This window comes from Allomesorhizobium aridi, from assembly GCF_043769475.1.
GTDB lineage: Bacteria > Pseudomonadota > Alphaproteobacteria > Rhizobiales > Rhizobiaceae > Allomesorhizobium.
Genome location: NZ_CP171729.1, coordinates 4879758 through 4937428 on the forward strand (window position 1 = coordinate 4879758; position 57671 = coordinate 4937428).

Below are 57671 nucleotides of genomic sequence, written 5' to 3' on the forward strand. Positions count from 1 at the left end.
CAAAATCGTGAACGAGACCATAAGCAATCTCGATACGCTCGAAGCCTCGCTGATGGCGGAGATAGCGTCGGCGGCCGACGAGCAGACCATCGAGGCGGTGCGCGTTTCCGCCCTCGGCAAGAAGGGCTCTGTGTCCGACATGCTGAAGACACTGGGCTCGATGAGCCCGGAGGAGCGGCAGTTGAAAGGCCCGGCGATCAACGGCCTTAAGAACCGCGTCACCGAAGCGCTCGCTGCCCGCAAGGCCGAACTCAAGGACGCCGCGATCTCGGCCCGGCTGATCGCCGAAAAGGTCGACGTGACGCTGCCGGTGCGCCAGTCGCCGGCCGAGCGCGGCCGTATCCATCCGATCAGCCAGGTGACGGATGAGATCACCGCGATCTTTGCCGATATGGGTTTTTCGATCGCCGAAGGTCCGGACATCGAGACCGATTATTACAACTTCACCTCGCTGAATTTCCCGGAAAGCCATCCGGCGCGCGAAATGCACGACACCTTTTTCTTCAATCCCGACGAAAAGGGCGAGCGCAAGCTTTTGCGAACGCACACCTCGCCGGTGCAGATCCGCACGATGGAGACGCAGAAGCCGCCGATCCGCATCGTCATTCCGGGCAAGACCTACAGGCAGGATTCCGACGCCACCCATTCGCCGATGTTCCACCAGGTCGAGGGCCTGGTCATCGACAAGACGGCGAATGTCGCCAACATGAAGTGGGTGCTGGAAGAGTTCTGCAAGGCGTTCTTCGAGGTGCCGAGTCTGAAAATGCGCTTCCGGCCGTCATATTTCCCGTTCACCGAACCGAGCCTCGAGGTCGACATCCAGTGCGACCGCTCGCGGCCGGGCGAAGTGCGCTTCGGCGAAGGCAATGATTGGCTGGAAATCCTCGGCTGCGGCATGGTGCATCCGAACGTGCTGCGTTTCGGCGGGCTCGATCCCGACGAATACCAGGGTTTTGCCTGGGGCATGGGCATCGACCGGATTGCCATGCTGAAATACGGCATGCCCGACCTGCGCGCCTTCTTCGACGCCGACGTGCGCTGGCTGTCGCATTACGGTTTCAGGCCGCTGGATTTGCCGACGCTGTTCGGGGGTTGAGTCAGTGACGCAGCCGGCGGTCCCCTATGCCTCCGTGGTAACCTTCTCCTTTGGCGACTCACCCGCAATGGCGGACGAATTGCTGGCGCTGGTGCTCGCCGGAAGGAAGACCGCGACCTGCGGGGCGCTGCGGGATTTCCCGGAAGGAAGCCCAGACCGTCCCGTGGTCGGCCGCCGCGATGTCGTCCTGGACGGTCAAGGCCGCCGCGCCGCCGTCATCGAGACGGTCGAGGTGACGGTGTGCCGCTTCGACGAGATCGATGAAGCCTTTGCGTATGACGAGGGAGAGGGCTTCCGGACGCTCGTCGACTGGCGGTCTGGCCACCAGGGCTATTTCGAGCGCAACGGCGGCTTCTCGCCCGACATGGACCTGATCTGCGAGCGGTTCAGGCTGGTGGAGATTCTCGATCGCGCGGCAGCCGCCGGCTCAGGCGAAGACGCTCCGGCCGGAGAGACGGCATGAGCGACGCGACGCGCAGCCAAACGCTTCACACCGGCGGATGCCGCTGCGGCGCGGTGCGCTTTGAGGCGTCCGCCGAGCCGCACCATGTCAGCTACTGCCATTGCGCCGACTGCCGCCGCGCTACCGGCGCGCCGGTGTCGGCATTCGCAGGCTTCATGGAGGATGAAGTTACGATCGCAGGCGAGACGTTGCGAACATTCGAGAACGGCCCGGTGAAGCGCAGCTTCTGCGGGAAATGCGGTTCGCCGATCGCCTATGCCGACGAGCGGCTGGCCGGACGCATCTATTTCATGCTCGGCGCGATGGACATGCCCGCCTATTTCAAGCCGACGCTGCACGCCTATGTGCGCGAGCAGCTTCCTTTCGTGCATATGCCCGACGGGCTGCCGCGTCATTTGACGACAAGTGTTCCAAGACCTGACGGAAGACAGACATGAAATTCACCCTCTCCTGGCTGAAAGATCATCTCGAGACCGATGCGACGCTCGACGAAATCGTCGAGCGGCTGACCTCGATCGGGCTGGAAGTCGAATCCGTCGACGACAAGGCGGCGCTGAAGCCCTTCGTCATCGCCAAGGTACTGACCGCGCAAAAACATCCCGACGCTGACAAGCTGCAGGTGCTGACCGTCGACACCGGCGACGGCCGTCCGCCTGTGCAGGTCGTGTGCGGCGCGCCCAATGCGCGGGCCGGGCTGGTCGGCGCCTTCGCAGCGCCCGGGGCTTATGTTCCCGGCATCGACACGACGCTGGCGGTCGGCAAGATACGTGGCGTCGAAAGCCACGGCATGATGTGCTCCGAACGCGAGCTGCAGCTTTCCGACGAACATACAGGCATCATCGACCTGCCGGCAGACGCGCCGGTCGGCACGTCCTTCGCGGCCTATGCCAAGCTTGACGATCCGGTCATCGAGATCGGCCTGACGCCCAACCGGCCGGACGCGACCAGCGTCCATGGCATTGCGCGCGACCTCGCCGCCTCCGGTCTCGGCCGGCTGACCGGCGGCGCGATCATGCCGCATGCCGGCAACGGCATGTGCCCGGTCAAGGTGAAGCTCGACTTCGGCGACACGCCGCCGCTCTGCCATGGCTTCGCGCTGCGGCTCGTCAGGGGCGTGAAGAACGGGGCTTCGCCGAAGTGGATGCAGCAGCGCCTGATCGCCATCGGCCTGCGCCCCATCAACGCGCTGGTCGACATCACCAATTACATCACCTTCGACCGCGGCCGGCCGCTGCACGTCTTCGACGCGGCGAAGGTCAGCGGCAATCTCACCGTACGGCGCGCCGTGGCGGGTGAAAAGGTGCTTGCGCTCGACGGCCGCGAATACGCGCTCACGCCAGACATGTGCGTCATCGCCGACGAGAAGGGCATTGAATCCATCGCCGGCATCATGGGCGGCGAGCATTCGGGCTGCGACGAGAACACCACCGACGTGCTAATCGAATCGGCGTTGTGGGAGCCGCTCAACATCGCCCGCACTGGCCGCGATCTCGGCATCATCACCGATGCGCGCTACCGCTTCGAGCGCGGCGTCGATCCGGAATTCATGGCGCCGGGGCTGGAGCTTGCAACCAAGCTGGTGCTGGAGTTCTGCGGCGGCGAGCCGACGGAAGAGGAAGTGGTCGGCTATGCCGGCCACACTCCGAAAATCGTCTCGTTCCCGGTTTCGGAGGTGAAGCGGCTGACCGGCATCGATGTCCCGAAGGAAGAAAGCCTCGACATACTGTCGCGGCTCGGCTTCACGCCGCAGGCGTCGTCGGGCGAAATCGTGGATGTAAAAGTTCCCTCCTGGCGGCCGGATGTCGACGGCAGGGCCGATCTGGTCGAGGAAGTCATGCGCATCCACGGCGTCGACAACATCGCGCCGCAGCCGCTGGTCAGCCACGATGCGGTCAACGGCAAGATTTTGACCACACTGCAGATCCGCACCCGCGCGGCGCGCCGTGCGCTGGCGGTCCGCGGCATGATGGAGGCCGTCACCTGGTCGTTCATTCCGGCCAAGCACGCGGAGGCGTTCGGCGGCGGCCGGCCGGAGCTGAAGCTCGCCAATCCGATCGCGGCCGACATGTCGGACATGCGGCCCTCGCTGCTGCCGGGGCTGATTGCGGCTGCGCAGCGGAATGCGGACCGGGGCTTGAGCGACGTCGCTCTGTTCGAGGTGTCTGGGACCTATGAAGGGGCCGCGCCCGAACACCAGCGCCGGGTCGCGGCAGGCGTCCGCCGCGGCACGGCCAAGCTCGAAGGTTCGGGCCGCCACTGGGCCGGCAATGCCGGCGCGGTCGGCGTGTTCGACGCCAAGGCCGACGCGCTTGCGGCGCTGGAAGCCTGTGGCGCGCCGGTGGACAAGCTGCAGATCGAGGCCGGAGGCCCGGCCTGGTATCATCCCGGCCGCTCCGGCACGATCAAGCTCGGCCCGAAGACAGTGCTCGGCCATTTCGGCGAGTTCCATCCGAAGACGCTGGAGGTGCTCGACGTTTCGGGGCCGCTCTGCGGCTTCGAAGTGTTCATCGACGCCGTGCCGGAACCCAAAGCGAAGCCGACCCGGACCAAGCCGCGGCTGGACCTGTCGCCGTTCCAGGCGGTGAAGCGCGATTTCGCCTTCGTGGTCGACAAGGCCGTCGAGGCCGGCGCGCTGACCCGCGCCGCGGCCGCCGCGGACAAAAAACTGATCGCCGGCGTTTCCGTGTTCGACATCTTCGAAGGCGCGTCGCTCGGCACGGGAAAGAAATCCGTGGCCATCGAGGTCTCGATCCAGCCGGTCGAAAAGACGCTGACCGACGAGGATTTCGAGGCGCTGGCCGGCCGCATCGTCGAGAACGTGAAGAAGCAGACCGGCGGCGTGCTGCGGGGCTAGCCCGCAGCCCATCGCTCTCTTTACCGGTTGGTCTGTGCCATCCCTTCGTCCTTGTAGCGCATGCCGGCAATCTGGTCCGGCGAGATCAGCGCGCCGATCTCGGCACTCTCGGCGGCGCTCAGCATGATGTCTGCCGCCGCCACGTTCGCTTCGAGATTGGCGATCTTGCGCGAGCCGGGAATTGGCACGATGAAATCGCCCTGGTGCAGCACCCAGGCGAGCGCGAGCTTCGCCGCAGTCGTGCCCTTGTCCGCCGCAAAAGCCTCGAGCCGGGCCACTGCCTTCAGATTGCGCTCGAGATTATCGGCATCGAAACGGGGAAGGCCCCGCCTGAAATCGTCCGCGCCGAGTTGGTCCGTCGATTTGATTGCGCCTGTAAGGAACCCTCGACCGAGTGGACTGAACGGCACGAAGCCGATGCCGAGTTCGCGGCATACGTCGAGAACCCCTGCCTCCGGATCGCGCGTCCACAACGAATATTCACTTTGCACGGCGGCGATCGGATGGACAGCATGCGCCTTGCGGATGGTGGCGACCCCCGCCTCCGACAGGCCAAGCGTGCGCACCTTGCCTTCGCGCACCAGCTCGGCCATTGCGCCGACCGTGTCCTCGATAGGCACCTCCGGATCGACCCTGTGCTGGTAGTAGAGATCGATCACCTCGACGCCCAGTCGCTTCAATGAGGCTTCGGCCGCGGTGCGGACATGCTCGGGCCGGCTGTCGAGACCCGGCGCCTGCTTCGGCCCCTCATCTGTCTCGACGATGTTAAAGCCGAACTTGGTGGCGATCGTCACCTTGTCGCGCATTGGCCGCAGCGCCTTGCCTACCAGCACCTCGTTGGTGAAGGGGCCATAGACTTCCGCCGTGTCGAAAAGCGTCACGCCGAGCTCGACGGCTCGATGCAGCGTCCTGATTGCGTCCTTCTCGTCCTGGCCGCCATAGGCATGGCTCATGCCCATGCAGCCCAGGCCGACCGGAAAGACGGAGAGTTGAGAACCAAGTTTGCGCGGTTTCATCGGCTGTCTCCTTTATGCTGGAAGCCAAGCCCCGAAGAAGCGTAGGGGCGCAACGATGCTTTGCCCAGCCGCATAACTTGGCAGCTGCATTTTTCGGGCAAAGCTTGCGCTTGCGGAGACGCTTTGTCCGTACCGATCGCCAGATGTTGCGGCGCGCCGCGCGAATCGCTTTCAACGGAGCGATGGATCATCTTCGGTTTTCCGGGCTGGATTTCGAGAAGCAGCGCGCAATCCTGATCGACATTCTGAAAGCCGACACCTTGACCCGGTCGGCGCTCAAGCGCGCCCGCGATTTCGACCTGGCCGACTGGATGATCGTATCGGGCGCCATTTACAACACGGTATGGAACAGCCTTACCGGAAAGCCGTCAGGCTACGGCATCAAGGACATCGACCTGTTCTATTTCGATGCTTCCGACCTGTCCTGGGAGGCGGAGGACCTCGTCGTCAAGGCCGGCGAGGCGCATTTCACCGAGTTGCCGATTGCGGTCGGAAATCCGTAATCAGGCGCGCGTGCATCTCTGGTATCCGGAGCGTTTTTTCGGCCGGCAATGCCCGGCCTATCGATCCTCGTCTCATTCACTGAGCTATTTCTCATCCAAAACCCATGCAGTGGGTGTTCGCTTGGCAGGCACCGGCGAGTTCGAGGTGACGCGCCATTCGGCCTCGACGATATCTTTTTCCTTTCGGATCGTGCCGAACCGCGTGATCGACAACCGGGTGACGCACGAGGAAAAGGCCGCGCGGGCGAAACAGCGGTGGCCGGAAATCAGCGTAGTGCCCTGGTAGGCCATTGCACCCCGGTCGGCACACCGTTCATGCTGGCTGGACGCATCGTCCAAACTGGGTGAAAGGAACATCCATGTCTTCTTCCGTCCGCACGACCGTATTGCCCAATGGCGCCAAAGTGCCGGTGCTCGGCCAGGGCACCTGGAAGATGGGCGAGGATCGCAGGCGCCGCGCCGATGAGGTCGCAGCGCTCAGGCTTGGCGTCGATCTCGGCATGACGCTGATCGATACGGCCGAGATGTATGCGGACGGTGGGTCGGAGGAGGTCGTGCGCGAGGCGATAGGCGGCCGCCGCGACGAGGTGTTTCTGGTCAGCAAGGTTTTGCCCTCCAACGCTTCGCGAGCCGGCGTGGCCCGGGCCTGCGAGCAAAGCCTGAAGCGGCTCGGAACCGACCATATCGAGCTTTACCTGCTGCACTGGCGCGGCGGCGTGCCGCTTGCGGAAACGGTCGCGGCTTTCGAAACGCTGAAGAGCCAGGGCAAGATCCTTGGCTGGGGCGTCAGCAATTTCGACATGGACGACATGGAGGAACTGGCCTCCGTGCCGGGCGGAGAATTCGTGCAGACGAATCAGGTGCTCTACAACCTTTCCAGCCGCGGCATCGATTACGACCTGCTGCCGAGATCGGCGAGAGACGGCGTCCCGATCATGGCCTATTCGCCTGTCGGACAGGGCGGCTTGACCCGCGACAAGCGGCTGGCGGCGATCGGCGAGAGGCATGGAGCCACCGCGGCGCAGATCGCGCTGGCCTGGACGCTGCGCCACCCGCAAGTCATAGCCATTCCTAAGGCGGCTTCGCTCGGGCATGTGCGCGACAACCGCGCAGCGCTTGACATCGAGCTGACGGAAGCCGACCTCGCCGAGCTTGACGCAGCCTTCCCGCCACCCAAGCGAAAACGGCCGCTGGAGATGGGTTGACCGCCTTCCATTTCTCGCGGCTAGCGGCTAAGAATTGTCAGACAAATACGAGGAGGGTTACATGTTTCGCTGGGGTATCCTGTCGACGGCCAAGATCGCGCGCGAGCAGCTTTTGCCGGCCATGGCCGATGCGGAAAACGGCGTCGTCTCGGCGATCGCCAGCCGTGATCTGGGCAAGGCCCGGGCACTGGCCGACCGGTTCGGCGCGCCGCATGCCTTCGGCTCCTACGAGGAGATGCTGGCTTCGGACGTGATCGATGGCGTCTATATCCCGTTGCCGACTTCGCAGCATGTCGAATGGACGCTGAAGGCCGCCGAAGCCGGAAAGCATGTGCTTTGCGAAAAGCCGATCGCGTTGAACGCGAAGGACATCGACCAGCTGATCGAGGTTCGCGACCCGCAAAAGGTGCTGATCTGCGAAGCCTTCATGGTGTTCTACCACCCGCAATGGGCGAAGGTGCGCGACCTGGTCGCCGAGGGCGCGATCGGCAGGCTGCGTCATGTGCAGGGCGCGTTCGCCTATTTCAATGTCGACCCCGCCAACATGCGCAATCAGTTGTCGCTCGGCGGCGGCGCGCTGCCCGACATCGGCGTCTATCCTACGGTCGCGACCCGCTTCGTCACGGGCAAGGAGCCGGTTCGCATCCAGGCGACGGTCGAGCGCGACGAGAAATTCGGCACCGACATCTATTCCAGCACCAAGGCCGATTTCGGCGACTTCGACCTGACTTTTTACTGCTCGACGCAGATGGCCCTGCGCCAGTTCATGGTTTTTCACGGCGAAAAGGGCTTCATCGAGGTGCATGCGCCCTTCAATGCCGGCGATTACGACCACCATCGCATCGAACTGCACAATCAGACCCACACCCAGGCGAGTGTTTTCCGCTTTCCCGGAACGCGGCAGTACCGGCTGGAGGTCGAGGCCTTCGCCCGAGCGGCGCTTGGCGGCAAGGATGCGGTGTTCACGCTCGAAAATTCGGTGCTCAACCAGAAGGTCATCGACGCGATCTACCGCGCCGGCGACAGCGGCGGTTGGGAGAAGGTCTAGAGCGGCTGATCTGAAACAAATCCGGAAATAAAGCCCGCTTGTGCCGCATCGGGCGGAACGTGCGCCGTCTCTCGACAAATTGCATGTATAGTTATATAACACGTAATATATGTGGAGGAACAGGAATGGTTGAGGATGTGGTTCGCTCGTTCGGCTTCCTGACGCTCGGCACACGCATGAAGCGCATCGGGGAGAGGCTGCAGGCCGACACACAGAGAATCATGGATGACCTCGGCGCGCCGCTTCAGGCGAGCCAGTACCCGTTTCTCGCAGCGATCGACCGGCTCGGGCCGCTCACCATCGGCGAGCTTGCCGATGCGATCGGCATCACGCAGCCGGGCGCAACGCGGACCGTCGCGCAGCTCGTCGAACTCGGCGTGCTTGAAAGCGAACAGGCGCCGGACGATCAGCGGCGAAGGATCGTTTCTCTTTCGAAGGAAGGCCGGCGGCTGGTCGCGAACGCCAAGCGCGACGTGTGGCCGCGCATAAGAGATGCCGTCGCCGATCTTTGCGGCGATCTCGACGGCCCCCTGCTCGAACAACTGGCGGCGATCGAGGACGGGCTTGCCGCCCAACCGCTCCAACGCCGTGTCGTCAAGGTGACGTCATGAGCCACATACTCGACCGTCCTGTCTGGAACGCGCTGAACACCAGACATGCCGCACTCGCGCAGGGCAACGACTTGGCCAAGCGCTACGCGCCCTCGATCCACCCCTTCGCGGCAAGCCGGGACGAGAGCCTCGAAAGTCTGCAGGCACTCGCGGAAATCGCTTCGCCCGGCGAGACGCTGATCTTCCTGCAGGCGGACGAATTCGTGCTGCCGCCCGGGTTCACGGCGACAGCGACGGCGCTCGGCGTGCAGATGATCGCCGAGCGGCATATGCACGTGATCGAGGACGATCGGATCGAGAAGCTCGGCGAGGCGGACGCCGCCGACATGCTGGAACTGGCGACGCTGACGAAGCCCGGTCCATTCACGCTGAAGGCGCAGGCGCTCGGCGACTTCTGGGGCATCAGGGAAAACGGCAGGCTGATCGCCATGGCCGGCGAGCGGCTGAAGCAGGACGGGCTGACGGAACTCAGCGGCGTCTGCGTGCATCCGGAGTTTCAGGGCAAGGGGCTCGGCCGGCTGATGACGCTCTATGCGGCGGGAAAAATCTTCGCCAAGGGCGAGCAGCCGTTCCTGCACACCTATGCGAGCAACTCGGTCGCGATCGGACTCTACGAATCCATCGGCTTCAGGCTGAGGACACCCATGAACGTCGCGGTGATCGAGCGGCAGGCGTAGCGCTCGCCTGACCGCCTGCAGCCCGGCTCCAATAAGGCTTCCTCCTCGCCGCAGATTTCCGCAGGGCGCTTGCGCCTAGGCAAGCCTGTTCTTATATACGCGCCACATTCGTTCGGCGTGCGGCAAATACCGCCCGGCCGGACGAAAATCTTGTGAACAGGGGCTGCCGCGGGAACGCCTCAACGGGTCCTGACAGCCTGCTTAGCGGAGAGAACGAAATGGCCAAAGTAATCGGTATCGATCTGGGAACGACCAATTCCTGCGTCGCCGTCATGGACGGCAAGGACGCTAAAGTCATCGAGAATGCGGAAGGCGCGCGCACCACGCCCTCCATCGTCGCCTTCACCGACAGCGACGAACGCCTCGTCGGGCAGCCGGCAAAGCGCCAGGCGGTGACCAATCCGGAAAACACCATCTTTGCGGTGAAGCGCCTCATCGGCCGCCGCTACGACGATCCGGTTACCGAGAAGGACAAGAAGCTCGTCCCTTACAAGATCGTGAAGGGTGACAATGGCGACGCCTGGGTAGAGGCCGGCGCCAAGAAGCAGTCGCCTTCGCAGATTTCGGCCATGATCCTCCAGAAGATGAAAGAAACCGCCGAGGCTTATCTCGGCGAGAAGGTCACGCAGGCCGTCATCACCGTTCCCGCCTATTTCAACGACGCCCAGCGTCAGGCCACCAAGGACGCCGGCAAGATCGCCGGGCTCGAAGTGCTGCGCATCATCAACGAGCCGACCGCGGCAGCCCTCGCCTACGGTCTCGACAAGAAGGAAGGCAAGACGATCGCGGTCTATGACCTTGGCGGCGGCACCTTCGATATTTCCGTGCTCGAGATCGGCGACGGCGTCTTCGAGGTGAAGTCGACCAACGGCGACACCTTCCTCGGCGGCGAGGACTTCGACATGCGCCTGGTTGAATACCTGGCCTCCGAGTTCAAGAAGGAGCAGGGCATCGACCTGAAGAACGACAAGCTCGCCCTGCAGCGCCTCAAGGAAGCCGCGGAAAAGGCCAAGATCGAGCTGTCTTCCGCTTCGCAGACCGAAATCAACCTGCCTTTCATCACCGCCGACCAGTCGGGTCCGAAGCACCTGACCATGAAGCTCACCCGCGCCAAGTTCGAGAGCCTCGTCGATGATCTCGTGCAGCGCACCGTCGAGCCGCTGAAGGCCGCTCTCAAGGATGCCGGCATGAAGGCGGGCGAGATCGACGAAGTAGTTCTGGTCGGAGGCATGACGCGCATGCCCAAGGTCCAGGAAGTGGTGAAGCAGTTCTTCGGCAAGGAGCCGCACAAGGGCGTCAACCCCGACGAGGTGGTGGCGCTGGGCGCTGCCATCCAGGCCGGCGTGCTGCAGGGCGACGTCAAGGACGTGCTGCTGCTCGACGTCACCCCGCTCTCGCTCGGCATCGAGACGCTGGGCGGCGTCTTTACACGCCTGATCGAACGCAACACCACGATCCCGACGAAGAAGAGCCAGGTGTTCTCGACGGCCGAGGATCTGCAGTCCGCCGTGACCATCCGGGTCTTCCAGGGCGAACGCGAAATGGCGGCCGACAACAAGGCGCTCGGCCAGTTCGACCTGGTCGGCATTCCTCCGGCGCCGCGCGGCGTGCCGCAGATCGAGGTCACCTTTGACATCGACGCCAACGGCATCGTCAACGTCTCGGCCAAGGACAAGGGCACCGGCAAGGAGCACCAGATCCGCATCCAGGCTTCGGGCGGCCTGTCCGACGCCGATATCGAGAAGATGGTCAAGGACGCCGAGGTCAATGCCGAGAGCGACAAGAAGCGCCGGGCGCTGGTCGAGGCCCGCAACCAGGCCGAGGCGCTGGTGCATTCGTCCGAGAAGTCGCTGAAGGAATTTGGCGACAAGGTTTCGGAAGCCGACCGCACCGCGATCTCCGATGCAATCGCCGCGCTGAAGACCGTGTCCGAGGGCGACGACGTCGACGAGATCAACGCCAAGAGCCAGAGTCTCGCCGAAGCTTCGATGAAGCTTGGGCAGGCCATGTACGAGGCCTCGCAGAAGGAGGCCGCCGAGGCTGACGCCAAGGCGGATGCCGCGAAGGACAGCGACGTGGTCGACGCCGATTTCGAGGAAATCGACGAGGACGAAGACAAGAAGAAGTCGGCCTGATTGCCTTGAAGCAAGCTGACGAAAAAGGCCTGGCGTGATGCCGGGCCTTTTTCGGACAAACCAAAAAAATTGCACAAGGCCCCGGAAGCTATGGAATCGGCGGCTTTGGCTTACTAAATCGGAAGCCATCTGCCGAACCGAAGCGGGCCAGCGATGCGACCAGACATCGATTATCCGGACAGCGGGAAAAAATGAAGGCTGATTTCTACGAGACCCTCGGGGTCCAGAGGGGCGCAGATGAGAAGGAGCTGAAGGCTGCCTTCCGCAAGCTGGCGATGCAATTTCATCCCGACCGTAACCCAGGCGACGCCGCCTGCGAGCACAAATTCAAGGAAATCGGCGAAGCCTATGAGACGCTGAAGGACCCGCAGAAGCGGGCGGCCTACGACCGGTTCGGCCATGCGGCGTTCGAGAATGGCGGCATGGGCAACGGCCATGGCTTCGGCGGTGGTGGGTTCTCCGATATTTTCGAGGACATTTTCGGCGAGATGATGGGTGGGCGCCAGCGCCGCTCGTCTTCCGGACGCGAGCGCGGCGCCGACCTGCGCTACAATATGGAAATCCTGCTCGAGGAGGCCTTCACCGGCAAGACGGCGCAGATCTGCGTGCCGGCGTCGATCGCCTGCGCCGAATGCTCCGGCACCGGCGCCAAGCCCGGCACCCAGCCTGTGACCTGCACCATGTGCGCCGGCCACGGCAAGGTGCGCGCCAGCCAGGGTTTCTTCTCCATCGAGCGCACCTGTCCGCAATGCCAGGGCCGCGGCCAGACCATCAAGGACCCATGCCCGAAATGCGCCGGCCAAGGCCGGGTCACCGAAGAGCGCTCGCTGTCGGTCAACATTCCGGCCGGCATCGAGGACGGTACGCGCATCAGGCTTGCCAACGAGGGCGAGGCCGGCTTGCGCGGCGGACCGCCCGGCGACCTCTACATCTTCCTTTCGGTCAAGCCGCACGAATTCTTCCAGCGCGACGGCGCCGATCTCTACTGCAAGGTTCCGATCTCGATGACCACGGCCGCTTTGGGCGGGTCCTTCGAGGTGGCGACGCTCGACGGCACCCAGACCCGCGTCAAGGTGCCGGAAGGAACGCAGAGCGGCCGCCAGTTCCGCCTCAAGGGCAAGGGCATGCCGGTGCTGCGCCAGCCCAATATTGGCGACCTCTACATCCAGACCGTGGTCGAAACGCCGCAAAACCTGACCAAGCGCCAACGCGAATTGCTGGAGGAATTCGAGCAGCTTTCCTCCAAGGAGAATTCTCCGCAGTCGAGCGGTTTCTTTGCCCGGATGAAGGACTTTTTCGAATCCTTCGGCGAGAGCTGACCGCCTGCTGCGGTTGGATCATACGCCAGACGCCGCCTTGCTTTGGACCAGTTTGCTGCTAAGTATCCGCAACGTAAAGTCGGAGGAGAAACGCCATGCGACGCGGGTCTGAAATACGCAAGACGCTGGCGGAGAAGTTCGACGACGAGCTTCGCTTCTTCAAGGGATGGATCGACAAGCCGAAGGCCGTCGGCTCGATCGTGCCGACCAGTTCGGTCACCGCCAGGCGCATGGCCTCGGTCATCGATGTTTCCTCAGGCCTTCCCGTGCTCGAGGTCGGGCCGGGCACCGGCGTCATCACTCGCGCCATCCTCGCGCGCGGCGTCAAGCCGGAAAACCTCTACGCGGTGGAATATTCCGCCGATTTCGTCGTCCATCTCCGGCGCAACTATCCTGGCGTCAACGTCATCGAGGGCGACGCCTTCGACCTGGACAATACGCTCGGCGCGATGCGCGACACGAAATTCGATTCGGTGGTTTCGGGCGTACCGCTGCTCAACTTTCCGGTTCCCCGCCGCGTTGCCTATCTCAACGACCTGCTCGATCGTATTCCCGAGGGCCGGCCGGTGATCCAGTTGACCTACGGACCGAAATCTCCGGTACCACCCGGCCTCGGCGATTACAGCGTTGAGCATTTCGACTTCGTCATCCGCAACATTCCGCCGACGCAGCTCTGGGTCTACCGCCGCCGCAAGCGCAACTGAGCTTTGCGCCGGCTCCAGAAGCCGAGCCATCCCCCTTCAAATCGCGTGTTCCTGATTGATTCCAGCGCCGCTTCGCCTATACCCGTGGGGGGCAGGAGAGCGCTTATGAATCCCAAAATTCTCGTCTTTGCCGGCTCGATCCGCACCGGCGCCTACAGCGGAAAGACCGCAGACGCGGCGACGAAGGAGCTTGCGCTGCAGGGCGCGGAAGTCACCCGCATCTCGCTTGCCGACTATCCCCTGCCGATCATGGACCAGGATCTCGAAGTCGAGAAAGGCGTTCCCGAGAATGCCTTCAAACTGGCGCGTCTCATCGCCGCTCATGACGGATTGCTGATCGCCAGTCCCGAATACAATTCCTCCATCCCGCCGCTGCTCAAGAACACGATCGACTGGGTCAGCCGGATTCACAAGGACGGCGGGCGGCCGTTCAAGCCCTATGCCGGCAAGATCGCGGCGCTGTGCTCGTCGTCCGACGGCAATTTCGCCGGGGCGCGCGGCCTCTACCATCTGCGTTCGGTGCTGATGAATTGCGGCGTTGAGATCATCACCCCGCAATGCTCGGTGCCGCGCGCGCAAGAAGCCTTCGATGAGACCGGGCAGTTCAAGGACGAGCATCTGCGCCGCCGTATGGAAACCGTGGTGCGCACGCTGATCGAACGCGCGAAAATGATGTCGCTGAGGGCCGACGGGTGATCGGCGTCTATCTCACGCATCCGCAGGTATTGGTCGACGCGTCGGTTCCCGTCCCGGAATGGGGGCTGTCGGAGACCGGCCGCACCCGCCTTCTCGCAATCCGGCAGCGGCCGTGGGTGCACTCGCTCGCCGGGATCGTCTCGAGCGTCGAACGCAAGGCGACAGAAGCGGCGGCGATACTCGCCGACGCCGCCGGCGTCGAATTCCGGACTGTTGCGGAGACAGGCGAAAACGACCGCTCGGCGACCGGCTACCTGCCGCCGCCCGAATTCGAGAAGGCCGCCGACTGGTTCTTCGCCAATCCGCAACAGAGTTTTCGCGGCTGGGAGCGCGCGATCGACGCCCAGGCCCGCATCGTTGCGGCCTTCGACGCTGCGCTTGAAGGCTGGCCGCCTGATCGGCCCATCGCCTTTGTCGGGCATGGCGGCGTGGGAACGCTGCTGAAGTGCCATCTCGCCGGCGCGCCGATTGCGCGCTCGACCGACCAGCCGGCCGGTGGCGGCAATGTCTTTGCGTTTCGGCTTTCCGACCGCCGTCTTCTGTGCGATTGGACGCCGGTCGAGACTTTCACGGGAGAGCTTGGATGACGGGGAACCTGACGCGGGACCGCCTGATCGTTGGTCTCGACGTGCCGACATTGGCCGAAGCCCGCAAAGTGGTGGAGGAACTCGACGGCGTCGTTTCCTTCTACAAGATCGGCTATCAACTCGCTTTCGCCGGCGGTCTCGACCTTGCCCGTGAGTTGGCGGCCGGCGGCACGAACGTGTTCCTCGACATGAAGCTCCTGGATATCGACAACACCGTCGCCAAGGGCGTCGAAAACGTCGCCCGGATGGGCGTCTCCATGCTGACGCTGCATGCCTATCCCAAGGCGATGCGGGCGGCCGTCGAGGCTGCCAGGGGCACCGGCCTCTGCCTGCTCGGTGTCACCGTGCTGACCTCTATGGACGAAGCTGACATGATCGAGGCGGGCTACGAGTACGACCCGCACACGCTGGTGCTCCGCCGGGCAGAACAGGCGCTGGCCGCCGGCATGGGGGGCGTCGTCTGCTCGGCCGGCGAGGCGGCGGCGGTGCGAAAGATCGTCGGCCCGGGGCTTGCAGTGGTCACGCCGGGCATCCGTCCCGCCGGCAGCGACCATGGCGACCAGAAGCGCGTGGTCACGCCGCGCGACGCCATTCGCGCCGGCGCAAGCCATCTCGTCGTCGCCAGGCCGATCGTCGCCTCGGTTGACCGGCGCGCCGCGGCGCGGGCTATTCTCGAGGAAATGGACCGGGGCTGAGCGGGATTGGCTGCGGCCAGCCGCAAGAGGCAACAGAGAGGAAACAAATGCCAAAAGGATACTGGATCGCCCGGGTCGATGTTCGCGACACCGAAGGCTACAAAGGCTATGTTGCGGCGGCGAAGCCTGCCTTCGAGCGCTTCGGAGCCCATTTCCTGGCGCGCGGCGGCGTCCATGAAGCGGCGGAAGGCACGGCGCGTGCGCGCAATGTCATCATAGAGTTCCCGTCGCTCGCGGCGGCTAGGGAATGCTACAACTCGCCCGAATATCAGGCTGCCAAGGCCATCCGGCAGCGATTCGCCGATGGCGAAATCGTCTTGGTTGAGGGAGCCTGAAGCTGTCTTCGACCTGCGATTTTGCATCGCAGAAGGCGCGAGCCGCGCGCGAATTTGCAGTATCGTGCGGTTTTCAACAGCTTAGACGAAAGGATGAGAATAAATAACGCGGCGTGAACTATTGCGCCGCAACAAAAGGTTGTTAACTTCGTTGCCTAATGATCAGAGCCGGTCTCAAGGCCGGCCGATTCGGAAATCGACGGCGACGGGGTATTGATGTTTTACCAGCTGTACGAGATGAATCACGCCGCCGTGCAGCCCTTAAGGGCCTACGCCGACGCCGTAAAACTCTTCTACTCCAATCCGCTCAACCCGTTCTCTCACACGCATTGGGGCCGGTCAGTCGCCGCGACTGCCGAACTGTTCGAGAGAACGACGCGGCGCTACGGCAAGCCGAGCTTCGGTCTCGACGAGACTGTCGTCGACTGGAAAACGGTGCCGGTGACGGAGAGGATCGTCTGGTCGCGGCCCTTCTGCAACCTGATCCACTTCGAACGGGCGGTGCCCGCAGGCCGCCGGCCCGATCCGAAGCTCCTGATCGTCGCTCCGATGTCCGGCCACTATGCAACGCTGCTGCGAGGCACGGTCGAGGCGATGATGCCGCATGCCGACGTCTATGTCACGGACTGGACGGACGCGCGCATGGTTCCGGTATCTGAAGGCCGGTTCGATCTCGACGACTACATCGACTACATCATCGACATGCTGCACGCGCTCGGCCCGGACACCCATGTCATGGCCGTCTGCCAGCCCTCGGTGCCGGTGCTGGCGGCGGCCGCGCTCATGGAGGCGCGCGAGGATCCTTTCGCGCCGTCGACAATGACGCTGATGGGTGGGCCGATCGACACCAGACGCAATCCGACGGCAGTCAACCTGCTCGCCGAGGAAAAGGGCATCGACTGGTTTCGCGACAACGTCATCATGCAGGTTCCGTGGCCGGTTCCGGGCTTCACCCGCGACGTGTATCCGGGTTTCCTGCAGCTCTCGGGCTTCATGAGCATGAATCTCGACCGGCACATCACCGCGCACAAGGACTTCTTCATGCACCTTGTGAAGAATGACGGCGACGGCGCCGAGAAGCACCGCGACTTCTACGACGAATACCTCGCGGTCATGGATCTTACGGCCGAATTCTATCTGCAGACAGTCGACACGGTGTTCGTGCGCCATGCGCTGCCGAAGGGCGAGATGACCCATCGCGGCGTGCCGGTCGATCCGGCCGCGATCCGCAATGTGGCGCTGCTGACGATCGAGGGCGAGAACGACGATATTTCGGGAATCGGCCAGACCAAGGCCGCACATGACCTTTGCGTCAATATTCCCGACGACAGGCGCGCCCACTACATGCAACCCGCAGTCGGGCATTACGGCGTCTTCAACGGCTCGCGCTTTCGCGCCGAGATCGTGCCGCGCATCGCCGATTTCATCAACAGCTATGGCCGCCAGACCAGGATACCGGCCCGGCCGCGCCTCGTTCGGGCAGCCAAGGCGTAAGCCTGGCCCGATAACCTGCGCGCGGTTCTTGGATTGCGCAGGATGGCGCGCATGCCTGTCCCATTATGTTGCAAATTCGTCGCGCCATCGGCCCGACAGTAACCATGGCGGGCAATCAGCCGGCTTCAATAATTGACATGTCCCGCAAATCGCCCTTAACGTTTCATTAATAAAAATGCGGGGCGAAACGGGCATGGACTCCAGTGCAAAGGCGCGGTGCGCAGCAATGCGCGCCGGACTGTTGGCGGCGGCGATGGCCGCCTGCTCCATGAATCAGGCATATGCGGCGGCGCCGATGACGACCGGCGGGCTGACCTCACAGCCGATCGGACATTACGAATTCTGCAAGAGCGCTCCGGCCGAGTGCGCCATCCGGACCCGGGACCTCGGGCCGGAGACGATGACCGGCGCGCTCTGGAAAAAGCTGGTGGACGTCAATATCGCCATCAACCACGCCATCCGGCCGATGAATGATTTCGACATTTACGGCAAGGACGAGGTCTGGGCCTATCCGAAAGGCGTCGGCGACTGCGAGGACTACGTGCTCGAAAAGCGCCGCACCCTGAACAGTAAGGGCGTGTCGCTGTCGAACCTGCTCATCACCGTCGTGCGCAAGTCCGACGGCGAAGGCCACGCCATCCTGACCATCCGGACCGACAAGGGCGATTTCGTTCTCGACAATCTCTCCGATGTCGTGCGCCAGTGGAACAACACCGGCTACCGCTTCCTGAAGCGGCAGGCGAGCGATCACACCGGGCGTTGGGTGAGCATCCGGACAGGTCAGGCGCCGCTGGTCGGCTCGGTCGAATAGCGCCTCCAGTCCACAAGATGCTATCCGGCGGAATCGTAACGGCGGTGGTTCTGCCAGGCGATTTTGCTATGCCGCCGCCTGGCCCCGATCTCCGCGAGACGTTCGAACCGTCCCCCAGCCTTGATCCGTCGTGCACCTTACGGCGCCGCGCGTCTTCTTAGCCGCGCAAAGGACGCTGTAAGACTTTGAATCCGCACATCGCGCTTCCCGATGCGCTAGATGGTTGGGTGGGGGTGAGAACCGCGCCGATCGTCTCCGAATTGCCCTTCTTTTGCGTCAAATCAGGCAGGAAATCCCATATCCTCTTTACCTCCCCACAAGGGAGGGGGTCGTCAGCGCCGTGCTTTCCATATGCGATAGCTTCCCTCATGGGGGAGGGAAAACCGCCAGTTCCGGATCGAGCGTGAACAATTCCTGGGCGCGGCCAACGCCGCGCAACGCGTAGCGGCCCACCGAGACGAGCTTCGCCCCCTCCGCTTCGGGCAGCGACGCGCGGAAGGCGGCTGAAAAGAGAACGTCGCGATCGGCTGAACTGCACATCGACGCGATGCGGCTCACCTCGTTCACCGCCTGGCCGACGACGGTGAAGTCGAGCCGGTCCTTGCTGCCAATGTTTCCGTAGAAGACGTCGCCGATATGCAGCCCGAGATAGATCGACGTGGTCGGCCTTCCTTCGGCTTCGCGGCGCTCGTTGAGCTCGGCCAGCCGCAACCTCAGCTCCGCCTCGGCCCGCAGCGCCGAGCAGCAGGCCTCCTCGGGATCGTCGGCGGTGAAGATCGCCAGTATGCCGTCACCGATGAGCTTGAGCACGTCGCCGCCGGCGCCGTGGACGGCCGAAATGACCGCCTCGGCGTAGTCGTCCAGCAGCGGGATCAACTGGTCGGAGGCGATGCTTTCGGAAAGCGCGGTATAACCCTGCATGTCCGAAAACCACAGGACGGCGTTTATCTTTTCGACCACGCCGCGCGACATGCGGCCCTGGAGCACGCGCCGGCCGGCGTCCCGGCCGAGATAGGCCTCGACCAGCGATTCCGCCACCCGCGCCAGCGATGTCGATTTGATCGCCAGTCCGAGCATGGGCACCAGGCGGCGCAGCGCGGCAAGGTCGGCGTCTGTGAAGCCGCCGGGTTGCGCCGTTGACCAGCGCGACATGAAGCAGTCCATCTCGCCGATGGCGACCTCCCGGTTGAAGCGCTGGATCATCGCGAAATAGTCGGTCTGCCCTTCCGCCCGCAGTTCCGCAAGCAGCGGGAAGTCTTCCGTCTCGCCCGCGTCGAGGCGGCGGCGCAATTCGCTGTCTTCGCTTTGCAGCAGATAGTAGAACGGACTTCTCTGCCATTCCTCGCTATAGGAGCTGTCGTCGCTCGGCCCATATTCCGAAACGGGCGTTGCGAGCGGCCGGTCGCGGTCCCAGAAAAACGCGCGGCCCTCATAGACCGGATGCAGCGTGTCGATGATCGCGACTGCCCGCGAAAGAGCGAGGCCCGCTTCCACGCAGCGCTCGCAAAAGCCGTGTAGCAGCGCGAGTTCGCCATCGCCGGCGAGCCCGCGATCGGCCAGCCATGCCGCTATTTTGTCTATGTCGTCCCGGTCCATGCTTGCCTCGGCCGACTGATTTACAGTGCCGGCTCAAGCTTTCAACCGGCGCTGGAGCCCTTTTCCATTCCGATCCGGATCGGAATGGGGCTCCAACTGCTGACTTCTGGCATGATCTTGTCCGAAAAGTCTGCAACTTTTCGCTATGCGGACCTTCGGTTCGGGATCACGCTCTGCCAATTACCCTGCCGTCGGCGCCAAAGCGATAGGTTTTGGCCGGATCGGGCGTGGCATAGATCGCCGCGCCGGGCTCGGCGTCGTAGACGCCGAAGATACGCACTGTCAGCAGGCCTGCCTTTTCCGTGTCGATATAGAGGTTGGTGTCGGCGCCGAGATGCTCGGCGTGGATGACCGTGCCTTTCCAGGTGCCGGCATGGGGATCGACGGTGATGTGTTCGGGACGGACGCCGAGCGTCTTGGCCGTCTCGCCAAGCCGGGCGCCGTCGACAAAATTCATCTTGGGCGAGCCGATGAAGCTCGCGACGAATTCGTTTGCCGGCGAATTATAAAGTTCCATCGGTGCGCCGACCTGCTCGATCTGGCCGTTGTTGAGCACCACGATCTTGTCGGCCAGCGTCATCGCCTCGACCTGGTCGTGGGTGACGTAGACCATCGTCGCGGCGAGGCGGCGGTGCAGCTGCGCGATTTCGAGCCGCGTATTGACGCGCAGCGCGGCGTCGAGATTGGAAAGCGGCTCGTCGAAGAGAAAGAGCTTCGGTTCGCGCACCACCGCGCGGCCGATGGCAACGCGCTGGCGCTGGCCGCCGGAAAGCTCGGCCGGCCGGCGCTCCAGATAGGGTTCAAGCGACAGCATCGAGGAGGCGATGCCGACGCGCCGTGCGATCTCGTCGGCGGGTTCGCCGGCCTGCTTCAGGCCGAGGCTCATATTGTTCTTCACCGTCAGATGCGGGTAGAGCGCATAGGTCTGGAACACCATGGCGATGCCGCGTCTGGCCGGCGGGACGTTGCCGACATCGTTACCGTCGATCAGCACCTTGCCGGAGGTCGAATCCTCGAGCCCGGCGATGATGCGCAACAGCGTGGACTTGCCGCAGCCGGACGGCCCGACGAAGACGACGAACTCGCCGTCCGTCACCTCCAGGTCGATGCCTTTCAGCACCTCGACCGAGCCGAAGGATTTTCTGATGTTTTCGATTTTCAGCGAGCCCACGGCCAATCCGATCCAGTTTCTAAAGGGTGACGGCGCGGCCGGAGCGCACGCTTTCGTCCGCCGCAAGGCAGACGCGCAGCGATTTCACAGCGTCGTCCATGTGGCGGTTCAAATCCAGGTTCTCGCGGACCGCCTTCAGCAAAAAGGCCTGCTCGCGGTCGCAAAGCTCCTGGTGACCCGGCTCGTCGGTCATCGAAAGCTCCTGGTCTGGAGATGCGAACTTTCCGTCCGCGCCGGTCGCGGCGCTGTGCACGCGGATCATATTGGTCTTGGTATGGGCATCCACGTCGTCCGACTTCGTCGCGCCCTCGTTCATGACTATCGAGACGCAGCCTTGCGGCGAGATCACGTCCTTCACGAAAAAAGCAGTTTCCGACATCATCGGCCCCCAGCCGGCCTCGTACCAGCCGACCGAGCCGTCGTCGAACAGCACCTGCAGATGGCCGTAATTGTACATGGACGGGTCGATCTCGTCGGTCAGCCGCAGGCCCATGCCGCGCACCTCGACAGGTTTTGCGTCGGTGATCTGGCACATCACGTCGAGATAGTGGACGCCGCAGTCGACGATCGGCGAGGTCGTTTGCATCAGCGCCTTGTGCGTCTGCCAGGTCGATCCGCTGGACTGCTGGTTGAGATTCATGCGAAAGACGTAAGGGCCGCCGAGCTTACGCGCTTCCTCGATCAGCCGCATCCATGACGGATGATGGCGGAGAATATAGCCGATGGCGAGTTTGCGGCCGTTCGCCTTGGCTGCGGCGACAACGCGCTCGGCGTCGGCGACGGTGGTAGCGAGCGGCTTTTCGACAAAGACGTGACAGCCGGTTTCCAGAGCCATGACCGCATAATCGGCATGGCTGTCGGAATAGGTGTTGATCGAGGCCACGTCGGGCTGGAGGTCGCGCAGCGCATCCTCGAAGGAGCGGCGGATCTCGTAGCCGCCGAGTTCGGCGGGCAGCGGCACGTCCGAGCGGTTGACCAGCGAGACGATCTCGAAGCCCGGGTTGTTGTGATAGGCGAGCGCATGGCTGCGGCCCATGTTTCCAAGTCCGGCGACGAGGACGCGAAGGGGTTTGTCAGCGTTCATTGCGGGCTTCCAAATTGCGATGTCCAACTGCCTTTACTGGGAAGTCGGCGCAGCCGCTCACCGCCCTGCCGGTGGACAGCTTCGACGTCGGCGATCCCCCTCTCCCCGTCTTTCACGGGGAGAGGGTAAGGGTGAGGGGCGGCGCTAACTTTTGAAGAGAGTGCTTGTCTCACTTCACAGCTCCCGAAGTGATGCCGCGGATCAGCTGCCGCGAGAAGATGAGGTAGAGGACGAGCACCGGCAGGATCGCCAGCGAAAGTGCCGCCAGCACCGCATTCCAGTTGGTGACGTACTGGCCGATGAAGAGCTGCGCGCCGAGCGTGACGGTCTTGGTCGCCTCAGAGGGCGCGAGGATCAGCGGGAACCAAAGGTCGTTCCAGATAGGGATCATGGTGAAGACCGCGACCGTCGCCATTGCGGGTCTGACCAGCGGCAGGACGAGGCGGAAAAAGATGCGGTATTCGGAAAGCCCGTCGATGCGCCCGGCATTCTTCAAATCGTCCGAGACCTGCTTCATGAATTCCGACAGGATGAATACGGCGAGCGGCAGGCCTTGCGCCGTGTAGACCAGGATCAGCGCGGTCAGCGTGTTGACCAGCCCGCTCGCCACCATCAGCTGCAGGATCGCCACCGTGCCGAGTCGGATGGGGATCATGATGCCCAGCGCCAGATAGAGGCCCATCAGCGAATTGCCGCGAAAGCGGTATTCCGACAGCGCGAACGCCGCCATGGCGCCGAACAGCAGCACCAGGAACAGCGACATGACGGTGACGATGAAACTGTTCTGGAAATAGAGGAAGAAATCGCCCTGGTTCAGCACCGTCGTGTAACCGATCAGGTCGAAGGTCTCGGTCGTGGGCGGCGCCAGCGGCGAGCGGAAGATCGCGTTGCGCGACTTAAAGGAGTTGACGACGATGACGACGACCGGAAACAGCGCTATGGCCGTATAGGCGAGCAGCACGGCATGGGCGGCGATGCTGCGGGGGACGGAGCGGGTGGCGATGCTCATGTGGCGGTCCTCGCCAAGCTGGAGCACTCCTCATCCGACCTCCCCTTCGACAAGCTCAGGGTCGGCCACCTTCTCCCACAACGGGAGAAGGACGAACGCGCTCCTCCCTTCTCCCCTTGTGGGAGAAGGTGTCGCCGAAGGCGACGGATGAGGGGTGTTCCAGGAATCGGGGCGCATGGCGTGCTCATCTTCTCACCCCTCAGAACTGATATCGACGCAGCCGCGTTTGCACGGCAAACAGGTAGAGACATACGCCGGTGAGGATGATGAAGAACATCATCGAGGCGATAGTCGATCCCATGTACGGGTCGCCGGTTTGCAGCTGGAAGCCGAAGAAGGTGCGGTAGAGGAAGGTGCCGAGAATGTCGGTCGAAAAATTCGGTCCGGCGAGAGCGCCCTGCGCCGAATAGATCAGGTCGAAGGCGTTGAAATTGCCGACGAAGGTCAGGATCGAGATGATGCCGATCGACGGCAGGATCAGCGGCAGCTTAATCTTCCAGAACTGCGCCATGCCGGTGACGCCGTCGCATTCGGCGGCCTCGATCACCTCATCGGGGATCGACAGCAGCGCAGCGTAGATCAGCATCATCGGAATGCCGACGAACTGCCAGACCGAAATCAGCCCGAGCGTCGTCAGCGCATATTGCTCCTTGCCGAGCCACGGCGTGAACAGGCTTTTCAACCCGACGAGGTCGAGCAGGTTGGGCGCGACGCCCCATAGCGGGCTGAGAATGAGCTTCCAGGCGAAGCCGACGATGACGAAGGACAGGATGGTCGGGATGAAGATGGCGGTGCGGTAGAAGGCGGAAAAGCGCAGTCTGGGCGACGACAGGAGCGCTGCCAGCACGACGCCGATCGGGTTCTGCACCAGCATATGGATGATGAAGAACCACGTGTTGTTCCACAGCGCGTTCCAGAAGCTCGCGGCCCAGCGCGGATCGAAGAACAGTGTGCGGAAATTGTCGAGGCCGGCAAACACGCGCGTCTGGCCCTCGGCGTTGAACAGCGAAAGCTGCAGCGTGCCGAACAGCGGCACGATCATGACCGCCGTATAGACCAGCACCGCCGGCGCCAGGAACACGGCGATGTGCCAGCGGATTGGCTTTTTGATTTCGGTAGCCATGCGTGTCGTCTCGCGCCTTCCCGGTTTGCGCCAATTCTCAGGAGACAGAGCTGCCCCTCACCTGCCTGCCGGCATCCTCTCCCCGCAAGAGCGGGGAGAGGAGAGCTGGCCGCAACGCTGACGACCCCCCTCTCCCCGTTCTTCACGGGGAGAGGGTAAGGGTGAGGGGCAGCGCCGGCAATCGAATTTGGGCGGGGCGAAGCAATCGCATGCACCCACCGCTCACTCGTTCGCGACCCTCCCCACAAGGGGGAGGGTAAGAGGAGCCTTACTTAGCCGGCTTGTACCAGCTGTCGAGGCCGTCCTGCAGTGCCTTGGCCGCCGCTTCCGGCGTCTCGGTGCCGTTGATGACATTGGCCGACTTCACCCAGGTCTCGTTCTCCAGGTTAGGCGTGCCGCGCGACAGGATCTGGTAGGTCGAGCGGATGGTCGACTTGCACTTCTCTCGCCAGGCCACGAATTCCTGGGCGAGCGGATCTTCGATCTTCACCGGTGTCGAGGACAGGCTGAAGAAGCCCGGCAGCGCGTTGGCGTAGATCGTGGCGAAGTCCGGCGAAGCGACCCAGGACAGGAATGTCTTGGCCGCGTCGGCGTTCGGGCTCTTCGAGTTCAGGCCGATCGCGATATCGTTATGGTCGGAGATGTAGCATTCGTCGCCGGCGGCCTTCACCGGCGGAGGGAAGGCGCCCATCTTGAAGGTGTCCTGGACCTGGGTGCGGAACGGCGCGATCTCCCACGAGCCGGCCGGGTAGATGGCGGCGCGACCGAGCGTGAAGAGGTTCTGGCTGTCCGGATAGCTCTGCGCCTCGAAGCCGTCGCCGAGATAGTCCTTCCACTTGGCGAGCGTGGCAAAGGGCTCGACCCAGGCCGGGTCCGTCAGCTTCTGCTCGCCCTTAATCAGCGCGAGACGGCCTTCCTCGCCTTTCCAGTAGTTCGGGCCGATGTTCTGGTAGCCCATGGTCGCGGCTTCCCAGAGGTCCTTGGTGCCCATAGCCATCGGAATGTAGGTGCCGTCGGCCTTGATCTTCTCCAGCGCGGCGAAGAATTCTTCCTCGGTGGCCGGCACAGTGATGCCCAGCTGCTGGAAGGCATCGGCGTTGTAGATGAAGCCGTGGATGACGGACGCCATCGGGACGCAGAAATCGGCCGCGCCGTCGTCGGTGGTCCAGGCAGACTTGGCGACATCGGAGAAGTTCTCCATGCCGGGCAGGTCGGCGAGATTGGCGAGGTGGCCCTTGTTGTAGAGTTCGAGCGACGCGTCGAAGGGACGGCAGGTGATGAGGTCGCCCGCAGAGCCCGCATCGAGCTTGGCGTTGAGCGCGGCGTTGTACTCGGTCGGGGCGGACGGCGCGAACACCACCTTGATGCCGGGGTTCTTGGCCTCGAAGGCCGGGATCAGCTTTTCCTGCCAGATGGCGAGGTCGTCGTTACGCCAGCTTTCGATGGTGATCGTCTTGTCCTGGGCGATAGCAAGCCCGGCCGTGCCGAGAATGCTGGACGCCATCAGAAGCGTAGTCAGTGCCTTGTTCCTCATTTCAGTCTCCCTGGTTTGACCTTGTTCAGGTTCGGTTATGACGAGGCGTGGACATTGCGCCCGCGCTCCCTCGAGTTTCGCAAGCGCCGGCCTGAGTTTCTGGCCGGTCTCCGCGAGCAGTTCCCTTGCAGCGTCCGGGTTGGCGGCGCCTGCGGCAAGCAGGATCGCGGCCTTGACCGAACCGCCGCTCCCGTCGAGCCACGACGCAGCTTCGGCCTCCGTGCAGCCCGATATTGCCGCGACGATGCGGGCGGCGCGGCCCTTCAGCTTGATATTGTCGGGATTGAGATTAACCATATAGCCGTCATGCACATGGCCGAGATGGATCGCCATCAGCGTCGACATCATGTTGAGCGCGATCTTCTGCGCGGTGCCGGCGCCCATCCGGGTCGAGCCGGCCACCATTTCCGGCGGCGTCGGCAGCACGATACCGACATCGGCGAGCGTGGTCAGCGGCGCCCCGGCATTGTTGGCGATCGAGATCGTGGAAGCGCCGCGGCTTTTCGCTTCTTCGAGCGCGCCGACCGCATAGGGCGTGGAACCGCTGGCCGAGACCGCGATCACGCAATCCTTGTTCGAAACGCCGGCGGCTGCGATTTCCCGCTTTGCCTGGCCGGCATCGTCTTCCGGACCGCCGGTGAGATCGGAGAGGCTGGCAAGGCCGCCGGCTAAAAGGATGACGATGCGGTCGCGCGAAATGCCGAAGGTTCCAGGAAGTTCGAGCGCGTCTGCGAGCGCCATCAGCGCGGAGCTGCCCGCGGCCGCATAAACAAGCCGCCCGCCGCGGGAGAGGCAATGCGCGGCGACGCCGGCCGCCCGGGCGATATCGTCGGCCGCACCGCGAACGCTGTTGGCGGCCTCGACCTGGGCGTCGAGCAGAAGACGGATGACGGTCGCCGGCGGCTGCAGGTCGAGCCCCTCGGCATTCCTGTGCACCTCTTCGGTACGCGCAACGGCCATTATCGTCCTCCTTCGGCAGACCATACCAAAAAAATACCACTTGTCCAGCGGCGTTAACGAATTTGTGTCGCCAGTAGCCTTAAAGATCGATAAATTGCAATCTATTCAGCGACATCGGCGCCAGCTGCGTTGGTCAAATAAATTAACGCTTGGCTATTGGTATTTTATTGGTATTATCGCCGAGGAGGAGATTTTCGACGTGAAACTGGTGCTCGGCATAGATGGCGGCGGCACAAGCTGCAGGGCGGCGCTGGCCGGCCTGGACGGCGAGATCATCGGCCGCGCCAAGAGCGGACCCGCCAACATCCGCACCGACCTGACCGGCGCGCGCGCCAACATCGTCGAGGCGGCGCGGCTCGCCTTCCTAGACGCCGGCAGGGACCCGGCCCTCATCCCCGAAACTCCCGCCCTGCTCGGGCTCGCCGGCAGCAATGTCGGCACCTACCGGCAGCAATTGGAGGCGATACTTCCCTTCCGCAAAAGCGTCGTCGAGAGCGATGCGCTGATCGCGCTCGAAGGCGCGCTCGGCCAGGCCGACGGCGCAATCGCCGTGCTCGGCACCGGCACCGCCTTCATGGTGCGCCGGGACGGCCAGGTCCGCACCGTCGGCGGCTGGGGTTTTCTGATCGGCGACCAGGGCAGCGGCGGCCGCATCGGCCGCGACCTGCTCGAGGAAACGATGCTCGCCTACGACCATATCCGCGACGGCTCGCCGCTCACCGAGGCACTGCTTGCCGTGTTCAGGGGCAATCCGCGCGACGTCGTCGAGTTTACGACAACAGCCAAGCCCGGCGATTTCGGCGGCTTCGCGCCCATGGTGTTCGAATACGCCGCCAAGGGCGACGCGTTCGCCGAGCGGATTCTCGCCCGCGCCGTATCCGACATCGAGGCCTCGCTCGGCGTGCTCGACCTGCGCGAAGCCGATCCGCTCTGCCTGCTCGGCGGCCTTGCGCCGCTTCTGGAGCCGCGCCTTTCGCAAAAATACCGGGCGATGGTGCGCCCGCCGCTGCAGGATGCGCTGGGCGGAGCCGTCGCGATGGCGGCGCGGCTGTTCGGCCCGGGCGGAGGCAAGGCCGATGGCTGACGCCGCCGAGCAGATATTCGCCAGCGTCAGGAACGCCGCCCAGCGTGGCGCGCCGCTCTATCTGCAATTGAAGAAGAGCATCGAGGACGCCGTCCATGCCGGCATCATCGGACCGGGCGACGCGCTGCCCTCGGAGCGCGACATCGCGCTCAAGGCCGACGTTTCGCGGGTGACGGTGCGCAAGGCGGTTCAGGATCTGGTCAGGGGCGGCATCCTCGTTCAGCGCCACGGCTCCGGCACCTTCGTCGCACCGCGCGTGGAACGCGTGGAGCAGTCGCTGTCGCTGCTGACCTCCTTCACCGAGGATATGGCCAGGCGCGGCATGACGGTGCGCTCCACCTGGCTGGACCGCGGCATCTATCCGCCTTCGCCCGACGAGATGATGGTGCTCGGCCTGTCGTCGAAGGAGTTCGTGGCGCGCGTCAGCCGCCTGCGCATCGCCAACGACACGCCGCTGGCAATCGAGCGGGCGTCGCTGTCCGCGACCGCACTGCCCGATCCCGCCGCGGTCGGCTCCTCGCTCTATGCGGCGCTGGAAAAAACCGGCAACCGCCCGGTGCGCGCCGTGCAGCGCATCTCCGCCGCCAATCTCGGCGAGGCCGACGCCCGCCTGCTTGACGTGCCGGCGGGCTCCGCCAGCTTGAACATCGAGCGGATTTCCTATCTTGCCAGCGGCAAGGTGATAGAATTCACCCGCTCTATATACCGCGGCGACGCATACGACTTCGTCGCGGAACTGCGCCTGAGCGGGCGCGCCGACAATGCGGGAGCGGCGGCTTGACCACGATGACGCATATGCGGCGCGAGATCGCCGAGATTCCAGACGCCGTCGCCCGCCTGCTCGACGGCTCGAAGGAGGCGCTGGCCGAAGCGGGACGCGGGGTGCGCGAGCGCAATCCGGGCTTCCTGGTCACGGTGGCGCGCGGCTCCTCCGACCACGCCGCCTCGTTCATGAAATATGCGGTGGAACTTACCGCCGGCATTGCCGTCGCTTCGATCGGCCCCTCCATTGCCTCCATCTACGGCGCGAAGCTGAAGCTCGCCGGCTCGGCCTGCCTGGCGATCTCGCAGTCGGGCAAGAGCCCCGACATCGTCGCGATGGCGCAAAGCGCGCGCGATGCCGGCGCGCTGACCATCGCGCTGACCAACACCGCCGATTCGCCGCTCGCCCGCGCCTCCGACCATGCCATCGACATCCTGGCGGGCCCGGAGCGCAGCGTCGCCGCGACCAAGACCTTCGTCAATTCGGCGGTCGCCGGCCTGGCTCTCATGGCGCATTGTACCGGCGACGATGCGTTGCTCGCCGCGCTCGGCCGGTTGCCCGGACATTTTCGCAAGGCGGTCGAATGCGACTGGATGGAGATTTCGGCCGCGCTGACCGGCCAGAATTCGCTGTTCATCCTCGGGCGCGGGCCTTCCTTCGCGATCGCCAGCGAGGCGGCGCTGAAATTCAAGGAAACCTGCGCCATGCACGCCGAGGCCTATAGTGCGGCCGAGGTCATGCACGGACCGCTGGCGCTGGTGGGCCCGAGCTTTCCAGTGCTGGCGCTCGCCGCGCGCGACGCATCCGAACCGTCCATGGCGGCTGCGGCGGATGGCCTCTCCGGCAAGGGCGCTGCGGTGTTCATCACCTCCGGCCTCGCGGCGAAGGCAAGAAAGATTCCCCACGTCGACACCGGGCACCCGCTGACCGACCCGCTGGCGCTGATCGTCTCCTTCTACGGTTTCGTCGAGGCGTTCGCGCGCCATCGCGGACTGAACCCGGACGAGCCGCCCAACCTGCGCAAGGTGACCGAAACGCTATGAGCGGACCGTTCGCCATAAGGGGCGCAACCATCTTCGACAGCGAAGTCTGGCATGAGGATGCCGCACTCATCATCCGAGACGGCACGATCGAGGCTGTCGTTGCGCGTGGAAAAGTCCCGGCGGGAACAGAGATCATCGATGCGGGCGGCGGCCTGCTTGCGCCGGGCTTCGTCGATGTCCAGGTCAATGGCGGCGGGGGCGTCATGTTCAACGACCGCCCGGATGCCGAGACGATCCGCACCATCTGCCGGGCGCATGCGCCGTTCGGAACCACGGCGCTGCTGCCAACGCTGATCACCGATACGCCCGAAATTACCGCGCAGGCGATCGCCGCCGGAGCCGAGGCGACCGGGCGGAAGATACCAGGCTTCCTCGGGCTTCACCTCGAAGGCCCGCATCTGTCGATCGCCCGCAAGGGCGCACACGATCCGGCGCTGATCCGCCCGATGAGCGAGGCCGACGCGGCGGCGCTGATTGCGGCGCGCGTAAGGTTGCCGGTGCTTTTGACCACCGTGGCTCCCGAGACCGTGGCCGCCTGGCAAATCGCGAACCTGACGGCCGGCGGCGTCGTGGTGAGCCTCGGCCATTCCGACGCCGGCTATGCGCTGGCCGCGACCGCGGCTGAAGCAGGCGCGTCGATGGTGACGCATCTCTTCAATGCGATGAGCCAGATCGGCAATCGCGAGCCGGGTCTGGTCGGCGCCGCGCTCGATGCCGGCGCGCTGTCATGCGGGCTGATTGCCGACGGCATCCATGTCGATCCGGCCACGATCGGCATCGCCTTGCGCGCGAAAAAAGGGCCCGGAAAGATATTCCTCGTCACCGACGCCATGGCGACGATCGGCACGGACATGACATCCTTCACGCTGAACGGCCGCACCATAAGGCGCGAAAACGGCCGCCTGACACTGGAGGACGGCACGCTGGCCGGCGCCGATCTCGACATGATTTCCGCCGTGCGCTTCATGCACAGAGAGATCGGCGTTGAACTCGGCGAGGCGCTGCGCATGGCCTCGCTCTACCCCGCGCAAAGCATCGGCCAGGGCAATCGCCACGGCCGGTTCTCGCCGGGAGCTGCGGCTAATATCGTGCACCTGTCGGACGGGCTGGACGTGCGCGGGGTCTGGATCGAAGGCGACAAGGTTTTCGAAGCCGCACCATAGTTCCTGCGGTCCGTAACGACATTGCGCGACACATCACGACAACAGAATGGGGCGGCCGAAGCCGCCCCGCCTAGAACCTCAGAACTCGGCTACTTCTGACGGCGCAACTGTAGCCTGGCCTTCGGCAATTGGAGCTGTCGGAAGGCAGACGCCTTGTTGCGCTTCGGTTTTGGCGCGACGAAGGTCTTGACCGGCGTGCGGTCGGGCTTGCCGACGCAATTGCCGCGAACCAGCTTCTCGCCACGGGCGCAGATCTGGGTCAAAGTCGGAATGCGGACGCATGTCTTGCCGACGAGCCTGAAACCCTTTTTGCAGAGAATGCTGACTTCCGGCTTCTTGACGCATTTGCCGTTGATGCGCTGTTCGTTGCGCTTGCAGGCTTGCACGATCTCCGGCTTCTTCACGCACGTCTTGCCGACCTGCTTGTAGCCGGGCAGGCAATGGATGCTCACGCCGGGTTTCTTCACGCACTTACCGTCGACGCGGATCTGATCGCGTTTGCAGGCGATGGCGATCACGGGCTTCTTCACGCATTTCTTGCCGACCAGATCGAAGCCCGGGGCGCACAGAATGCTGATGTCCGGCTTGCCGACGCACATGCCCCGGACCAGTTTTTCGCCACGGTCGCATTTCGGCTCCGGCGTAACGATGATCGCGGGGAAGACCGGCTTGGCTGGGTTCGGGCGCGGGTCGGAAGTCACGTCGTCTACGTCCGGGTCGATCGCCGGGTTGTTGCAGGTGAAGTCCTCCTTGTCGACGGCCACCGTCACCGGCGCCGGCTGCAGCTCCTGCAGCGTGCACTGGATCGAGCGCGTCTTGTTGATCGACAGGTCATGCGCGCCATAGGCTTCGAAAACGCCGCTGCCCTGGTCGTAGCCGGTCGCGGTTCCGGTGAAGAAGGCGCCGTTGGAGCAGCTTATGCGGTAGTCGAAATCGCCGGGCGCTTCGCGGGTAACCTCGAAGAACACCTGGCCCTTGCGCGGGCAGGATTTGTCGTGGCCGGCGCTGTCGGCGACGATCACCTCGCCCTGCCACTTCGCCTGCGGCTTCGGCAGGTCGGGATTGACCGGTGGGAGCGGAGCCAGGCCGCCGCCGCCAGGGCTGGTGCAGTGGACGGTAATGTCCTTCCAGCCGTCGAAAGGAGCGAAGGAGTCATTCTCGACGATCTCGGTCTTGAACTGGAAGTAAGACGTCGTGCCGACGTCTTCCCATTTCTCATAGGTGGCGAAATAGCCGTTCTTGGCGGCGTCGAAGCTGGCCCAGGCCTGCTTGAACTCCGAGGTGATCGGTCCGCCATTCTTCTGCCGCCAGATGCGCATCGAGACCGGACCGGCCTGATTGGCTTGAGCGCGGCTCGTCACCTTCAGCGCCGGGCAGACGGTTCCCGGATTGGAGCCGGGCTGATTGTTCTGATAGGTGGTCAGGAACAGTTTCACGTTCTCTACGTCGAACTCGCCGAAATCATGCGCGAGATCGTCGGTCGGCGATTTTATCACCGGGTCGCAGACAACCTGCACCTGAAACGAGTCGGAGCGCGTGTGGTCGATGTCGTCCGGATAGGAAGGCCAGTCGGCGTTTGCCTCGACCACCATATTGCTGTCGAGAACCGCCTTGTCGGTGCTCGCGCCCAGCGTCGCGTGGAGCTCGTGCGAGAAGCTGTAGGATTTCGTCGGACCATCGGCGGCAAGGTGCTGGTTGCATTTCGAGATGATCGCGTCGCCATAGGTGACCACGGCGATCCCGGTATCGGACGAGACCGGGATCTTGCTGGTGGAGAAGGAGAAATTTCTCTGTTGGTTGTAGTCGCGCTCGCCGACGCCGTCCGACCACAGAAGCGGGAACGACTTGCAGGTATTGCCTGAGCAGTGGCCGAGAACGACGGCGACTTCCTCGACATAGCCCGACCATTTGGTGTCCACCTTCATGTGGCCCCAGAACAGGACGTTGCCGCTTTTCAGCTTGTCCCACTTCTGGCCGTCGGTGGAGATGACATGGATGGTGGTGTTGGCGCTCTCGGCATTGAAAGACATCGACTTCAGCTTCGCGTCGTCCGAGAGAGCCGGCGTGGCGGAGAGGGCGGCAGCGGCAAGCGCCACGGCCGCGACGGTACATTTCATCGATTTGGTATGGATAGACATTGGTTCCTCCTGGATGGTGTGCATTTCCGGAGGTGTGTCGCGGGACGGCGCGAAATGGTTCACGCGCCGGCCGAAACCTCGCGCAAACAAAAACCCCGCCGGCTGGCCGGCGGGGTTTTTGCCGAGGCTTCGGTGCTACTGAACCTGCTTATTGTTTGACGGCGGCTGCGTCTCGCGCCGGGGCAGGAGCTTTCTCAGCGTATCCGGATTGATCCGGATGTTGGGCTGGGTGGGTTGCGTCGCCTTCCGGCAGTTCGGTGGCGTACCGACGGTGCCGCGCGGGCAGCGCAACGGCTGGACCTCCACCTTGCGGCAGTTCGGAGGCGTGCCGATCGTGCCGCGTGGGCAGCGTTGCGGCTGGACGGCGACGCACCGTCCGTTGCGCAGCACCTCGCCGCGTTTGCAGGTCGGCTCGCGCGGGATGGTCACGCATTGTCCGCGCACCAGCCTCGTCCCCTTCGGGCATTCGACCACGACCGGACGGCAACGCCCGCTCTGCAGCCTGGTGCCGCGCGGGCAAACGCACTGGCCGTCCTGCGTCCGGATCTGGCCGGGGAGCAGCGTGCACTGGCGCACCGGCGGAACATCCTTGACGCAGCGGTTGTTGCGCAGCTCGGTTCCGCGCGGGCAGATGCAGCGCCCGTCCTGCGTCCGGATCTGGCCGGGCAGGAGCGTGCACTGACGTACCGGCGGCACATCCTTGACGCAGCGGTTGTTGCGCAGCTCGGTGCCGCGCGGGCAGATGCAGCGTCCGTCCTGTGTCCGGATCTGGCCGGGCAAGAGCTGGCATTGCTGCGGCTGCGGGTCGCGTGGCTTCGGCGTCGGGGTCGGGACCGTACCTTGGTCGCCTGTGCAGCGGCCATTGCGGAACGTCGTCCCTTCCGGGCAGACGCAGCGGCCGGCGTCGTTCATCACGAACCCTTCCGAACACAGATCCTTGGGCTGTTCAGGCTTGGAGATCGTGAACGGATGGCAGGCATACTGCCCTTCCTCCGGCGAGCCTTCGACGAGCGACTGGCCCTCCGAAAGGCCGCCGCCATTGCGCACCGGCGTATCGGGGCTGAGCACCGCCACGCAGTTGCGGCCGTTGATCGGGCCGTTCTGGTTGTCGAAGCGGCCGTCGTCCGGGATCACCACGGTGACCTGGTGCACCCGGCTTTCGCCGGCTCCGAGCGAGAGGTCGGCGACGCAGGAGATGGGCAGCGTCGTCGGCTCCGGCGCGCAGCCGAAGGGCGGTACGATTTCGGCGATCTCGACACCTTCGAGACGGCCGAGACCTTCGACGCCGATGGCGTCGCCGATCCTGACCGGCCCGCTGAACGCCGTATCGCTGTCGTTGCGGATGGTGATCTCGAACGTGCAGGGCTCGCCGACGCGGCATTCGCGGTCGCCGGTCTTCTCCACCTTGATGCTCGATCCACCCTGGGCGCAGGCTTCGCCGATCGGATAGACGATGTCGTCTCCCGGAGCGGGCCCGTACGAGGCGCGGGCGCAGTTTTCGAACCGCTCGTTCGGCGATACGTTCACGGTCACGTCGAAATGGCGGCTTGTCCCGGGCGTCATCACTTCGCCCGGGATCTGGCACGACAGCGTGTCGGCCGGAACCGGTCCGCAGCTCCACTCCGCGCCGTCGGGGGTGACGGTCTGGATCTGCACGGGCGTACCGGCGCCGATCAGTTCGGCCGCGTCATTGACCCGGACCGGACCCGACGGCGCGGTGGTGCCGAGGCTGATGACGGTTATGCGGCAGGTGTATCCGGCAGCGCCCGCCACCGCTTCGCAGGTCTTGGTGATGCGGAGCGTAGGCTTGCCCGGGTCGCGGCGGGGAATGCGTGCCTTTGCGCATGCCTTGTTGTTGGTGAGATCGCTCTCATCGGCAACGGGCAGCACTTCGGCGCAATTCTCGAGCAGGTCGGCGGGGAAGTCGTCGCCGACGATCGCCTTGACGCCAAGCGGGATGGAAGCGCCTGGAACCAGCACCACGCCCGGATGGTCGCAGCGGAATCGCCCGGCCACTTCCGGCACACACGACCATGGCGGCGACGGCACGAATTCGGACGAGGCCGGCACGTTGACCGGATATTCGTCGATGACGGTGATCGGGCCGTTGATGGTCTCGGTGCCGGTGTTGATGACGTTGATGATGAAGAAGCAGACGCCGTCGGGCGAGCAGACCGGAGTGCGGGCATGCTTGGTGATGCCGAGATCGACCTTCTTTTCCACCGGCGGCCTGCAATCCCGATCGTTGGGACGGCAGAGTTTTATAGCCGCGCAGGCCCTGTCGTTGGCCTGCGAGCCGAACAGCTCCTTCTCGCTGGCTGGATAATTATATTCGGCGCAGTTGCGGATGTAGCGGGCGTCCCAGCCGGGACCCGGCTTGAAGCCGAGCTTCAGGTCGATTGATTCGCCCGGATCGAGCGTGGTTGCGGGATGCTCGCAACTCATCGGGCTGGTCAATGGCGCGCAGACCCAGGGCGGGTTGGGGCCGCTGTCGATAGTCGCATTGCCGGGCAGGGTGACCTCGTCCAGCACGATCTTGCCGCTATAGGGCGCGTCGCCGACATTGGAGACGGTGATGGTGAAGTTGCAGCCGCCCTCGACCGTGCAGGTCGCCACGTCCGCGCGCTTCTCCACCTTGATGTCGGGTTCGCCGCGTTCGTCCGGGCAATCGAGATCGTCCGGGATGACGAGGTCGACGGTCTGCGTGCAGCAGAGGCCGACACCTTCTTCCGGCCCGGCATAGGTTTCGATGCCGGTGACGATCAGATGGACGACATCGCCCGGCAGCGCGCCGGTGATGGTCCAGGCGAGAACGCCGCCGCCAGCCGGCACGAGTTGCGCCGCGGGCGCAACCGTGATGCCCGGCGTCGTGGTGCGAAGCTGCACCCACTTGCCGGCCATGTCGGCGCCGACAGGCATGTTGTAGATGAAGGCGCCGCCACCTGGCACGCAGTCGACATCGCCGGTCTCGACTTCGAAACAGGCCTCGTCGCCGCCCGGAGGCGGAGGCGGAGGCGGTTCGCAATCCGTCACGTCGATACCGATCTTTGTCGGCTTGCCGGTCAGGAAATCGCCGTCGTCCGGCAATGCCGGATCATGCGAAGGGATCTCGATCGCCGCAGCGCCCGGGCGGGCGAGCGTGACGAAACCCTGATTGTCGACCGTGGTCGCCGCCGGGAAGGCGGCGAGGTCGATCTTGGCGGTGATGATCACGTCGAAATAGCGCCGGTCCAGAAGGCCGTCGCCATCGAGGTCTGTTCCCGAGAGGCGGAAATCCTCGATCGTCACCGTGTCGTCCGGAGAACCCGTCGTCGAAACGGAAGCCGCCGGAGCGGGTCCGCCCGCAGAGTCGGTGATGTCGCCGTTTATCTCGACATTGACCACCGAAAGCCCGGCCGGAAGCTGATCGCGGAAATCCATGCGGATTTCTTTCAACTCGTTGCCGAATTTTTCGCTGTTCAGGACTTCCGGTTCGCCTTCCGCGCCGAAGCGCAGACGGTATTTGACGTATTCGCAAGATATCTGCTTGCCGACCTTCTCGAAGAACGGTTCGACGCGCTCGCGTTCCCGAACTGGTCCATCAGGCCTGTCGAGTTCGATGAGCGGCCTGTCGTCGGTCGGAACTACAAGCGGCGTCTGTGCGGCGGCGGGTGCGATGCCCAAGGAGGCAAACGCTAGCCCGGCCGCCATCAGCCAGCGCGACGCGCGCGCGGCGATGGTTGCAGGTTTCATGATCGTCTCCATGACATCGGTTTCAGTGCGTCCCGCCAGGGGAAGATGTGAGAACATGGTCATCTCTCCCTCCCTCACGGTTCGCAGCTTGCGGGCGGCGTTTCGAGCGTCACCGTGACTTTGCAGCACGGGTAGTAGCCGCCCCGTTCGGCGTCGGCTTCCTTGTAGAAGCAGAGCCCGACATCGACATTCTCGCCGGGGAAGTGCCCGGTAATGCCCAATGTGAACGGAGCGCCTGCAGGCTGGGTCTGCTGCAGGGGCGAAACGCCGATCCCCGGTGTCCTGGAGTCGGCCTTGATCGTGTCGCCGCCGATGCCGGCAACGTCACGCACGTAGAGATCGGCCTCGAGCCCGGCCGGCGTGCAGAAATACTCGACTGCGTCGAGGTCGATGCAGGGCGGGTAGTCTTCCGGCGGAATGAAATCCGGTGGCCAGAAGGGCGGCCGGTAGCCACCGCCCGGAACCGGCTCGTAGTAGCCGGCGCGCCCTTCGCAGGGCCGCCAGACCTCGACATCGCCGACATGGCCCTCGACTTCCGGGTCTTCGAAGAAGCCGTCGAAATCGACGAACCAGCTGCCGAAGGGCGGCTCGTTCTTCGGGCGCACCAGCGGCGTCGGCGTGATCTGCACGCCGTGCACGGCAAGCGGCCCGCCGGCAATGAGCTGCTCTTCGAGCGCCGGATTGTCGCGCAGCCTGTCGCCGGTCTTCACCAGCGTGTCGGCGCAGGCATTGGTGTTCAGATTGCCCTGCGCGTCATAGCCATATTGCAGGTCGATGCCGCCCGCGCTCTGGCGGTGGCCTTCGGGAAAGCCGACGGCATATTCCTCCGGCGTTTCCACCCAGATCGATTCCGTCGCCGGATCGTCCGGGCTTTCGCGCCAGTAGCGCAGCACAACGCCGTCGCCGGAATCGGCGAAGCGGCTGTAGTCGTAGCGGTTGTCGATCTCGCCGCGCTGGGCGAGATACATGAAGCCGCGAGTGTCGAAGGCGATGTCGGTGACCGCCAGCTCCTCGGGAGCGGCGACCGTCAGCTCCCAGCGCGCATCGCCGGCGAATGTTCCGTCGCGGGCGATGCCGACGGACCATATCTCGGCCTTCTGGCCGACGGCGTAGTAGAGCCGGCCGCCATGCACCTGGACACCCCAGACGCGGCGTTCGTCCTGCGTGTAGCCCCAGGTGTCGGGATCCTCGCTGTCGAAAGCCGCGCCTTGAATGTCCATCACCGCGCCGTCGTCCGCGACCGGATCGAGGCCGCGCGCCGGCCGGCCGCTGACGCCGTGATCGAAGGTGTCGATCAGGGCGCCATCGGCGCCGATGCGGTGGATCAAGCCGGTATCGAGGTCGGACGCGAAGAACTGCCGGTGCGCCTTGTCGAAGGCGACATTGCCGATGCCCGGCCCGCTATTGCCGTCGATATTGGCGAACAGCGAGACCTGGCCGGTCAGCCCGTCGATCTTCCAGATCGTGCCTGGCCCGCCGCCATTCTCCTCGGCGAACTGGCCTTCCATGAAGGTCGCACCTTCCGCGCCGCGGCGCTGGCGCTCGGGCCTGCCGTCATCGTCCTCGTCGGGCGTGACGATGCGGACGCCGTGCAGCGAGCTTGCCGCCGCATAGAGGTTCGGCACGCCGCTCGGGATGCCGTCGCGGACGCCGTCGTCATAGGCGAGGCCGAAAACCTGGCCGAGCTGGCCGGCCATGACTTCGAAGGGCTGCGGCGTATAGACGAGTTGCCCGGAAGGCGGGCCGCCAAGCGCATTGACGTCGAAAACGCGCAAAGTCGCGCGGTCGAGGTCGATGAAGGTTTCGTCAACCGGATCGACGCCGGGCGGCAGCCCTTCGTCGAAATTGGGGATGATGGTGCCGGAAAATCCGGTCACCGCCATCGAGCCCGGATGGAATATCTGCGTTTCCTGCGCCCTGCCGGGGTTGGCGAACCAGAGCCCGGCGGTCAGCGCCAGCGCGACGATCGCGCTCGTCGAGGCGAGATTGTTGTGCAGATCGTGCGAGGGATGATTGCCGGTGGGCAGGCAGGCGGACGGTGCGCGATGGCGTGGCATTTGGTTTCTCCCCACGATGGCTGGAGAAACCGCCTGAACTCTCGCGCGGCCATTTGCAGCCCGCACGATCCCGGCACTTTCCCCCCTGGCAGTCCGGTATCCATTCCTTTCATGCACGGTACGCTTGCAGTCACGCAGCGTCAACGGAACCAGCCGGAAACCCGGCGCGCCGTCCTTCGGACGGTGATCGCGCCGGGCGCCGGATGGTCCTGCTGACCCGTGACACTCGGTGTTCGTGGTCATGGGTTTTCCTTTCCGGAGGCCGCACCACGCGGCTCCTGCACGCTCAGTCGCGGCGGAAAGGAGAAAGGTTCACCGAGCGGGTCAGCGGTCCGACAAAGCGAGCCGCAGTCCAAGTGCGGCGAAGGCGCCGGCAAAGCCGCGCCGCAACCAGGTAAGCACGCTGGGCCTCGAAATGACGTAGCGCCGGGTCGCCGAGGCGAACGCACCATAGCCGACGAAGACGATGAAGGTCAGCGCCATGAACGCGCCCGCCAGCCCCAGCATGTAGGAGGTCGGGTTAGGCGTGTTCGCCGGCACGAATTGCGGCAGGAAGGCCAGGAAGAACAGCGACAGCTTCGGGTTGAGGATGTTCAGCATGAAGCCGTTGGCAATGATCCTCGCCGGCGACAGCGTCGAGTGGCGTTCGGAAACCTGCAGCGCGCCGCCATCCCGCATCACACCCCAGGCCATGTAGAACAAATAGGCGACGCCGAGATATTTGACCACCTGGAAAGCCAGCGCGCTGGTATGCAGCAGCGCCGCCAGCCCGGCGATGCTCGCCGCGATATGCGGGACGATGCCGAGCGTGCAACCGATCGCCGCGAGCACGCTGGCGCTCCATCCCCGGCTCAGGCCGAAGGCTAGTGTGTAGAGCACGCCCGTGCCCGGCAGGAGGATGACGATGATCGAGGTCAGCAGATATTCGGGGGTCATGACGGTGCTCCGGGTTCGGGTTCGGAGCCGCAGGAAAGCCGATCCGGAGCAGCCGGTCTTGAACGAAATTGCAGTGCGTCAGGACATCAGCCGACCGCGTCGGCATAGGCGCCGGGCGAGATGCCATAGGTCCGCACGAACATCCGGGTCATGTGGCTCTGGTCGGCGAAGCCGCTTTCGAGGGCGGCCTGCGCCAACGGCTTGCCTTGCGCAATCAGCCGACGCGCGGCGGCGATCCGGCGCTGGAGAATATAGGCATGGGCCGTGAGCCCGGTCGCTTTGACGAAGCCGCGCAGCACCTGGAAGCGGCTGAGGCCGCTTTCGCGCGCCAAATCGGCCAGCGTGGTCGCCGCCGCCGGATCTTCGTCTATCAAGCTGCGGGCTGCGGAAATCGGTGCGGGAATTGATCGGTCCGGGGCGAAGCCGTTGCCGTCGCGCATGACCTCCGCCAGCAGCATCAGCGTCATTTCCTCGCGCGCGACCGACGCTTGCGCTCCGGCCGGCGTCGCTTCCGTTCCGTCTGCCGCCTGCCCGCCGGCGGTCATTGCCGAAAACAGCGCGCCGAAGCGAGTGGCGATCCGCGTATCCCCGATGACCGGCCGAGTGAATTCGAACGTGCCTGTCCGGCCCTGGCTGATGTCGCGGGCGGCCTCGACGATCAGCGGCGGATCGAAATAGAGCATGCGCCAGGAGCGGCCGGCGTCGCCGATCGGCGCACCGTCATGCACTTCGCCCGGATTGACGGTGATCGCGTCGCCGGGACCGGCCTCCACCATGCCACGGCCGCTCAGCGACTTCTGCGCGCCGCTGTGGATGACGCCGATGCCAAACTGCTCGTGCGTATGACGCGGAAATGTGTGGCATGTCTCCGCTTCCACCGCTTCGATGCCAGCGATCGCGCACCGGAGCATTTTGAATTGGCCTCGTGCCATCTGGTCATGCCTCCTGGGGCAGTTTGCCTGTCCCTGCGACCAACCACAACGGGGTAGGGCTAAGCGATATGCGCCTCTCTCCCTTCTCCCCTTGTGGGAGAAGGTGGATTGGCGCGAAGCGCCAAGACGGATGAGGGGTGTTGGAAGAAATGAGACGGGAAGATGGGGCATCTCGCGATGCGATCAATCAGGAACTGTGGCACTCCGTCCAACACCCCTCATCCAACCTCGCTGCGCTCGGCACCTCCCCTCAAGGAGGAGGGAGACGCCCCGCACTGCCGCACCAACCCTCCCTCAAGGAGATTTGCGCTTTAGCTGCGATCTTAAAAGTGGATAGAATCCACCCCCATTTCGGCTCGACCAAAGAAATCCGCATTGCGGATCAATGGCATAACAGCCGGCGAGAAGAATTTTCGCACCTGCATTTGTGCACACCCCCCGCCCCTCCCGCATAATCCGTGGCATCGCCCTTGCGGGAACCGGTTCCGGACCGGGGATCGGTAGGGCGGCGGTGACCTCTCCCCGTGGATTCGGTTCCCACGGGCCTGAGGGCGTCCGACGGGCCGGCATTCCGAGCGAAGCGCCAATGCTTCGTGAACGGAAGGCGGATCATCCGCGCGTCATTGTCCATGGAAAGAACATGGAGCGGGGCGCGTGACCGGTCGACCGTGGCGACAGACACCGGCGGGGCGCGGAAGCTGCGCCACGTATTCAATTTCGGTAGGCAAGGCCAAGCGCCCCGCTTCCCGACTCCTGAAGCCCTGAGTTCATCGAAGGGTCGAAGGGCTCTAACAATGGCCAGGGCGGAAACGCAGCGTGGCAAAGGAGAAGTGCATGCCGGCGACAGTTTACTTCTTTCCGCAGGAAGGCGGCGGCAGTCGAGAGGTCCGCGCGGGCGGAAAAAGTGAACTGTCCCCTACGGCCAACCGGCGAGATGCGCGCCAACGCCTCTCAAGCTGGCGCAGGTCCCGCTCTTGGTCTAATTCTTAACGAACGGGGTGAACCTTTCCGGGTCCGCATGCGACAGAGCCGCCAGAAGCGCCGGTCATGACGAACGATTCCGATCGTGACCTGGTCGGCCGCGTCGCCAGGGGCGACCGCGCCGCCGTGCGGCTTCTGTTCATGCGGCACCACGCACGGGTCTACCGCTTCGTGGCGCGCCAGACGGGATCGGAAGCGATGGCGGACGACATAGCCAACGAAGTTTTCCTGGAACTGTGGCGGCAGGCGCCGCGCTTCGAGGGCCGGTCGGAAGTCTCGACCTGGCTTCTCGGCATCGCCCGCTTCAAGGCGCTGTCGCATTTGCGCAAGAAGAGCGAGGCGTGGCTCGACGAAGACGCCGCTGCGGCTGTCGCGGACAGCGCCGACACGCCGGAAGTGACTGTGATGAAGGAGAACAAGGCGGCGGCGCTGAGGCGCATGGTCGACGCGCTGCCCGAGGAGCATCGCACGGTGGTCGACCTCGCCTATTATCACGGCAAGTCGGTCGCCGAGATCGGCGAGATACTTTCGATACCGGTGGCAACGGTGAAGACCCGGATGTTTTATGCCCGCAAGAAGCTCGGCGAGGCGCTGAAGGCCGCCGGTCACGACAGAGGTTGGCCATGAGCGCCGAGGAAAACATGTCGCGCCGCGACGAACTGGAAGCGCTGCTGCCTTTCTATCTGAATGGCACGCTGGAAGGTGACGACCTCGAAGCCGTCGAGGAATGGCTGGCCTCCGACCCGGAGGCGGCGGTGGCGCTCGCCGAGGCGGATGAGGAGTTTGCCGGTGCGGTCGCCGCCAATGAGGCGCTGCGGCCGCCCGCCGATGCGCTGAGCCGCTTTTCGAAGGCGCTGGAGGCGGAAGCCGGGCCTGCGAGGACGCAGGCGGGAAAATCCTGGCTCGCCGGCGCCTGGGAACGGATCGCCGGCCCGCCGGCGGGGCTCGCCTGGGCGACGGCCGCCGCGGCGGTCATGCTGCTTGTCGTCCAGGCGGCGCTCGACACCGGCAGGCAGGGCGGAGATTTCGAGATAGCGGGAGAAGAAGGCGGCATCGGCATGATGCCGTTCGCCTTCGTCAAGTTCAAACCGGAAGCGGAGATGGCCGACATCTCGGCCTTCCTCGTGGAAAATGGTGCGGCCATCGCGGGCGGTCCCACGGCGGGCGGCGTGTTCCGCATCGCCATCCCCGCGAAGACCCCCGCCGACTATGACAGGCTGGTCGGCCTTATTGCCGCCCAGCCCTTTACCGAGACTGTTTCCGAGGGCAGGAAACCAGCCAATGGCGGGTAGGGCATTCAGGATTGCGGCGTTTTCGGCGGCCGTGCTTATAGGCGCGGCTCCCGCTTTGGCGCAGACCAACGATCCTTCCGGCGCGCTGGCGACCGATCGGCTGTCGGTTCGGCCGGAAGGCACAGGTCCGGCCGATGATCGCGGCAGGCAAAGCGCGGTGCTGCTGCCGGATTTGCTGTTCGACCTGTTTCCCAATCCGGCCGGCGGCGAACCGGCCCAGCCGGGCAGCGGCGCGGGACAGGCACCCGCGACCTCGCAGGCGGGAGGAACGCCGCCTGTGCCGGCGCAAAATCCGCTCGGCCCGGCTGCTGCCACTGCTGCGCGCCAGCCGCTCGCCGCACCGGCGCAGGCGATCGCCGGCGAATTCGTTCCCGACGAGGTGCTGGTCACAATCGAAGGCGACGGCGCGGCCGTTCAGGACATCGCGGCGGATTTCGGACTCGAAGTCCGCTCACAGCGGCTTTCGACGCTGCTCGGCCTGACCGTCGTGCGCTTCGGCATCCCCGACGGGCGGCCGGTCGGCATCGTGCTGGCCCAGCTTGCCGCCGACGGCCGCGCGCAGGGCCGCGTGCCCAACCATGTCTACGACCTCCAGCAGGCGCCGGCCGTCGTCAATTACGCCTTCCAGCGCATCGCGCTGGATTCCACCGCGGCCAGCGGCAAGGATGTGCGCATCGCCGTCATCGACACGGCGGTGGACGAAACGCATCCCGCATTGAAAGGCGCCATAGCCGAGATTTTCGACGCCATGCCGGAGGTCGAGATCGCGTCGCGCGACCATGGTACCTCGGTTGCCGGGCTGATCGCCGGCACCGGGCCGTTCCGCGGCATGGCCCCGGGATCGAGCATCTACCACGCCCGCGCGTTCGAGGACGGCAAGTCGACCATGGACACCATCCTCGGCGCGCTCGACTGGGCAGCGGGCAAGGATGTGCGCATCATCAATATGAGCTTTGTCGGGCCCGCGAACGAACTGCTTGAAACCGCCTGCCGCAATGCGCGGGCGCGAAACATGGTGCTGATCGCGGCGGCCGGCAACAACGGCCCGAAGGCGCCGTTCGGCTACCCCGCCGCCTATGCCGGCGTGACTGCGGTGACCGCGACCGACGAGCAGGACCGGCTGATGCAGCAGGCCAATCGCGGCCCTTATGTCTATCTGTCGGCGCCCGGCGTCGACATGATCGCGCCGGTCGGCGGCGGCTCCGACCTCGTCACCGGCACCTCGTTCGCCGCCGCGATCGTCTCGGGCGCGGTCGCCAACCTGATCCGCAGCAATCCGGAGCGCTCGGCCGACTGGATCGAGAAGGCGCTGGCCGAGACCGCGACCGATCTCGGCAGCGCCGGCCGCGACGGCGATTTCGGCTACGGCCTGCTCAACGCCAAGGCGGCGGACGCCTCGAAGGAAGCGGATGCGGCGAAGGAATAGGCGCGGTCAGCCCGCCGCTCCGGCGATCGAGCCGCGGACCACGAGGTCGACCGGCCAGATTTCGCCGCGCGCGCCTTCTTCCAGGCCCGAAATCCGCGCCGCCAGGCGTTCCGCGATCCGCGCGCCTGCCGCCCGGATCGACGAGCGCGTCGTCGACAGCGGCACGGAAAAATGCTCTGGCCTCAGCCATGGAAACACGTCGTCATGGGCGATCAGCGACACGTCGCCAGGGATGGTAAGGCCGAGATCGCGCACCGCGCGCACTACGCCGAGCGCCATGATCAGGCTGGAGCAGGCGATCGCCGTCGGCGGCTCGGGCTGCTCGAGCAGGCTGCGCGCCGAGCGGTAGCCGTTCTCCTCGGTCATCGCCACCGAGCGGATCCTTTCGGGCGGCAGCGCCAGCCCGGCGGAAGCAAGCGCACGCCTGACGCCGCGCTCGCGGAAGATCGCAAAAGTCTGCCCGTCGTCGCCATTGATCAGCGCAACGCGCCGGTGGCCGAGTTGGACCAGCAGGCGCGCCGCCTCGTGGAACGCACCTTCATTGTCTATGTCAAGGAAGGGATAGTCGAAGTCGAGCCCTTCGGCGCGGCCGTGCACCAGGAAAGGCAGGCCGAGCTGGTTGACCAGCGAGATGCGCCGGTCGGCGGGGCGCGGCGCGGAGATATAGACGGCATCGACCTGCTTGTTGGCGGCGACGCGGCGGTAGGTCGTCTCCTCGTCGTCGGCGTCGGCCGGGCTGAGCACGAGATCGAGCTCATGCGAGCGCGCATAATCGCCCAGTCCCGACAGGAACTCGACGAAATGCGGGTCGATGTCGACCGAGGCGCCGGTCGGCAGCACATAACCGATCATGCCGGCCTTGCCGGTCGCCAGACGCCTGGCGCTCGGATTCGGCCGGTAGCCGTGGCGCTTGGCAGCGTCGGTGACGCGGCGGCGGGTTTCCTCGCTGACCTCCGGATAGCCGTTCAGCGCCCGGCTCACCGTCGTCTGCGAAAGTTGCAGCATGTGCGACAGCTGTTTGAGGTTCACCGTGGGGCTCCAGATTCTCAAAGCGCTTTGAAATACGGCCGGATTGGCGCTTTTGTCTCTCATTGCGCGACATCCACTATAAGTCGCGGATCGCCTGTTCAGAAGCGATATTGCATGCTGCAGCGCCAAAAAAGCATGCTGCACTGCGCGGTTCTCGCATTCTAAATCGGTTTATGGGCCGGGCCTCTTGACTCTTTGCCGGTTCGGTGGCGTGCTGCAGTCAGCCAAAGCGCTTTGGGAGCTCTACCTATGCGGTTGCGAACCGCGCGGGGCTGGGGCACATTCGAGCGGCCGCCGGCAGGACGGAATGGAGGTTCCGTCCCCATTGAGAACCGTTGGGAGGATTACCATGAAAAAAACCCTGATGCTGGGCGCCGCCCTTGCCGCGCTCGCTTTTGGCGCGCCGGCTCATGCCGAACTGAAGTTCAAGCCGGGCGAGGACGCCGCCCGCTTCACCTGGGCCAATTTCGAAGAGCTGAAGAAAGTCGACCTGAAGGGCGAGACCCTGTCGATCTTCGGCCCTTGGCGCGGCGAAGACGAGGCGCTGGTCCGCTCGGTGCTGGAATATTTCAGCGAGGCTACCGGCGCGACGATCAACTATTCGTCGTCGGAAAACTACGAGCAGCAGATCGTCATCGACACCCAGGCAGGCAGCCCGCCGAACATCGCGATCCTGCCGCAGCCGGGCCTTCTCCAGGATCTGGCGTCCAAGGGACTGCTCATCCCGCTCGGCGACGACGTCGCCACCTTCGTGAAGGACAATTACGGCGCGGGACAATCCTGGGTCGACCTCGGCACCTATAAGGACAAGGACGGCGCCGAGAAGTTCTTCGGGTTCCCCTACAAGGCGGACCTGAAATCGCTGGTCTGGTATGTGCCCGAGAATTTCGAGGAAGCCGGCTATGAAGTGCCGAAGACCTGGGAGGAGCTCCAAGCGCTGACCGACCAGATCGTCGAGGACGGCGGCGTGCCGTGGTGCATCGGCCTCGGCTCCGGCGGAGCGACCGGCTGGCCGGCGACCGACTGGGTCGAGGACATCATGCTGCGCACGCAGCCGCCGGAAACCTACGACAAGTGGGCGACCAACGAGATCCCCTTCAACGATCCGGCTGTCGTCAACGCGCTGCAGATCTTCGCCGACATCGCCACCAACGACAAATATGTCGACGGCGGCAAGGCCGCGGTCGCGGCGACCGACTTCCGCGACAGCCCGAAGGGCCTCTTCGGCATCCCGCCGAAATGCTACCTGCACCGCCAGGCCTCGTTCATCTCGTCCTTCTTCCCGGAAGGCACGCAGCTCGGCGAGGACGCCGATTTCTTCTACCTGCCGCCGATGGCCTCCAAGCCGGAACTTGGCAGTCCCGTTCTCGGCGCCGGCACGCTGGTCGCGATCACCAAGGACTCGAAAGCCGCGCGCGAATTCATAAAGTTCCTCGAAATGCCGATCGCGCACGAAATCTGGATGGCGCAGTCGGGCCTGCTCACGCCGCTCAAGTCGGCGAACAAGGATGCCTACGCCAATGAGGCGCTGAAGAAGCAGGGCGAAATCCTGGTCAACGCATCGACCTTCCGCTTCGACGGTTCCGACCTGATGCCCGGCAAGATCGGCGCGGGCGCCTTCTGGACCGGCATGATCGACCTCGTCGGCGGCAAGCCGGCGGCCGACGTGGCAGCGGACATCCAGAAGAGCTGGGACGCGATCAAGTAGCGACCGTGCGGAGCGTGCGTCCTTCGAGGCACGCTCCGCTCGCACCTCAGGATGAGGGATGTTGGCGCTGCCTCCTCATTCCTGCCGGTACCATCCCGCGGAAATCACGAGGGCAGCTGCCATCCGGAGGCTTAAGGCAGCGCTGAGCTTCCTCATCCTGAGGTGCGAACCCCGCAAGGTGAGCCTCGAAGGACGCACGGTGACATAGGCCGCGCGTCCAGAACGTACCAAAGAGTTCAACGAGGAGGGGAGGAACCTATGGCGGCTCAGATTTTTTCGGGGATCCTGGTCATCATCATCGGCGTCGGCGGCTGCGTCGCCTATTTCTGGGGTGCCAACAAGCTGCTCGACGTGATCTTTCCCTCGCGCGGCGTGAAAGGCGGGGCGGCTATCGACAATCTGCGCCGCCAGGGCATAATCCGGCCATGGCTCTTCATCGGGCCGGCCCTGATCATCCTCGTCGTCTACCTAATCTACCCGGTGTATCAGACGGTGATCCTGTCATTCCATGATCGCGGCGGTGAGAATTTCGTCGGGCTGGCCAATTATTCCTGGGCATTCGGGGACCGCGAGTTCCGCAACTCGATCTTCAACAACCTGCTCTGGCTTCTGGTCGTTCCGGCCGCCTGCACCTTCCTCGGGCTGGTGATCGCCGTTCTGACCGACAAGATCTGGTGGGGCACGATCGCCAAGAGCCTGATCTTCCTGCCGCTTGCAATTTCCTTTGTCGGCGCCAGCGTCATCTGGAAGTTCGTCTATGAATATCGCGGCGACGGCCAGACCCAGATAGGCATCCTCAATTCCATCGTGCAGTTCTTCGGCGGTTCGCCGCAGGTCTGGATATCGCTGCCGTTCTGGAACAATTTCTTCCTCATGGTCATCCTGATCTGGATCCAGACCGGCTTCGCCATGGTCATCCTGTCGTCGGCGCTGCGCGGCATTCCCGAGGAGACGCTGGAAGCCGCCGTCATCGACGGGGCAAACCCGTTCCAGATTTTCTGGAAGATCATGATCCCGCAGATATGGGGCACGATCGCCGTCGTCTGGACCACCATCACCATACTGGTGCTGAAGGTGTTCGACATCGTGCTGACGATGACCAACGGCCAGTGGAACAGCCAGGTTCTCGCCAACCTCATGTTCGACTGGATGTTCCGCGGCGGCGGCGATTTCGGCCGCGGCGCGACGATCGCCATCATCATTATGCTCGCGGTGCTGCCGATCATGATCTGGAACATCCGCCAGGCCAACAAAGAGACCGGAGGACACTGAGATGGCCAATCCGACCGGCAAGTCCTACGTCGGCCGCTTCGGCGTCCATATCGCGGTACTCTTCTTCGTGGCGCTCTGGACGCTTCCGACGCTCGGCATCCTGATCTCCTCACTGCGCGACAAGGATCAGATCATCGTCTCCGGCTGGTGGACTGCGCTTACGAGTTCCACCCAGACCGAGGCCGGGCGGCTGCCGTCGCCTAACACGGCGGTCGAAAGGGACGGCAAGTTCGTTCTGGAAGGCAATCTGTTCGAGCAGCCGGGAAGCCGCTCGATCACCAACTTCGGCATCCGCGCCCAGGCGCCGACGGAATTCGAGGCCGGCAGCGTTGCCGCTCTCGGCGACGGCGAGACCCTGCAGGTCAACGCCGACGGCGGTTTCATCATGACGATGCCGGCTGCTTCCGACGCGACACGCGGCCGCCGCGTCTATTATGCCGCGACCGTGCCGCCGCGATTCACCACCGAAAACTACGCGAACGTGCTGTTTTCCGAAGGCATAGGCCGCTCCTTCATCAACTCGCTGACGGTGACCATACCGGCGACCGTCATCCCGATCATGATCGCCGCCTTCGCCGCCTATGCGCTCGCCTGGATGCGCTTTCCCGGCCGCGCGCTGCTGATCGCCACAATCATCGGCCTGCTCGTCGTGCCGCTGCAGATGACGCTGATCCCCCTTCTGGAACTGTATAATGGCGTGGGGGAACTGTTCGGCGTGCCGTCCAAGACCTATCTCGGCATATGGCTCGCGCATACCGGTTTCGGCCTGCCTTTCGCGATCTACCTCTTGAGGAGCTACATGGCTGGCCTGCCACGCGAATTGATGGAATCGGCGCGCATCGATGGCGCCAGCGACTTCGAGATATTCGTCAAGATCGTGCTGCCGCTGTCGTTCCCGGTGCTTGCTTCGTTCGCCATCTTCCAGTTCCTCTGGGTCTGGAACGATCTGCTGGTCGCCATGGTTTTCCTGGGCTCGGGCTCGGACCAGCTGGTCCTGACCGGCAGGCTCAACGCGCTGCTCGGTTCGCGCGGTGGCGATTGGGAAATCCTGACGGCTTCGGCCTTCGTGACGATCATCGTGCCGCTGATTGTGTTCTTCTCGCTGCAACGCTATTTCGTCCGCGGTCTGCTCGCGGGCTCGGTCAAAGGAGGCTGATATCATGCAGGCTGTTCTGCGAAAGATCGAGGAGCCGGAACTGGCAGTCGATCGCGACTGGTGGCGCGGCGCCGTCATCTACCAGATCTATCCGCGCAGCTATCAGGATTCCAACGGCGACGGCATCGGCGACCTGAAAGGCATCATCCAGCGGCTGCCATACATCGCCTCGCTGGGCGCGGATGCGATCTGGATCTCGCCTTTCTTCAAGTCGCCGATGAAGGATTTCGGCTACGACGTTTCGGATTATTGCGACGTCGACCCGATGTTCGGCACGCTGGCCGATTTTGACGATCTGATAGCCGAGGCGCACCGGCTGGGCCTCAGGGTGATGATCGACGAGGTCATCTCGCATACGTCGGACGAGCATCCCTGGTTCAAGGAAAGCCGTGCCAGCCGCGACAACCCCAAGGCCGACTGGTTTGTGTGGGCGGACGCCAGGCCCGACGGCACGCCGTCCACTAACTGGCTGTCGATCTTCGGCGGGTCAGCCTGGCAGTGGGACACGCGCCGCCAGCAATATTATCTGCACAATTTCCTGGCCGAGCAGCCGGACCTCAACTTCCACAACAGGGAGGTGCAGGACGCCCTGCTCGACGTCACCCGTTTCTGGCTCGACCGCGGCGTCGACGGTTTCCGCCTCGACACGATCAACTTCTATTTCCACAGCCAGGGGCTGGAAGACAACCCGCCGCTGCCGCCGGAATTGCGCAACGACCAGACCGCCCCGGCGGTGAACCCGTACAATTACCAGGACCACATCTACGACAAGAGCCGGCCGGAAAACCTGGCTTTCCTAGCCCGCTTCCGCGCTCTGCTCGACGAATATCCTGCGGCGGCAGCGGTCGGCGAGGTGGGCGATCTCGCAGCGCGGGCTCGAAGTCGTCGCCTCTTATACGGCCGGCGGCGACAAGGTGCAGATGTGCTACGCCTTCGATTTCCTGGCGCCCGAAAAGATCAGCGCTGCCAAGGTGCGCGCCGTGCTCGAGGATTTTGGCGCGGCGGCCAGCGACGGCTGGTCATGCTGGGCGTTCTCCAATCACGACGTGATGCGCCACGCCTCGCGCTGGGGGAAGGGCGAGGCCGACAGGACCGCCTACCTGAAAGTGATTTCGGCGCTGCTGATGTCGCTGCGCGGCTCGGTCTGCCTTTATCAGGGCGAAGAACTGGGCCTGGGCGAAGCCGACCTGGCCTTCGAGGATCTGCAGGATCCCTACGGCATCCGCTTCTGGCCCGAATTCAAGGGCCGAGACGGCTGCCGCACGCCGATGGTGTGGGACAAAAATGCCAAAAACGGCGGCTTCTCGACGGCCAAGCCGTGGCTGCCGGTGCCGCGCGAACATCTCGCCCAGGCGGTCAGCGCGCAGCAGGGCGACGAAAATTCGCTGCTCGAGCACTACCGCCGCTTCCTCGCCTTCCGCCGAGCGCATCCGGCCTTCGCCAAGGGAGAGATCGACTTCCTGGCTGCGGATGGCGACGCGGTCGCCTTCACCCGCCGCGAGGGCAATGAGGAGATCGTCTGCGCCTTCAATCTCGGCGCGGGACCGGCGAGCATCGATCTCGGCGGTGGCCGCGCGGTACAGCCGCTGAGCGGTCACGGGTTTACCGGACAAGCGGATGCAGGCAAAATCCGGCTGGGCAGCTATGGAGCGTGGTTCGGGCGCGTTGCCTGAGCGACAGACAAGAAGAAATTCGGGAGAAGAAGCATGGCCGACCTCACCCTCAGGCAAGTCAGGAAGTCCTACGGCAACCTGAACATCCTTCACGGCATCGACCTCGACATAAAGTCGGGCGAGTTCGTCGTCTTCGTCGGCCCGTCGGGCTGCGGAAAGTCGACGCTGCTGCGCACGATCGCCGGCCTCGAGGAGATAACTTCGGGCGAATTGAAGATCGCCGGCGACGTCGTCAACGATGTGCCTCCGTCGAAGCGTGGCATCGCCATGGTGTTCCAGAGCTACGCGCTCTACCCGCACATGACCGTCTACGACAACATGGCGTTTTCGATGAAGATCGCGCGCGAGAGCAAGGCCGAGATCGACAAGCGCGTGCGCCAAGCCGCCGAGATCCTGCAACTGACCAAATATCTCGACCGCCTGCCCAAGGCGATGTCGGGCGGCCAGCGCCAGCGCGTCGCCATTGGCCGCGCCATCGTGCGCAACCCGAAAGTGTTCCTGTTCGACGAGCCGCTGTCGAACCTCGATGCCGCACTGCGCGTGGCGACCCGCATCGAGATTGCCAAGCTCAAGGAATCGATGCCCAACACGACCATGATCTACGTCACCCACGACCAGGTCGAGGCGATGACGCTGGCCGACCGTATCGTCGTGCTCAAGGACGGCTATATCGAGCAGGTCGGCACGCCGATGGAGCTCTACCGCCATCCCGGCAATCTGTTCGTCGCGCAGTTCATCGGCTCGCCGGCCATGAACATCGTGCCGGCGACGATCGACAGGCCTGGCCGCGAGACCGTCATCACCCATGTCGGCGGCCGCAAGGTCAGCCTGCCGGTGGCGACGCCGGCCGAGGCTGCCGGCGCGACGATCAGCTTCGGCGTCCGCCCGGAGGATTTGAGGGTGGCGACGGGCGCGGATTACCTGTTCGAGGGACCGGTAGATTATGTCGAGCAGCTCGGCGAGGTGCAACTGGTCTATGTCGAGATTGGCCGCGCCGACCAGCCGCTGGTGGCGAAGCTTCCCGGCAATGCCGAGGTCAAGCGCGGAACGGTGCTGCGCCTGACCGCCGACGCCGGCGACCTGCACATATTCGACGCGGAAGGGCGTTCTTTCGCGCGCGAAAGGCTGGCGGCGCAGGCGGCCTGACTACGGCATTTCCGCCGCAGTCAGCCGTTCCGTGCGGGCGGCCTTGCGGCGCGAGATGAAGAAGGCGGCGACGAAGGTCATGCTCATCAGGAGCACGATGGTAGGCGCTGGCGCGGAATCCAGGAAGAAGCTCAGATAGACGCCGAAGAACGACGCCGCGACCGCGATGGCGACCGCGAGCAGGAGCATTCGGTCGAATCGGTCGGTGAGCAGGAAGGCGATGGCGCCGGGCGCGATCAGCATGGCGATGGCGATGATGATGCCGACCGCCTTCAGCGCCCCGACGATGGTCAGCGACAGGATCGCCAGCAGCCCGTAGTGCAGGAGCCGGACCGGCAGGCCGATGGCGCGGGCATGCTGCGGGTCGAAGGCGTGGACGAGGAGATCGCGCCGGAAGATCATGATCGCGCCCCCGGCGATCGCTGCGATGACGCCGCTTTCGGCCACGTCGCGCCAGGTGACGCCGAGCATGTCGCCGAACAATATGTGGTCGAGATGCACGTCCGTCTCGATCTTGGTGTAGAGCACGATGCCGAGCCCGAACATGCCAGAGAAGACGACGCCCATGACGGTGTCTTCCTTGACGCGGCTGTTTTCCTTCAGGAAGCCGGTGGCGAGCGCGCAGACCATGCCCGCGCCGAATGCGCCGACCGCAAGCGGCAGGCCGGCAATATAGGCGAGCACGATGCCGGGCAGCACGGCGTGGCTGATTGCGTCGCCCATCAGCGACCAGCCCTTCAGCACCAGGAAGGACGACAAGAGCGCCATCGGCACGGCGACCAGCACGGCGATGACGAAGGCCTGCTGCATGAATGGAAACTGGAAGGGCAGGAGGAGGGTTTCGATCATGGCCGCACCTCGTGGACTGGCGCGGCACGCCTTCTATTTCGTGCTTTGTCGAAGGGCCGGACATCTTCCAAACAAGACAGGGCGACACTATATAATTGGACGTATCCTTTCCCCTTGCGGGGAGGGATAGGGAGTAGAGGTAGAAACTGCGTCAGGTGTCTCCGAACTACTCTGTGTTTTGTGTGAAATCGGACAGGGACGCTGCTTAGATGCCCCCACCCTCTATCCCTCCCCTCAAGGGGGAGGGATGCGTCAGCGCCCGACTTCCATATGCGACAGCCCTGATTGGCGGCTTTGGCGTCTACGCTCGCTCCACGATGGCGACGCTTGGCGAAAGTGGCGCTGACGACTGATCTTCCCCCGTGCAGGGGAGATGCCCGACCCTTTGACAAGGCTCTGGACTGCGGAATGCCACCCGGCATCATACCCCCGCCTCCAGCGCTTCGCGCGCCCGCCGCCTGGCCGCCAGCATGCCGTGTTTTGGCGCGAGCGCGAACGCAGCCAGGAAGATCGCCGTCTGCAGAACCACGATGATCCCGCCGGTCGCGCCGTCGAGGAAATAGCTGGCATAGGCGCCGACGAGGCTCGTTATCGCCCCGATCGCGACGCTGATCATGATCAGCCGGGGGAAGCGGTCGGTAAGCAGATAGGCGGTCGCGCCGGGCGTCACCACCATGGCGATGACCAGGAATGCTCCGACTGTCTGTAGCGCCGCCACCGTGCAGGCCGAAAGCAGCGTGAAGAACATCGCCTTCAGCCAGTCCGGGTTGAGGCCGACGGAGCGCGCGTGGTTCTCGTCGAAGAATGCGACCATCAGGTCCTTCCATTTGACGAGCAGTATGGCGAGCGACACACCGGCAATGATGACCAGTTGCAGCGTGTCTCCGGGCGTGACTGCCAGGATGTTGCCGAGCACGATGGTCTGGATATTTACCGAGGCCGGCGACAGCGAGATCATGAACAGGCCTAGCCCGAAGAAGGAGGTGAAGATCAGCCCGATTATGGCGTCTTCCTTGAGCTTGGTGCGCTGGTTCAAGAACAGCATCGCCGCTGCGGCCAATCCGCCGGAGATGAACGCGCCGAAGGCGAAGGGCAGCCCGATCATGTAGGCGCCGGCCACGCCCGGCACGATTGCGTGGGAGAGTGCGTCGCCGATCAGCGACCAGCCCTTCAGCATCAGATAGGCCGAGAGGAAGGCGCATACGCCGCCTACCAGCGCCGACACCCACATGGCGTTGACCATGTAGCCGTAGGCGAAGGGTTCGGCGAGCGTGGCGATCATTTCTGCTCGTCCAGTTCGTCCGGTCCTGCCGAGTCGCGCGAATCCTCGCCGTTGCCGTAGATGACGAAGGGCCGCTCGTCGTCGGTAAGCACCGTCACCCGGCGCGGATCGGCGTCGTCATGCAGGTCGGCGCCGCCGAGGATGAACTGGCGCAGCACGCCGCCGAACGCCTTTTCAAGATTGGCGTGGGTGAACACTTCCTTGGTCGGCCCTTCCGCCAGAACCGTCCTGTTGATCAGCACGGCGCGGTCGCAGAACCGCGGCACCGAACCCAGATTGTGCGTCGAGACCAGCATGATGCGGCCCTCGTCGCGCAGCGATTGCAGGAGAGCGATGATCGCTTCCTCCGTGCGCACGTCCACGCCGGTGAAAGGCTCGTCGAGCAGGATGATCCTGCCCTCCTGGGCCAGCGCCCGGGCGAGAAAGACACGCTTCTTCTGGCCGCCGGAAAGCTCGCCGATCTGCCGCTTGCGGTAGTCGGCCATGCCGACTCTCGCCAGCGCCTCGTCCACCGCCTGCCGGTCGGAGGGCCGCGCCATGCGCAGGAAATTCATGTGGCCGTAACGGCCCATCATCACCACGTCCTCGACCAGAACCGGAAAATTCCAGTCGACATCCTCGCTCTGCGGCACATAGGCGACGGCATTCTTTTTCAGCGCATCGGCGGCCGGCCCGCCGAAGATCCGCACCCGCCCGGCTGCGAGCGGCACGAAACCCATGATCGCCTTGAACAGGGTCGACTTGCCGCTGCCGTTGACGCCGACCAGCGCCGTGATGCTGCCCTTCGGGATCGAGAAGGAGGTGTTGCGCAGCGCCGTCTGGCCGTTGCGGTAGGTGACCGCTATGCTCTCGACCGAAAGCCCGTCGCCGGGCTGCGGCGCATTGCGAGGCTTCATCGAGAGCGGCGCGTTCACTCGGCGAGCCCTTTCGCGATGGTATCGGTGGTGACGCGGAGCAGATCGAGATAGGTAGGCACCGGCCCGTCCGCCGCGCTCAAGGAGTCGACATAGAGGACGCCGCCATATTTGGCGCCGGTCTCGCGCGCCACCTGCTCGGCCGGATCGGCGGATACGGTGCTTTCGGAGAACACCGCCGGGATGTTGTTGGCGCGAACCGCGTCGATCACCTTCCGGACCTGCTGCGGCGTGCCCTGCTGGTCAGCGTTGATCGGCCAGAGGTAAAGTTCCTTCAGGCCAAAGTCGCGCGCCAGATAGGAGAAAGCGCCCTCGCTGGAGACCAGCCAGCGCCTTTCCTCGGGAATGGCGGTGAGCCGCGCCCGGATAGGCTCCACCGTCGCCTTGATCTTTTCCGAGTAGGTGGCGGCGTTCTTCGCATAGGTCTCGGCATTCTCCGGATCGTGCTCCGCGAATGCCTTGCGGATGTTCTCGACATAGATCAGCGCCGCTTCGGGCGACATCCAGGCATGCGGATTCGGTTTGCCGGTGTAAGGGCCTTCGGCGATGCCCATGGGCTCGACGCCTTCCGACACCACGGCGCTCGGCAGATCGCTCAGATTGGAGAAGAACTTTTCGAACCAGAGTTCGAGGTTGAGGCCGTTCCAAAGGATCAGGTCGGCTTTCTGCGCCTTGATCAGGTCGCCAGGCGTCGGCTGATAGTTATGGATTTCGGCGTCGGGCTTTGTGATCGATTCGACCACGGCCGCGTCTCCGGCGACGTTCCTGGCGATATCGGCGATCACCGTGAAGGTGGTCACCACCACCATCTTCTCGCCGGCCCCTCGGCCGTCGGCCTCGCCTTCGGCGGAACATGCGGCAAGAACGAGGGCGCAGAGCAGGGCCGAAGCGGTCGCGAGAAATCTCATGAGGGATCCTGATTTTGCACGCCGCGCAGTATGGCAGCCGATGCATAGGTAGGGCACGCCGTTGCAACTGTCAATGCAATTGCAAATCGTTTGCAAGAAGAAGGGCGCGACAGGCGATAATGATTGCGGTCGGAACCGTCGCGCTTTGCAACTGACTGTCATCTGGCGCATAGTCGTCCCCATGGCGAAGGCGAAGAACCAGAATCCCGATTACGAGAAGATGCTGCGCAAGGCGGGTGTCAGGATCACGAGGCCGCGCCGCATCATCCTCGGCATTTTGTCGGGCGCGGGCGACCATCCCGACGCGCTCGAAATCTTCCGCCGCGCGGTCGCGGTGGACGGCAGCATCTCGCTTTCCACGGTCTACCGCACCATGAAGCTGATGGAGGGTATGGGCGCTATCCACCGCCACGCGTTCGAGGGCGGGCCGTCGCGCTTCGAGCAGGCCGGCGGCGAGCACCACGACCATCTGATAGATATAGAAAGCGGCGACGTGATCGAGTTCAAGTCGGATCGCATCGAGCAGCTCCAGGACGAGATCGCCAAAAAACTCGGCTACGACATCGTGCATCACCGGCTCGAACTCTACGGCCGCAAACGCCGCACCGCCGGTTGACGAAGCGCTGTCCAGCCGTCAATCATCGCCGTCTTCAACGAGCGAACCATTTCGCGCGCAGATCACAGGGAAAGATCAAGAATGCAGGAAGCCGAAATCGGCCTGATCGGCCTGGGCGTCATGGGCTCCAACCTGGCGCTCAACATTGCCGAGAAAGGCCACCGCATTGCGGTTTTCAACCGCACGACAGCCAGGACCGAGGCGTTTGCCGCTTCCGCCGGCGGCCTGCGCGGGAGGATCGTGCCGTGTGCGACGATGGAGGAACTGGCCGCGGCGATCCAGCCGCCGCGCCCCGTCATCATCATGGTCCAGGCCGGCAAGCCGGTCGACGAGCAGATTGCCTTGCTGCGCGGAGTGCTGTCGGCCGGCGACATCATAATCGACGCCGGCAACGCCAATTTCCGCGACACAGTCCGGCGCTTTGCCGAGCTTGAAAGCTCCGGCCTTACCTTCATAGGCATGGGCGTTTCGGGCGGCGAGGAGGGCGCGCGCCACGGCCCGTCCATCATGGTCGGCGGCACGCGTGAATCCTATGTTCGTGTGGAAAGCATACTGACCGGGATTTCGGCCAAATTCGAAGGCGAGCCCTGCACGGCCTGGCTGGGCGAAGGCGGGGCGGGGCACTTCGTCAAGACGATCCACAACGGCATCGAATATGCCGACATGCAGATGATCGCCGAAATCTACGGCATCCTGCGCGACGGCCTCGGCATGGGCGCCAAGGAGATCGGCGCGGTGTTCGCGGGCTGGAACCGCGGCAGGCTCAACTCCTATCTGATCGAGATCACGGCGGAGGTGCTTGCCGCCGACGATCCGCAAACCGGGTCGCCGATGGTCGATATCAT

Annotated in this window: 49 protein-coding genes and 2 pseudogenes (1 of these 51 only partly in view); 33 read left to right on the forward strand and 18 right to left on the reverse strand. The window is 64.3% G+C overall.

Going from position 1 to position 57671, the window contains the following annotated elements:
- Nucleotides 1-52: 52 nt before the first annotated feature.
- From pheS to pheT, 4 genes are read left to right on the forward strand one after another with little or no spacing between them, the layout of a single operon-like run.
- Nucleotides 53-1096 (forward strand): phenylalanine--tRNA ligase subunit alpha, encoded by a 1044-nt coding sequence (pheS, locus tag ACG873_RS26100; protein ID WP_394893703.1) that lies wholly within the window; start codon nt 53-55, stop codon nt 1094-1096.
- Nucleotides 1097-1100: 4 nt separating this feature from the next.
- A complete protein-coding gene (locus ACG873_RS26105; protein ID WP_394888666.1) occupies nt 1101-1559 on the forward strand; it encodes an ASCH domain-containing protein in 459 nt (152 codons plus the stop codon).
- Complete coding sequence (locus ACG873_RS26110) at nt 1556-1996, forward strand: GFA family protein (protein ID WP_394888667.1); 441 nt, start codon at nt 1556-1558, stop codon at nt 1994-1996. The genes ACG873_RS26105 and ACG873_RS26110 overlap by 4 nt, the downstream gene beginning before the upstream one ends.
- Nucleotides 1993-4413: a phenylalanine--tRNA ligase subunit beta gene (gene pheT / locus ACG873_RS26115; RefSeq protein WP_394888668.1), complete on the forward strand. Its 2421-nt coding sequence runs from the start codon at nt 1993-1995 to the stop codon at nt 4411-4413. The genes ACG873_RS26110 and pheT overlap by 4 nt, the downstream gene beginning before the upstream one ends.
- A 20-nt stretch (nt 4414-4433) precedes the next feature.
- On the opposite strand, the gene ACG873_RS26120 is transcribed toward pheT, so the two are convergent.
- Entirely contained in the window at nt 4434-5429 is a 996-nt protein-coding gene (locus ACG873_RS26120; RefSeq protein WP_394888669.1) for an aldo/keto reductase, read from the reverse strand.
- Between the two features lie 182 nt (nt 5430-5611).
- Here ACG873_RS26120 and ACG873_RS26125 point away from each other — a divergent pair, with 182 nt between their 5' ends.
- From ACG873_RS26125 to ACG873_RS26195, 15 genes are all read left to right on the forward strand, one after another.
- The gene (locus tag ACG873_RS26125; RefSeq protein ID WP_394888670.1) at nt 5612-5932 is read left to right on the forward strand and encodes a nucleotidyltransferase family protein; all 321 of its coding nucleotides are present in this window, start codon (nt 5612-5614) and stop codon (nt 5930-5932) included.
- Nucleotides 5838-6218: a nucleotidyltransferase family protein gene (locus ACG873_RS26130; protein WP_394888671.1), complete on the forward strand. Its 381-nt coding sequence runs from the start codon at nt 5838-5840 to the stop codon at nt 6216-6218. Before ACG873_RS26125 ends, ACG873_RS26130 begins: the two co-directional genes overlap by 95 nt.
- Before the next feature lie 73 nt (nt 6219-6291).
- Complete coding sequence (locus ACG873_RS26135; protein ID WP_394888672.1) at nt 6292-7137, forward strand: aldo/keto reductase; 846 nt, start codon at nt 6292-6294, stop codon at nt 7135-7137.
- A gap of 61 nt (nt 7138-7198) precedes the next feature.
- Nucleotides 7199-8185 carry a Gfo/Idh/MocA family protein gene (locus ACG873_RS26140; RefSeq protein ID WP_394888673.1) on the forward strand — a complete coding sequence of 329 codons (987 nt, stop codon included), beginning with the start codon at nt 7199-7201 and terminating at the stop codon, nt 8183-8185.
- A gap of 125 nt (nt 8186-8310) precedes the next feature.
- Complete coding sequence (locus ACG873_RS26145) at nt 8311-8796, forward strand: MarR family winged helix-turn-helix transcriptional regulator (protein WP_394888674.1); 486 nt, start codon at nt 8311-8313, stop codon at nt 8794-8796.
- Entirely contained in the window at nt 8793-9473 is a 681-nt protein-coding gene (locus tag ACG873_RS26150) for a GNAT family N-acetyltransferase (RefSeq protein ID WP_394888675.1), read from the forward strand. Before ACG873_RS26145 ends, ACG873_RS26150 begins: the two co-directional genes overlap by 4 nt.
- A gap of 218 nt (nt 9474-9691) precedes the next feature.
- Nucleotides 9692-11608: a molecular chaperone DnaK gene (dnaK, locus tag ACG873_RS26155; RefSeq protein WP_394888676.1), complete on the forward strand. Its 1917-nt coding sequence runs from the start codon at nt 9692-9694 to the stop codon at nt 11606-11608.
- A 191-nt stretch (nt 11609-11799) separates the two neighbouring features.
- Complete coding sequence (dnaJ, locus tag ACG873_RS26160) at nt 11800-12927, forward strand: molecular chaperone DnaJ (protein ID WP_394888677.1); 1128 nt, start codon at nt 11800-11802, stop codon at nt 12925-12927.
- A 95-nt stretch (nt 12928-13022) separates the two neighbouring features.
- On the forward strand, nt 13023-13631 hold the full coding sequence (gene pmtA, locus ACG873_RS26165; protein WP_394888678.1) for a phospholipid N-methyltransferase PmtA: 609 nt from the start codon (nt 13023-13025) through the stop codon (nt 13629-13631).
- A gap of 105 nt (nt 13632-13736) precedes the next feature.
- Nucleotides 13737-14327 (forward strand): NADPH-dependent FMN reductase, encoded by a 591-nt coding sequence (locus ACG873_RS26170; RefSeq protein WP_394888679.1) that lies wholly within the window; start codon nt 13737-13739, stop codon nt 14325-14327.
- Nucleotides 14324-14914, forward strand: coding sequence for a histidine phosphatase family protein (locus ACG873_RS26175; protein ID WP_394888680.1), 591 nt, complete (start codon nt 14324-14326; stop codon nt 14912-14914). The genes ACG873_RS26170 and ACG873_RS26175 overlap by 4 nt, the downstream gene beginning before the upstream one ends.
- On the forward strand, nt 14911-15609 hold the full coding sequence (pyrF, locus tag ACG873_RS26180) for an orotidine-5'-phosphate decarboxylase (protein ID WP_394888681.1): 699 nt from the start codon (nt 14911-14913) through the stop codon (nt 15607-15609). The genes ACG873_RS26175 and pyrF overlap by 4 nt, the downstream gene beginning before the upstream one ends.
- A gap of 47 nt (nt 15610-15656) precedes the next feature.
- Nucleotides 15657-15944, forward strand: a complete 288-nt coding sequence (locus ACG873_RS26185; RefSeq protein ID WP_394888682.1) for a DUF1330 domain-containing protein — start codon at nt 15657-15659, stop codon at nt 15942-15944.
- 216 nt (nt 15945-16160) lie between these two features.
- On the forward strand, nt 16161-17438 hold the full coding sequence (locus tag ACG873_RS26190; RefSeq protein ID WP_394888683.1) for a polyhydroxyalkanoate depolymerase: 1278 nt from the start codon (nt 16161-16163) through the stop codon (nt 17436-17438).
- A gap of 193 nt (nt 17439-17631) precedes the next feature.
- Complete coding sequence (locus ACG873_RS26195; RefSeq protein ID WP_394888684.1) at nt 17632-18249, forward strand: transglutaminase-like cysteine peptidase; 618 nt, start codon at nt 17632-17634, stop codon at nt 18247-18249.
- Nucleotides 18250-18615: 366 nt separating this feature from the next.
- Here ACG873_RS26195 and ACG873_RS26200 read toward each other — a convergent pair whose 3' ends face one another.
- The 7 genes and pseudogenes from ACG873_RS26200 to ACG873_RS26230 all read right to left on the reverse strand — a co-directional run.
- Entirely contained in the window at nt 18616-19845 is a 1230-nt protein-coding gene (locus tag ACG873_RS26200; protein WP_394888685.1) for an adenylate/guanylate cyclase domain-containing protein, read from the reverse strand.
- Between the two features lie 166 nt (nt 19846-20011).
- Nucleotides 20012-21016 (reverse strand): ABC transporter ATP-binding protein, encoded by a 1005-nt coding sequence (locus tag ACG873_RS26205; RefSeq protein WP_394888686.1) that lies wholly within the window; start codon nt 21014-21016, stop codon nt 20012-20014.
- Between the two features lie 19 nt (nt 21017-21035).
- Nucleotides 21036-22100: a Gfo/Idh/MocA family protein gene (locus ACG873_RS26210; RefSeq protein WP_394888687.1), complete on the reverse strand. Its 1065-nt coding sequence runs from the start codon at nt 22098-22100 to the stop codon at nt 21036-21038.
- A gap of 169 nt (nt 22101-22269) precedes the next feature.
- The gene (locus ACG873_RS26215; RefSeq protein WP_394888688.1) at nt 22270-23109 is read right to left on the reverse strand and encodes a carbohydrate ABC transporter permease; all 840 of its coding nucleotides are present in this window, start codon (nt 23107-23109) and stop codon (nt 22270-22272) included.
- A gap of 199 nt (nt 23110-23308) precedes the next feature.
- Nucleotides 23309-24232: a carbohydrate ABC transporter permease gene (locus ACG873_RS26220; protein ID WP_394888689.1), complete on the reverse strand. Its 924-nt coding sequence runs from the start codon at nt 24230-24232 to the stop codon at nt 23309-23311.
- Nucleotides 24233-24500: 268 nt separating this feature from the next.
- Nucleotides 24501-25766, reverse strand: a complete 1266-nt coding sequence (locus ACG873_RS26225) for an ABC transporter substrate-binding protein (RefSeq protein ID WP_394893704.1) — start codon at nt 25764-25766, stop codon at nt 24501-24503.
- A 66-nt stretch (nt 25767-25832) separates the two neighbouring features.
- Nucleotides 25833-26726, reverse strand: a pseudogene (locus ACG873_RS26230) (N-acetylmuramic acid 6-phosphate etherase); the annotation flags it as partial.
- 199 nt (nt 26727-26925) lie between these two features.
- Here ACG873_RS26230 and ACG873_RS26235 point away from each other — a divergent pair.
- The 4 genes from ACG873_RS26235 to nagA are packed head-to-tail and all read left to right on the forward strand — an operon-like array spanning nt 26926 to nt 30779.
- The gene (locus ACG873_RS26235) at nt 26926-27810 is read left to right on the forward strand and encodes a BadF/BadG/BcrA/BcrD ATPase family protein (RefSeq protein ID WP_394888690.1); all 885 of its coding nucleotides are present in this window, start codon (nt 26926-26928) and stop codon (nt 27808-27810) included.
- Entirely contained in the window at nt 27803-28591 is a 789-nt protein-coding gene (locus ACG873_RS26240) for a GntR family transcriptional regulator (RefSeq protein ID WP_394888691.1), read from the forward strand. The genes ACG873_RS26235 and ACG873_RS26240 overlap by 8 nt, the downstream gene beginning before the upstream one ends.
- Before the next feature lie 14 nt (nt 28592-28605).
- Nucleotides 28606-29616, forward strand: a complete 1011-nt coding sequence (locus tag ACG873_RS26245; protein ID WP_394893705.1) for an SIS domain-containing protein — start codon at nt 28606-28608, stop codon at nt 29614-29616.
- Nucleotides 29613-30779, forward strand: coding sequence for an N-acetylglucosamine-6-phosphate deacetylase (gene nagA, locus ACG873_RS26250; RefSeq protein ID WP_394888692.1), 1167 nt, complete (start codon nt 29613-29615; stop codon nt 30777-30779). The genes ACG873_RS26245 and nagA overlap by 4 nt, the downstream gene beginning before the upstream one ends.
- A gap of 89 nt (nt 30780-30868) precedes the next feature.
- Here nagA and ACG873_RS26255 read toward each other — a convergent pair whose 3' ends face one another.
- The 5 genes from ACG873_RS26255 to ACG873_RS26275 all read right to left on the reverse strand — a co-directional run bounded on the left by ACG873_RS26255 (nt 30869) and on the right by ACG873_RS26275 (nt 40574).
- Nucleotides 30869-32917, reverse strand: a complete 2049-nt coding sequence (locus ACG873_RS26255; protein WP_394888693.1) for a hypothetical protein — start codon at nt 32915-32917, stop codon at nt 30869-30871.
- A 135-nt stretch (nt 32918-33052) separates the two neighbouring features.
- Nucleotides 33053-36712 (reverse strand): hypothetical protein, encoded by a 3660-nt coding sequence (locus tag ACG873_RS26260; RefSeq protein ID WP_394888694.1) that lies wholly within the window; start codon nt 36710-36712, stop codon nt 33053-33055.
- Between the two features lie 11 nt (nt 36713-36723).
- Nucleotides 36724-38706 (reverse strand): hypothetical protein, encoded by a 1983-nt coding sequence (locus ACG873_RS26265; protein WP_394888695.1) that lies wholly within the window; start codon nt 38704-38706, stop codon nt 36724-36726.
- Between the two features lie 324 nt (nt 38707-39030).
- Nucleotides 39031-39642, reverse strand: a complete 612-nt coding sequence (locus ACG873_RS26270) for a LysE family translocator (RefSeq protein ID WP_394888696.1) — start codon at nt 39640-39642, stop codon at nt 39031-39033.
- A gap of 86 nt (nt 39643-39728) precedes the next feature.
- Nucleotides 39729-40574, reverse strand: coding sequence for an AraC family transcriptional regulator (locus ACG873_RS26275; RefSeq protein ID WP_394888697.1), 846 nt, complete (start codon nt 40572-40574; stop codon nt 39729-39731).
- Between the two features lie 1047 nt (nt 40575-41621).
- Here ACG873_RS26275 and ACG873_RS26280 point away from each other — a divergent pair.
- From ACG873_RS26280 to ACG873_RS26290, 3 genes are read left to right on the forward strand one after another with little or no spacing between them, the layout of a single operon-like run.
- Nucleotides 41622-42182 (forward strand): sigma-70 family RNA polymerase sigma factor, encoded by a 561-nt coding sequence (locus tag ACG873_RS26280; protein WP_394888698.1) that lies wholly within the window; start codon nt 41622-41624, stop codon nt 42180-42182.
- A complete protein-coding gene (locus ACG873_RS26285; protein WP_394888699.1) occupies nt 42179-42847 on the forward strand; it encodes an anti-sigma factor in 669 nt (222 codons plus the stop codon). Before ACG873_RS26280 ends, ACG873_RS26285 begins: the two co-directional genes overlap by 4 nt.
- Nucleotides 42837-44273: a S8 family serine peptidase gene (locus tag ACG873_RS26290; protein WP_394888700.1), complete on the forward strand. Its 1437-nt coding sequence runs from the start codon at nt 42837-42839 to the stop codon at nt 44271-44273. The genes ACG873_RS26285 and ACG873_RS26290 overlap by 11 nt, the downstream gene beginning before the upstream one ends.
- A gap of 6 nt (nt 44274-44279) precedes the next feature.
- Here ACG873_RS26290 and ACG873_RS26295 read toward each other — a convergent pair whose 3' ends face one another.
- Nucleotides 44280-45302, reverse strand: coding sequence for a substrate-binding domain-containing protein (locus ACG873_RS26295; RefSeq protein ID WP_394888701.1), 1023 nt, complete (start codon nt 45300-45302; stop codon nt 44280-44282).
- 349 nt (nt 45303-45651) lie between these two features.
- Between ACG873_RS26295 and ACG873_RS26300 the strand changes: the two genes are divergently transcribed.
- From ACG873_RS26300 to ACG873_RS26320, 5 genes and pseudogenes are all read left to right on the forward strand, one after another.
- Nucleotides 45652-47010, forward strand: a complete 1359-nt coding sequence (locus ACG873_RS26300) for an ABC transporter substrate-binding protein (protein ID WP_394888702.1) — start codon at nt 45652-45654, stop codon at nt 47008-47010.
- A gap of 258 nt (nt 47011-47268) precedes the next feature.
- Nucleotides 47269-48282: a carbohydrate ABC transporter permease gene (locus ACG873_RS26305; protein ID WP_394888703.1), complete on the forward strand. Its 1014-nt coding sequence runs from the start codon at nt 47269-47271 to the stop codon at nt 48280-48282.
- A gap of 1 nt (nt 48283) precedes the next feature.
- Nucleotides 48284-49438, forward strand: coding sequence for a carbohydrate ABC transporter permease (locus ACG873_RS26310; protein WP_394888704.1), 1155 nt, complete (start codon nt 48284-48286; stop codon nt 49436-49438).
- A 4-nt stretch (nt 49439-49442) separates the two neighbouring features.
- Nucleotides 49443-51111, forward strand: a pseudogene (locus tag ACG873_RS26315) (alpha-glucosidase family protein).
- Nucleotides 51112-51144: 33 nt separating this feature from the next.
- Nucleotides 51145-52257 carry an ABC transporter ATP-binding protein gene (locus tag ACG873_RS26320; RefSeq protein ID WP_394888705.1) on the forward strand — a complete coding sequence of 371 codons (1113 nt, stop codon included), beginning with the start codon at nt 51145-51147 and terminating at the stop codon, nt 52255-52257.
- Here the strand turns inward: ACG873_RS26320 and ACG873_RS26325 are convergent, their stop codons facing one another.
- The 4 genes from ACG873_RS26325 to ACG873_RS26340 form a co-directional block, all read right to left on the reverse strand.
- The gene (locus ACG873_RS26325) at nt 52258-53106 is read right to left on the reverse strand and encodes a metal ABC transporter permease (protein WP_394888706.1); all 849 of its coding nucleotides are present in this window, start codon (nt 53104-53106) and stop codon (nt 52258-52260) included.
- Nucleotides 53107-53527: 421 nt separating this feature from the next.
- Complete coding sequence (locus ACG873_RS26330) at nt 53528-54388, reverse strand: metal ABC transporter permease (RefSeq protein WP_394888707.1); 861 nt, start codon at nt 54386-54388, stop codon at nt 53528-53530.
- The gene (locus ACG873_RS26335) at nt 54385-55284 is read right to left on the reverse strand and encodes a manganese/iron ABC transporter ATP-binding protein (RefSeq protein ID WP_394893707.1); all 900 of its coding nucleotides are present in this window, start codon (nt 55282-55284) and stop codon (nt 54385-54387) included. Before ACG873_RS26335 ends, ACG873_RS26330 begins: the two co-directional genes overlap by 4 nt.
- 14 nt (nt 55285-55298) lie before the next feature.
- Nucleotides 55299-56210, reverse strand: a complete 912-nt coding sequence (locus ACG873_RS26340; RefSeq protein WP_394888708.1) for a metal ABC transporter substrate-binding protein — start codon at nt 56208-56210, stop codon at nt 55299-55301.
- Between the two features lie 181 nt (nt 56211-56391).
- On the opposite strand from ACG873_RS26340, the gene ACG873_RS26345 reads away from it, so the two are divergent.
- Both ACG873_RS26345 and gndA read left to right on the forward strand, forming a co-directional pair.
- Complete coding sequence (locus ACG873_RS26345) at nt 56392-56826, forward strand: Fur family transcriptional regulator (RefSeq protein WP_394893709.1); 435 nt, start codon at nt 56392-56394, stop codon at nt 56824-56826.
- 81 nt (nt 56827-56907) lie between these two features.
- Nucleotides 56908-57671: the 5' portion of an NADP-dependent phosphogluconate dehydrogenase gene (gene gndA, locus ACG873_RS26350; protein ID WP_394888709.1), read on the forward strand. 655 nt of this gene lie beyond the right edge of the window; only the first 764 of its 1419 coding nucleotides appear in the window; it begins with the start codon at nt 56908-56910; the stop codon falls past the right edge of the window.

Bases quoted from the DNA above. Each gene is read 5' to 3' on its own strand.
- pheS (WP_394893703.1), top strand. From the start codon at position 53: ATGGCGGAGATAGCGTCGGCGGCCGACGAGCAGACCATCGAGGCGGTG.
- ACG873_RS26110 (WP_394888667.1), top strand. From the start codon at position 1,556: ATGAGCGACGCGACGCGCAGCCAAACGCTTCACACCGGCGGATGCCGC.
- pheT (WP_394888668.1), top strand. From the start codon at position 1,993: ATGAAATTCACCCTCTCCTGGCTGAAAGATCATCTCGAGACCGATGCG.
- ACG873_RS26120 (WP_394888669.1), bottom strand. From the start codon at position 5,429: ATGAAACCGCGCAAACTTGGTTCTCAACTCTCCGTCTTTCCGGTCGGC.
- ACG873_RS26125 (WP_394888670.1), top strand. From the start codon at position 5,612: ATGGATCATCTTCGGTTTTCCGGGCTGGATTTCGAGAAGCAGCGCGCA.
- ACG873_RS26130 (WP_394888671.1), top strand. From the start codon at position 5,838: ATGCTTCCGACCTGTCCTGGGAGGCGGAGGACCTCGTCGTCAAGGCCG.
- ACG873_RS26135 (WP_394888672.1), top strand. From the start codon at position 6,292: ATGTCTTCTTCCGTCCGCACGACCGTATTGCCCAATGGCGCCAAAGTG.
- ACG873_RS26140 (WP_394888673.1), top strand. From the start codon at position 7,199: ATGTTTCGCTGGGGTATCCTGTCGACGGCCAAGATCGCGCGCGAGCAG.
- ACG873_RS26145 (WP_394888674.1), top strand. From the start codon at position 8,311: ATGGTTGAGGATGTGGTTCGCTCGTTCGGCTTCCTGACGCTCGGCACA.
- ACG873_RS26150 (WP_394888675.1), top strand. From the start codon at position 8,793: ATGAGCCACATACTCGACCGTCCTGTCTGGAACGCGCTGAACACCAGA.
- dnaK (WP_394888676.1), top strand. From the start codon at position 9,692: ATGGCCAAAGTAATCGGTATCGATCTGGGAACGACCAATTCCTGCGTC.
- dnaJ (WP_394888677.1), top strand. From the start codon at position 11,800: ATGAAGGCTGATTTCTACGAGACCCTCGGGGTCCAGAGGGGCGCAGAT.
- pmtA (WP_394888678.1), top strand. From the start codon at position 13,023: ATGCGACGCGGGTCTGAAATACGCAAGACGCTGGCGGAGAAGTTCGAC.
- ACG873_RS26170 (WP_394888679.1), top strand. From the start codon at position 13,737: ATGAATCCCAAAATTCTCGTCTTTGCCGGCTCGATCCGCACCGGCGCC.
- pyrF (WP_394888681.1), top strand. From the start codon at position 14,911: ATGACGGGGAACCTGACGCGGGACCGCCTGATCGTTGGTCTCGACGTG.
- ACG873_RS26185 (WP_394888682.1), top strand. From the start codon at position 15,657: ATGCCAAAAGGATACTGGATCGCCCGGGTCGATGTTCGCGACACCGAA.
- ACG873_RS26190 (WP_394888683.1), top strand. From the start codon at position 16,161: ATGTTTTACCAGCTGTACGAGATGAATCACGCCGCCGTGCAGCCCTTA.
- ACG873_RS26195 (WP_394888684.1), top strand. From the start codon at position 17,632: ATGGACTCCAGTGCAAAGGCGCGGTGCGCAGCAATGCGCGCCGGACTG.
- ACG873_RS26200 (WP_394888685.1), bottom strand. From the start codon at position 19,845: ATGGACCGGGACGACATAGACAAAATAGCGGCATGGCTGGCCGATCGC.
- ACG873_RS26210 (WP_394888687.1), bottom strand. From the start codon at position 22,100: ATGAACGCTGACAAACCCCTTCGCGTCCTCGTCGCCGGACTTGGAAAC.
- ACG873_RS26215 (WP_394888688.1), bottom strand. From the start codon at position 23,109: ATGAGCATCGCCACCCGCTCCGTCCCCCGCAGCATCGCCGCCCATGCC.
- ACG873_RS26220 (WP_394888689.1), bottom strand. From the start codon at position 24,232: ATGGCTACCGAAATCAAAAAGCCAATCCGCTGGCACATCGCCGTGTTC.
- ACG873_RS26225 (WP_394893704.1), bottom strand. From the start codon at position 25,766: ATGAGGAACAAGGCACTGACTACGCTTCTGATGGCGTCCAGCATTCTC.
- ACG873_RS26240 (WP_394888691.1), top strand. From the start codon at position 27,803: ATGGCTGACGCCGCCGAGCAGATATTCGCCAGCGTCAGGAACGCCGCC.
- ACG873_RS26245 (WP_394893705.1), top strand. From the start codon at position 28,606: ATGCGGCGCGAGATCGCCGAGATTCCAGACGCCGTCGCCCGCCTGCTC.
- nagA (WP_394888692.1), top strand. From the start codon at position 29,613: ATGAGCGGACCGTTCGCCATAAGGGGCGCAACCATCTTCGACAGCGAA.
- ACG873_RS26255 (WP_394888693.1), bottom strand. From the start codon at position 32,917: ATGTCTATCCATACCAAATCGATGAAATGTACCGTCGCGGCCGTGGCG.
- ACG873_RS26260 (WP_394888694.1), bottom strand. From the start codon at position 36,712: ATGACCATGTTCTCACATCTTCCCCTGGCGGGACGCACTGAAACCGAT.
- ACG873_RS26265 (WP_394888695.1), bottom strand. From the start codon at position 38,706: ATGCCACGCCATCGCGCACCGTCCGCCTGCCTGCCCACCGGCAATCAT.
- ACG873_RS26270 (WP_394888696.1), bottom strand. From the start codon at position 39,642: ATGACCCCCGAATATCTGCTGACCTCGATCATCGTCATCCTCCTGCCG.
- ACG873_RS26275 (WP_394888697.1), bottom strand. From the start codon at position 40,574: ATGGCACGAGGCCAATTCAAAATGCTCCGGTGCGCGATCGCTGGCATC.
- ACG873_RS26280 (WP_394888698.1), top strand. From the start codon at position 41,622: ATGACGAACGATTCCGATCGTGACCTGGTCGGCCGCGTCGCCAGGGGC.
- ACG873_RS26285 (WP_394888699.1), top strand. From the start codon at position 42,179: ATGAGCGCCGAGGAAAACATGTCGCGCCGCGACGAACTGGAAGCGCTG.
- ACG873_RS26290 (WP_394888700.1), top strand. From the start codon at position 42,837: ATGGCGGGTAGGGCATTCAGGATTGCGGCGTTTTCGGCGGCCGTGCTT.
- ACG873_RS26300 (WP_394888702.1), top strand. From the start codon at position 45,652: ATGAAAAAAACCCTGATGCTGGGCGCCGCCCTTGCCGCGCTCGCTTTT.
- ACG873_RS26305 (WP_394888703.1), top strand. From the start codon at position 47,269: ATGGCGGCTCAGATTTTTTCGGGGATCCTGGTCATCATCATCGGCGTC.
- ACG873_RS26310 (WP_394888704.1), top strand. From the start codon at position 48,284: ATGGCCAATCCGACCGGCAAGTCCTACGTCGGCCGCTTCGGCGTCCAT.
- ACG873_RS26320 (WP_394888705.1), top strand. From the start codon at position 51,145: ATGGCCGACCTCACCCTCAGGCAAGTCAGGAAGTCCTACGGCAACCTG.
- ACG873_RS26325 (WP_394888706.1), bottom strand. From the start codon at position 53,106: ATGATCGAAACCCTCCTCCTGCCCTTCCAGTTTCCATTCATGCAGCAG.
- ACG873_RS26330 (WP_394888707.1), bottom strand. From the start codon at position 54,388: ATGATCGCCACGCTCGCCGAACCCTTCGCCTACGGCTACATGGTCAAC.
- ACG873_RS26335 (WP_394893707.1), bottom strand. From the start codon at position 55,284: ATGAAGCCTCGCAATGCGCCGCAGCCCGGCGACGGGCTTTCGGTCGAG.
- ACG873_RS26340 (WP_394888708.1), bottom strand. From the start codon at position 56,210: ATGAGATTTCTCGCGACCGCTTCGGCCCTGCTCTGCGCCCTCGTTCTT.
- ACG873_RS26345 (WP_394893709.1), top strand. From the start codon at position 56,392: ATGGCGAAGGCGAAGAACCAGAATCCCGATTACGAGAAGATGCTGCGC.